At 57.4% G+C, this 57,170-nt stretch carries 51 protein-coding genes and 1 tRNA gene (2 of these 52 running past the window's edge); 34 read left to right on the forward strand and 18 right to left on the reverse strand.

The window, feature by feature from the left end:
* From AC2D8V_RS00550 to AC2D8V_RS00560, 3 genes are all read left to right on the forward strand, one after another.
* On the forward strand, window positions 1-696 hold the 3' end of the coding sequence (locus tag AC2D8V_RS00550; protein ID WP_484731560.1) for an arylsulfatase. 1,674 nt of this gene lie to the left of the window's left edge; the window shows 696 of its 2,370 coding nt (coding positions 1,675-2,370); the start codon falls outside the window, past its left edge; the stop codon is at window positions 694-696.
* An 80-nt stretch (window positions 697-776) separates the two neighbouring features.
* Window positions 777-1,562 (forward strand): DUF2092 domain-containing protein, encoded by a 786-nt coding sequence (locus AC2D8V_RS00555; protein WP_484731561.1) that lies wholly within the window; start codon window positions 777-779, stop codon window positions 1,560-1,562.
* Between the two features lie 338 nt (window positions 1,563-1,900).
* The gene (locus AC2D8V_RS00560) at window positions 1,901-2,998 is read left to right on the forward strand and encodes an alpha/beta hydrolase (RefSeq protein ID WP_484731562.1); all 1,098 of its coding nucleotides are present in this window, start codon (window positions 1,901-1,903) and stop codon (window positions 2,996-2,998) included.
* A 302-nt stretch (window positions 2,999-3,300) separates the two neighbouring features.
* On the opposite strand, the gene AC2D8V_RS00565 is transcribed toward AC2D8V_RS00560, so the two are convergent.
* From AC2D8V_RS00565 to AC2D8V_RS00580, 4 genes are read right to left on the reverse strand one after another with little or no spacing between them, the layout of a single operon-like run.
* A complete protein-coding gene (locus AC2D8V_RS00565) occupies window positions 3,301-4,827 on the reverse strand; it encodes a sulfatase-like hydrolase/transferase (RefSeq protein WP_484731563.1) in 1,527 nt (508 codons plus the stop codon).
* Window positions 4,824-6,422 carry a tripartite tricarboxylate transporter permease gene (locus AC2D8V_RS00570; protein WP_484731564.1) on the reverse strand — a complete coding sequence of 533 codons (1,599 nt, stop codon included), beginning with the start codon at window positions 6,420-6,422 and terminating at the stop codon, window positions 4,824-4,826. The genes AC2D8V_RS00565 and AC2D8V_RS00570 overlap by 4 nt, the downstream gene beginning before the upstream one ends.
* Window positions 6,422-6,967, reverse strand: coding sequence for a hypothetical protein (locus AC2D8V_RS00575; RefSeq protein WP_484731565.1), 546 nt, complete (start codon window positions 6,965-6,967; stop codon window positions 6,422-6,424). The genes AC2D8V_RS00570 and AC2D8V_RS00575 overlap by 1 nt, the downstream gene beginning before the upstream one ends.
* Before the next feature lie 57 nt (window positions 6,968-7,024).
* Window positions 7,025-7,969, reverse strand: a complete 945-nt coding sequence (locus AC2D8V_RS00580; protein WP_484731566.1) for a Bug family tripartite tricarboxylate transporter substrate binding protein — start codon at window positions 7,967-7,969, stop codon at window positions 7,025-7,027.
* Window positions 7,970-8,076: 107 nt separating this feature from the next.
* On the opposite strand from AC2D8V_RS00580, the gene AC2D8V_RS00585 reads away from it, so the two are divergent.
* From AC2D8V_RS00585 to AC2D8V_RS00600, 4 genes are all read left to right on the forward strand, one after another.
* On the forward strand, window positions 8,077-8,556 hold the full coding sequence (locus AC2D8V_RS00585; RefSeq protein WP_484731567.1) for a MarR family winged helix-turn-helix transcriptional regulator: 480 nt from the start codon (window positions 8,077-8,079) through the stop codon (window positions 8,554-8,556).
* Window positions 8,553-9,983 carry a sulfatase family protein gene (locus AC2D8V_RS00590; protein WP_484731568.1) on the forward strand — a complete coding sequence of 477 codons (1,431 nt, stop codon included), beginning with the start codon at window positions 8,553-8,555 and terminating at the stop codon, window positions 9,981-9,983. The genes AC2D8V_RS00585 and AC2D8V_RS00590 overlap by 4 nt, the downstream gene beginning before the upstream one ends.
* Window positions 9,980-10,825: an MBL fold metallo-hydrolase gene (locus AC2D8V_RS00595; RefSeq protein WP_484731569.1), complete on the forward strand. Its 846-nt coding sequence runs from the start codon at window positions 9,980-9,982 to the stop codon at window positions 10,823-10,825. Before AC2D8V_RS00590 ends, AC2D8V_RS00595 begins: the two co-directional genes overlap by 4 nt.
* A 607-nt stretch (window positions 10,826-11,432) precedes the next feature.
* Window positions 11,433-12,488 (forward strand): alpha/beta hydrolase, encoded by a 1,056-nt coding sequence (locus AC2D8V_RS00600; protein WP_484731570.1) that lies wholly within the window; start codon window positions 11,433-11,435, stop codon window positions 12,486-12,488.
* Window positions 12,489-12,901: 413 nt separating this feature from the next.
* On the opposite strand, the gene AC2D8V_RS00605 is transcribed toward AC2D8V_RS00600, so the two are convergent.
* From AC2D8V_RS00605 to AC2D8V_RS00620, 4 genes are read right to left on the reverse strand one after another with little or no spacing between them, the layout of a single operon-like run.
* The gene (locus AC2D8V_RS00605) at window positions 12,902-14,410 is read right to left on the reverse strand and encodes a malonate--CoA ligase (protein WP_484731571.1); all 1,509 of its coding nucleotides are present in this window, start codon (window positions 14,408-14,410) and stop codon (window positions 12,902-12,904) included.
* Entirely contained in the window at window positions 14,407-15,705 is a 1,299-nt protein-coding gene (locus AC2D8V_RS00610) for a malonyl-CoA decarboxylase domain-containing protein (RefSeq protein WP_484731572.1), read from the reverse strand. Before AC2D8V_RS00610 ends, AC2D8V_RS00605 begins: the two co-directional genes overlap by 4 nt.
* Window position 15,706: 1 nt before the next feature.
* Entirely contained in the window at window positions 15,707-16,372 is a 666-nt protein-coding gene (locus tag AC2D8V_RS00615; RefSeq protein WP_484731573.1) for a GntR family transcriptional regulator, read from the reverse strand.
* A 41-nt stretch (window positions 16,373-16,413) separates the two neighbouring features.
* Window positions 16,414-16,800: a YciI family protein gene (locus tag AC2D8V_RS00620; RefSeq protein WP_484731574.1), complete on the reverse strand. Its 387-nt coding sequence runs from the start codon at window positions 16,798-16,800 to the stop codon at window positions 16,414-16,416.
* 83 nt (window positions 16,801-16,883) lie between these two features.
* Between AC2D8V_RS00620 and AC2D8V_RS00625 the strand changes: the two genes are divergently transcribed.
* From AC2D8V_RS00625 to AC2D8V_RS00650, 6 genes are all read left to right on the forward strand, one after another.
* Complete coding sequence (locus AC2D8V_RS00625) at window positions 16,884-17,768, forward strand: fumarylacetoacetate hydrolase family protein (RefSeq protein WP_484731575.1); 885 nt, start codon at window positions 16,884-16,886, stop codon at window positions 17,766-17,768.
* The gene (locus AC2D8V_RS00630) at window positions 17,765-18,430 is read left to right on the forward strand and encodes a malonic semialdehyde reductase (RefSeq protein WP_484731576.1); all 666 of its coding nucleotides are present in this window, start codon (window positions 17,765-17,767) and stop codon (window positions 18,428-18,430) included. Before AC2D8V_RS00625 ends, AC2D8V_RS00630 begins: the two co-directional genes overlap by 4 nt.
* A gap of 144 nt (window positions 18,431-18,574) precedes the next feature.
* Window positions 18,575-19,648, forward strand: a complete 1,074-nt coding sequence (locus tag AC2D8V_RS00635; protein WP_484731577.1) for a C4-dicarboxylate TRAP transporter substrate-binding protein — start codon at window positions 18,575-18,577, stop codon at window positions 19,646-19,648.
* Between the two features lie 30 nt (window positions 19,649-19,678).
* A complete protein-coding gene (locus AC2D8V_RS00640; RefSeq protein ID WP_484731578.1) occupies window positions 19,679-20,230 on the forward strand; it encodes a TRAP transporter small permease subunit in 552 nt (183 codons plus the stop codon).
* Window positions 20,227-21,531, forward strand: coding sequence for a TRAP transporter large permease (locus AC2D8V_RS00645; RefSeq protein WP_484731579.1), 1,305 nt, complete (start codon window positions 20,227-20,229; stop codon window positions 21,529-21,531). The genes AC2D8V_RS00640 and AC2D8V_RS00645 overlap by 4 nt, the downstream gene beginning before the upstream one ends.
* Window positions 21,532-21,541: 10 nt before the next feature.
* Window positions 21,542-22,408 carry a dioxygenase family protein gene (locus AC2D8V_RS00650; RefSeq protein ID WP_484731580.1) on the forward strand — a complete coding sequence of 289 codons (867 nt, stop codon included), beginning with the start codon at window positions 21,542-21,544 and terminating at the stop codon, window positions 22,406-22,408.
* Window positions 22,409-23,002: 594 nt separating this feature from the next.
* Here AC2D8V_RS00650 and AC2D8V_RS00655 read toward each other — a convergent pair.
* Window positions 23,003-23,088: transfer RNA gene (locus tag AC2D8V_RS00655), tRNA-Leu, on the reverse strand.
* A 181-nt stretch (window positions 23,089-23,269) separates the two neighbouring features.
* Here AC2D8V_RS00655 and AC2D8V_RS00660 point away from each other — a divergent pair.
* On the forward strand, window positions 23,270-24,259 hold the full coding sequence (locus tag AC2D8V_RS00660; RefSeq protein ID WP_484731581.1) for a complex I NDUFA9 subunit family protein: 990 nt from the start codon (window positions 23,270-23,272) through the stop codon (window positions 24,257-24,259).
* On the opposite strand, the gene AC2D8V_RS00665 is transcribed toward AC2D8V_RS00660, so the two are convergent.
* Window positions 24,256-25,059 (reverse strand): undecaprenyl-diphosphate phosphatase, encoded by an 804-nt coding sequence (locus tag AC2D8V_RS00665; RefSeq protein WP_484731582.1) that lies wholly within the window; start codon window positions 25,057-25,059, stop codon window positions 24,256-24,258. The two genes, AC2D8V_RS00660 and AC2D8V_RS00665, sit on opposite strands and share 4 nt — an antisense overlap.
* 220 nt (window positions 25,060-25,279) lie before the next feature.
* On the opposite strand from AC2D8V_RS00665, the gene AC2D8V_RS00670 reads away from it, so the two are divergent.
* From AC2D8V_RS00670 to AC2D8V_RS00710, 9 genes are all read left to right on the forward strand, one after another.
* Entirely contained in the window at window positions 25,280-26,713 is a 1,434-nt protein-coding gene (locus AC2D8V_RS00670; RefSeq protein WP_484731583.1) for an NAD(P)-dependent oxidoreductase, read from the forward strand.
* 125 nt (window positions 26,714-26,838) lie between these two features.
* Window positions 26,839-27,384 carry a periplasmic heavy metal sensor gene (locus AC2D8V_RS00675; RefSeq protein ID WP_484731584.1) on the forward strand — a complete coding sequence of 182 codons (546 nt, stop codon included), beginning with the start codon at window positions 26,839-26,841 and terminating at the stop codon, window positions 27,382-27,384.
* Entirely contained in the window at window positions 27,377-27,805 is a 429-nt protein-coding gene (locus tag AC2D8V_RS00680) for a GFA family protein (RefSeq protein ID WP_484731585.1), read from the forward strand. The genes AC2D8V_RS00675 and AC2D8V_RS00680 overlap by 8 nt, the downstream gene beginning before the upstream one ends.
* Complete coding sequence (locus AC2D8V_RS00685; RefSeq protein WP_484731586.1) at window positions 27,795-28,274, forward strand: GFA family protein; 480 nt, start codon at window positions 27,795-27,797, stop codon at window positions 28,272-28,274. The genes AC2D8V_RS00680 and AC2D8V_RS00685 overlap by 11 nt, the downstream gene beginning before the upstream one ends.
* Complete coding sequence (gene gltB, locus AC2D8V_RS00690) at window positions 28,274-32,806, forward strand: glutamate synthase large subunit (protein ID WP_484731587.1); 4,533 nt, start codon at window positions 28,274-28,276, stop codon at window positions 32,804-32,806. The genes AC2D8V_RS00685 and gltB overlap by 1 nt, the downstream gene beginning before the upstream one ends.
* A 114-nt stretch (window positions 32,807-32,920) precedes the next feature.
* Complete coding sequence (gene mtgA, locus AC2D8V_RS00695; RefSeq protein ID WP_484731588.1) at window positions 32,921-33,655, forward strand: monofunctional biosynthetic peptidoglycan transglycosylase; 735 nt, start codon at window positions 32,921-32,923, stop codon at window positions 33,653-33,655.
* A 56-nt stretch (window positions 33,656-33,711) separates the two neighbouring features.
* Entirely contained in the window at window positions 33,712-34,377 is a 666-nt protein-coding gene (gene fzlA / locus AC2D8V_RS00700; RefSeq protein ID WP_484731589.1) for an FtsZ-binding protein FzlA, read from the forward strand.
* A complete protein-coding gene (gene queG, locus AC2D8V_RS00705; protein WP_484731590.1) occupies window positions 34,361-35,488 on the forward strand; it encodes a tRNA epoxyqueuosine(34) reductase QueG in 1,128 nt (375 codons plus the stop codon). Before fzlA ends, queG begins: the two co-directional genes overlap by 17 nt.
* Window positions 35,489-35,548: 60 nt before the next feature.
* The gene (locus AC2D8V_RS00710) at window positions 35,549-37,570 is read left to right on the forward strand and encodes a hydantoinase/oxoprolinase N-terminal domain-containing protein (RefSeq protein ID WP_484731591.1); all 2,022 of its coding nucleotides are present in this window, start codon (window positions 35,549-35,551) and stop codon (window positions 37,568-37,570) included.
* Here AC2D8V_RS00710 and AC2D8V_RS00715 read toward each other — a convergent pair.
* The 3 genes from AC2D8V_RS00715 to msrB all read right to left on the reverse strand — a co-directional run bounded on the left by AC2D8V_RS00715 (window position 37,567) and on the right by msrB (window position 40,690).
* Entirely contained in the window at window positions 37,567-39,639 is a 2,073-nt protein-coding gene (locus tag AC2D8V_RS00715; protein ID WP_484731592.1) for a methyl-accepting chemotaxis protein, read from the reverse strand. The two genes, AC2D8V_RS00710 and AC2D8V_RS00715, sit on opposite strands and share 4 nt — an antisense overlap.
* 80 nt (window positions 39,640-39,719) lie before the next feature.
* Window positions 39,720-40,244, reverse strand: coding sequence for a peptide-methionine (S)-S-oxide reductase MsrA (gene msrA, locus AC2D8V_RS00720; RefSeq protein WP_484731593.1), 525 nt, complete (start codon window positions 40,242-40,244; stop codon window positions 39,720-39,722).
* A complete protein-coding gene (gene msrB, locus AC2D8V_RS00725) occupies window positions 40,241-40,690 on the reverse strand; it encodes a peptide-methionine (R)-S-oxide reductase MsrB (RefSeq protein WP_484731594.1) in 450 nt (149 codons plus the stop codon). Before msrB ends, msrA begins: the two co-directional genes overlap by 4 nt.
* Before the next feature lie 167 nt (window positions 40,691-40,857).
* On the opposite strand from msrB, the gene AC2D8V_RS00730 reads away from it, so the two are divergent.
* Entirely contained in the window at window positions 40,858-41,385 is a 528-nt protein-coding gene (locus tag AC2D8V_RS00730) for a glutathione peroxidase (protein ID WP_484731595.1), read from the forward strand.
* A 30-nt stretch (window positions 41,386-41,415) separates the two neighbouring features.
* Complete coding sequence (locus AC2D8V_RS00735) at window positions 41,416-42,045, forward strand: class I SAM-dependent DNA methyltransferase (RefSeq protein WP_484731596.1); 630 nt, start codon at window positions 41,416-41,418, stop codon at window positions 42,043-42,045.
* Here AC2D8V_RS00735 and AC2D8V_RS00740 read toward each other — a convergent pair.
* Window positions 42,042-43,025: a GlxA family transcriptional regulator gene (locus tag AC2D8V_RS00740; protein ID WP_484731597.1), complete on the reverse strand. Its 984-nt coding sequence runs from the start codon at window positions 43,023-43,025 to the stop codon at window positions 42,042-42,044. The two genes, AC2D8V_RS00735 and AC2D8V_RS00740, sit on opposite strands and share 4 nt — an antisense overlap.
* Before the next feature lie 59 nt (window positions 43,026-43,084).
* Complete coding sequence (locus AC2D8V_RS00745) at window positions 43,085-43,954, reverse strand: DMT family transporter (RefSeq protein ID WP_484731598.1); 870 nt, start codon at window positions 43,952-43,954, stop codon at window positions 43,085-43,087.
* A 123-nt stretch (window positions 43,955-44,077) separates the two neighbouring features.
* On the opposite strand from AC2D8V_RS00745, the gene AC2D8V_RS00750 reads away from it, so the two are divergent.
* A complete protein-coding gene (locus AC2D8V_RS00750) occupies window positions 44,078-44,704 on the forward strand; it encodes a LysE family translocator (RefSeq protein ID WP_484731599.1) in 627 nt (208 codons plus the stop codon).
* A gap of 55 nt (window positions 44,705-44,759) precedes the next feature.
* Here the strand turns inward: AC2D8V_RS00750 and AC2D8V_RS00755 are convergent, their stop codons facing one another.
* From AC2D8V_RS00755 to ade, 3 genes are all read right to left on the reverse strand, one after another.
* On the reverse strand, window positions 44,760-45,047 hold the full coding sequence (locus AC2D8V_RS00755; protein WP_484731600.1) for an HU family DNA-binding protein: 288 nt from the start codon (window positions 45,045-45,047) through the stop codon (window positions 44,760-44,762).
* Window positions 45,048-45,183: 136 nt separating this feature from the next.
* Window positions 45,184-46,647: an AMP nucleosidase gene (locus AC2D8V_RS00760; protein ID WP_484731601.1), complete on the reverse strand. Its 1,464-nt coding sequence runs from the start codon at window positions 46,645-46,647 to the stop codon at window positions 45,184-45,186.
* Window positions 46,644-48,446 (reverse strand): adenine deaminase, encoded by a 1,803-nt coding sequence (ade, locus tag AC2D8V_RS00765; protein ID WP_484731602.1) that lies wholly within the window; start codon window positions 48,444-48,446, stop codon window positions 46,644-46,646. Before ade ends, AC2D8V_RS00760 begins: the two co-directional genes overlap by 4 nt.
* 49 nt (window positions 48,447-48,495) lie before the next feature.
* Here ade and AC2D8V_RS00770 point away from each other — a divergent pair, with 49 nt between their 5' ends.
* The 8 genes from AC2D8V_RS00770 to AC2D8V_RS00805 form a co-directional block, all read left to right on the forward strand.
* On the forward strand, window positions 48,496-48,915 hold the full coding sequence (locus tag AC2D8V_RS00770; protein WP_484731603.1) for a VOC family protein: 420 nt from the start codon (window positions 48,496-48,498) through the stop codon (window positions 48,913-48,915).
* 72 nt (window positions 48,916-48,987) lie between these two features.
* Window positions 48,988-50,004 (forward strand): DNA topoisomerase IB, encoded by a 1,017-nt coding sequence (locus AC2D8V_RS00775; protein ID WP_484731604.1) that lies wholly within the window; start codon window positions 48,988-48,990, stop codon window positions 50,002-50,004.
* 56 nt (window positions 50,005-50,060) lie between these two features.
* The gene (locus AC2D8V_RS00780; protein ID WP_484731605.1) at window positions 50,061-50,816 is read left to right on the forward strand and encodes a class II aldolase and adducin N-terminal domain-containing protein; all 756 of its coding nucleotides are present in this window, start codon (window positions 50,061-50,063) and stop codon (window positions 50,814-50,816) included.
* Window positions 50,788-51,795 (forward strand): sterol desaturase family protein, encoded by a 1,008-nt coding sequence (locus AC2D8V_RS00785; RefSeq protein ID WP_484731606.1) that lies wholly within the window; start codon window positions 50,788-50,790, stop codon window positions 51,793-51,795. Before AC2D8V_RS00780 ends, AC2D8V_RS00785 begins: the two co-directional genes overlap by 29 nt.
* A 114-nt stretch (window positions 51,796-51,909) precedes the next feature.
* Window positions 51,910-53,073: an acyl-CoA dehydrogenase family protein gene (locus AC2D8V_RS00790; protein WP_484731607.1), complete on the forward strand. Its 1,164-nt coding sequence runs from the start codon at window positions 51,910-51,912 to the stop codon at window positions 53,071-53,073.
* Between the two features lie 6 nt (window positions 53,074-53,079).
* A complete protein-coding gene (locus AC2D8V_RS00795; protein WP_484731608.1) occupies window positions 53,080-55,167 on the forward strand; it encodes an acetate--CoA ligase family protein in 2,088 nt (695 codons plus the stop codon).
* Window positions 55,164-55,943: a carnitinyl-CoA dehydratase gene (locus AC2D8V_RS00800; RefSeq protein WP_484731609.1), complete on the forward strand. Its 780-nt coding sequence runs from the start codon at window positions 55,164-55,166 to the stop codon at window positions 55,941-55,943. Before AC2D8V_RS00795 ends, AC2D8V_RS00800 begins: the two co-directional genes overlap by 4 nt.
* Window positions 55,944-56,013: 70 nt before the next feature.
* On the forward strand, window positions 56,014-57,170 hold the 5' portion of the coding sequence (locus tag AC2D8V_RS00805; protein WP_484731610.1) for a glycosyltransferase family 4 protein. It continues 97 nt past the right edge of the window; only the first 1,157 of its 1,254 coding nucleotides appear in the window; its start codon is at window positions 56,014-56,016; the stop codon falls past the right edge of the window.

Below are 57,170 nucleotides of genomic sequence, written 5' to 3' on the forward strand. Positions count from 1 at the left end.
GAACTCTACGACACCACCAAGGATTTCTCTCTTACAAATGATCTTTCGCAGGAGCATCCGGACAAGCTTGCCGAGTTGCAGGATGTTTTCCTGATTGAAGCTGCGCGCAACAAAGTCTTGCCCATTGATGACCGCACATTCCAGAGGATCAACGGAGAGCTTGTCGGACGCCCAGATGTGATGAAAGGCCGTACGTCCTTGACGTTGTCTCAGGGGATGGACGGAATGACGGAAAACGTCTTTTTGAACATCAAAAATAAATCCAAGACAATTACTGCGGAGGTCGTTGTCGAGGAAGACGGAGGGAACGGTGCAATCCTTGTTCAGGGTGGTCGTTTCGGTGGCTGGGGCCTGTATGTGAAGGATGGTGTTCCGGCCTATGATTACAATTTCCTCGGGTTGGAGCGCTATTCTGTAGCCGGCACTGAACAGCTGTCGCCGGGCCAGCATACCATTCGGTTTGAGTTTAACTATGATGGCGGCGGCGTGGGTAAAGGCGGAATGGGCGCGCTTTACGTCGATGACGTCAAGGTGGCTGAAAACAGGATCGACCGAACCCAGCCTATGGTGTTTTCGGCAGATGAAACGGCAGACGTGGGCGTCGACCTTGCCACACCTGTGATTGAGACAATTGGTGCCGAAGCCTCGTCTAGGTTCACTGGCGAAATCAAAAACGTAACCATTGAAGTGCGTTGACCATGGTTCGGTACCCGCAGGCTTGTACTTGCCTGCGGGTCCATAATCGGTCCGCGCCAAATAATAGATGGAGACACCAAATGAAGTCCTTGAGCGAGTTTTTGATTGCCGCTGCTGTGACTTTTTCGGCGCTTTCCACGCCGCTTGCAGCACGTGCCGACGAAACACATGCGCGAGACATTCTTCGGTCAATGTCAGACTACCTCGCGGCTGTTGAAACCCTAAGCTTTGACTATGATGCGACGCTTGATGTGGTCACAACCGATGGTCAAATACTTGGCATCGCGAGTTCCGGCGCGGCTGTTTTATCGCGGCCTGACAAGTTAAGGGCGACACGGGAAGGTGGCTATTCCGCGCTTGAAGTCACTCTGAGCAGGGACATGATGAATGTGGCTGCACACCATGTTGGTGTCTATGTTCAGGTGCCTGTCAGCGGTGGCATTGACGGTATGTTCGACCTCCTTCGCGAGCAGTATGGTTTCATTTTGCCTGCGGCGGATCTTTTGTCTGAAAATAATTATGACGTTTTGATGGCTGACGTGACCGACGTAAAAGATCTTGGCGCGGGCATGATCCGCGGTCAGCTGTGTGATCATCTGGCCTTTCGCACGCCGGACGTTGACTGGCAGATCTGGATTGCGGCCACTGATCAGCCCTATCCTTGCCGGTTTGTCATCACCACCCACACATTCCAACAGGGTCCTCGTTACACATTGGATGTCAGTAATTGGCAAAGTGATATTGCTTTGCCCGCAGACAGTTTTTCTTTTGCTGCATCCAACGATCTGGAACTGGCCAATACGGAACAGTTGCAGGCTGTAGTGAGCGAGTTCCCAGACCACTTTATGATTGGAGCAAGCCAATGAAACGCCTTCGCAACATGTTTATTCTGCTTTCAATCTTGATCGTAACGGCGATCACAATTGAAGCGGCAGCCGTCCTGAACGTCCCCGGTTTCAGCAGCGTTATTTCCAAGGCTGAAGCGCGCGTTGGGCGACCCGCTACGCCAGTAAGTGTTGCCGGCGCTGGCCGCCGAACAGTTCGCCGCTGTGCTGCGGGTGTCTACAATTGTTAGTGTCCGGCCTGACGAAAGATTTCAGGGCATACTTTCAGTGCGTGTGAAGAATGGCCGTGTCACAAAGGGTAGCGTTCCTGTGCAGGCTGGTGCACGCTGCTAACGAAGCTGGCCGATAGGGGGCTCAACTTGCGCATTTTTTTGTCATTAATCGGTGTCATTCTGCTTGCCGCTGCGTCTGGCTGCGGTCCAAGAGGCACTTTGGCTTTGTTACCGGAAGGCAGCACTCCGACGCAGGAAAAATCTGTTTTGGTTGCAACGTCTCGCGCACCTGCACCTCCGCCCGAGTTCTTTGGAAGCGGGCGATCATACAAAACCAATTACGCGCGGTTTCAGGTTTCGATCCCTCCCGCCCGAAAGCCGGGCGAGGTAAAATACCCAAAGACTGATCGCATTGATCCTGAGACGCAGTTTTTGGTTTCTTCGTTTGATAGAATTGGAACGCGACAGGATTTTGTGCGCGCGATCAATGCTGAGTTGGTCAACCAACCCGCGGATGTGACCCAAGGATCTATTTTTGTTCATGGATTCAACACCAACTTTCCCGAAGGCGTGATGCGGGATGTGGCACTCGTGCTTGATACCGGCCGCTCCGGCGTCAACGTCGTGTACTCCTGGCCTTCGGCGGGTAGCGTGCTGAAGTATCTCGATGACAGGGAAAGTGCGTTGTTTGCGCGGGATTCAGTGAAGGAAACTTTTCAATCCATGTCTCAGTCACGGCTGTCGAATTATTTGGTTGTCGCGCACTCTATGGGCACTTTTGTTGTCATGGATGCGTTGAGGGAGCTTGCGCTTGAAAAAAACTCCCAAACTCTGCGCAAGATGAAGGCGGTTATTTTGATTTCCGCTGATTTGGATATTGACGTGTTTCTTAAGCAAGCTCCCGTTGTTTTGGCTGCGGGCGTTCCCATCGTCCTGCTAACAACTGAAGATGACCTTGCCTTGCGAGCATCCGCTCGAATGAGGGGACAAGGCGATAGGGTGGGAGACTTACGAAACAATTCCAGACTTGGAGGTTTGGATATACCTGTGTTCGACTTGTCCGAGGTGAATTCCGGGGGCTTTCTTAAGCATTTCAAAATCGGCTCATCACCAGAGATTTTAGAATTTCTCAAAGCACTGAACCAGTCTGGTCAAGGTGTGATTGGTGCTACTCTGGCAGGTCCTGTAATCAACGTCGGAGAGGAAGTCCTTGAAGACGCAACTGACGTGTTGTTGACGCAATGATCCTTGTGGCATGGCCCACTTGAATTGGCCCACCTTCGTGTTCGGGAAACGGAGGGCAGATAAGGGCAAACAAGCTGCAAGACCCTCAACAGCTAGGTCGGACAGTGAGACAGATTGATGTGCTTGCCAGCCAAGGGATGCAATCCGCGACGTGCGCGTAGTCAAAACGTCTATGGGGCGGAAGGCACGCTTCCTGTGGACAGTGTGGCGAGTTTCGAAATCACGTTCATTGCCTTCAGTTGAAAATGCTCGGATTGTTGGGCGGGCAGCAGTTTCGTTACGGGCTGAACCCTTCGACGAACTCAGGCGGTTCCGACGGGTTTGCCATGCGGCTTCAAGTCATTCGGCCTTGCGGCGATGTAACCCTCAAGCTCTTGCCGGACTCCAATCGCGGAAGCGTCGTCAAACAAGTTGTGCTGTTCATGCGGGTCATCGGCGAGATTGTAGAGTTCACCTGCGCCTGAGTTAAGATCAATGGTCAGTTTGTGTGTTCGTGTCCGTACGGTACGCAGTTCAAGAGCCACTCCTACCCGGCCGGGAAGCAGGCCCCATTCATTTAAAGCGAAATCCCGCGTCGCGTCAGGTGACTCAAGCAAAGGCCGCAGACTTTGCCCGTGCTGCGATAGCAGCGCCTCTGCACCACCAAAATCAAAAAATGTGGGGCCCAGGTCGAGCGTGGAAACCGGCTGATCCACTGATGCTCCGGCTCTTACGCCGGGCCCACGGACAATCATGGGTACTCTAAGAAGGCCCTCATAATGCATCGGACCCTTCAGGATTAGGCCGTGATCCCCCAACCAATCCCCATGATCCGAAATGTATATGACGATTGTGTTGTCATCCAACCCAGCTTCCTGAAGCGCGATCATCAGGCGCCCGATCTGGTGATCAATGAACGCAAGTTGGCCGTAGGTGTTGGCGATGATCTCGCGAAGTTGATCGTCGGATTGCGGAGCAATACGGCTGTATTGTTTGCGAATGTCCGCATACTTCGGGTCCGCGGGGTCGTTTTCCATCGCTGCCTTATGCCACCAAGGCTTGCCGTCATAATTGCGCGTTCTGTTTTCTGGCAAGTCGACGTCTTCCGGCTTGTGAAGCCAGGACCACGGTTCGGGGCAGTCAAAAGGATGATGAGGGTCAGGAAAACTCACCCAAGTGCAAAACGGTTTTTCGGTATCGCGTCCGTGCTTTAACCACTCGATTGCGCGATCTGCCGTCCAAGGCGTATTGTGCCAAGCCGTCGGAAGTTTGGAGTGCCACGTCTGGGCAGCGTTTTTCGTATCGCCCGCGTTTTCCCACATGAGCTTGGTCTTTTCGTCACCTCGCCCGTCCATGTGGTAGAAGCGCTCGTAATGCTGTCCGGCGGGTGGCTTTTCCGGCGCCCACCAGTTGTGTCCCACCAGCATGAGTTCAAGGTGTTGGAACCCCATGTACGGACCGTTCCAGTCCTCTCCATAATTCGCCGAAGACCGCAGGCATTCCGGCGATCCGGTCGGCTCATACGTATGGTACGTCGAAAAGTGTGCTTTACCGAAATAGCTGGTTTGATATCCGGAGGCCGCCATTGCGCCGGCCCATCCCCTTTCTCCAATCTCAGGATCAAGATCGATTCCATTGTCATGGACACCATGAGTCCGGCAGAGCTGCCCTGTCAGGATGGACGCTCGTGCGGGCTGACACACAACGCAAGGTGTAATGCAGGACGTGAAGTGCGCGCCTTCTGCTGCAAGTTGGTCAAGATGTGGCGTTTTCACTTTACGCCCCATGAAACCAAAGCAATCCGCCCGTTGTTGGTCGGCTGAGATCAAAAGAATGTTGGGGCGGGTCATGCGGATGCATCCTTCGGTTTGCGGAGGGAAAAGAAGATGACGGCCAGCGCCATGAAAATGAAGGTCGCCGCGATCGGGCTTTTCAGAAGGAAAAGCGGATCACCGCCTGTTGCGGAGAATGCCTGTCGCGCTGTATCTTCGAGGCGGCTGCCAAGCACGAAAGCAATGACAAATGGCAAGGGCGAGATCCCAAACCGACGCATGAAATACCCGAGCACTCCAAAGCCGAAGGCAAACCACACGGCACTCATGGCCGTTTCTTGAACATAAAGTGAGGCGAGCGTCAGCAGGAAGACTACCGGCAAGAGGTGCTGTTTTGGTATGCGCACAAGGACACCTAAAGACCGCATGAACATACCGCCAACAGTCCAGTTCAGAAGGTTTGCGAAGATCATCGTTGTAAAAAGGCCAAAGACGATAACCAGTTCGGGGTTGAGTTCGGTTGTGAACTTGAACACGGATGGCCCCGGGTTGAAGCCACCAATGCTTTCTGCCGCCAAAATCAGAAATACCGCCGCCGTATTTCCGGGAATGCCGAGCGAAAGTACCGGGATCAGGTTTGCCCCGGACACAGAAGAGTTTGCAGCCTCGGTCGCTGCAATGCCTTCAGGCACACCATCTCCGAAACCCGGCTCGTCAGGTGCCCTGCGTCGTTCGTGAATTCTCCGGCCGGTCGCGTACCCGATGGTAGCGGCAAGTGTCGACCCGATGCCGGGCAACGCACCGATGGCGGTTCCAATCACTGCTGATCGACCAACATAGGGTAGGATGCGACGGATATCCGACCAGTGAAGCCTTTGGTCACCGATATCTTTCATCATCTCGATACGGCCGGTTTCGCGTGTCTGATGCCAAAGGTCTTCAAGCTCGGTGAAGATCGCGCCAAGAACCAAAATCCCGATAACCGCGGCGGTGATCGGAATGCCGTCGGACAAGGCATTCGATCCAAAACTTAGCCGCGGGTAGAAGTCCTCACCCGTGCCGATATAGACGGCAAGCAACCCCAGACCACAACTGAGTAGCCCCTTGGCGGGTGAACCGCCGACGACCGCGGCGATGAAACTCAACGACAGAATGATCAATGCCGTCTTTTCCGGAAGATCAAGATAGGCTTCTACGAGAATGGCAAGAAATGGTGCACATAGGATCAGCACCATGTCTGAAAACGTGTCACCAGATACCGATGAGAAATGCGATATCTTGAGTGCCTTTTTTGCTTTGCCTGCCCGTGCCATTGGGTGGCCATCGAGCGTTGTCATGAATGCGTCGGGCGTGCCTGGTGTATTGAAGAGGATCGCCGGCACCGCACCGCCCACGGTTGATCCTTTCATGACACCGATCAAAAACCCAAGAACCGGCAGTAAGGCATCGGCGTTGAAGCCAAAGATGGAAATGAGGATTGGAAGTGAGATCGCCATCGCGATGACGCCACCCAGCCCGGGGGTCGCGCCGACGACAATCCCGGTGATGAGGCCTAAGGTCACCATCATCACCGTAACAGATATCGGAAGACCAAGTAGCGAGAACGCCTCGGGTCCCGCAAAGACCGCTTGCACGCCGCGCATCACGTAGTCGAGCGCACCGAGATCTGTCATCAGACGTCCCCGTTCGGCGGCAGGAGAACGTCTTCAAAAGGCACGTCGTACAGAAAGATGATCCCTGCGACGGCCAGCAATGCCACCAAAAGGGCGAGCCAGCTTGCTTTTTCTTCGACAAAAGCGATCATCGCGAACACGAGAATTCCACCGCCCAATGCGAAGCCAATATACTTCCATGGTGGTGTGTCCCGTAGAAGGCGATACTCCTCACCGGTCATAAACAACGCAACCGCGGCGGGCCCTGCCCAACGCATTGCAAGCAAACCCACGGTACCGAAAGCTATCATAGCTCCTATGAAACGCAGGTTTTCCAGCGTTGGCCGCTCTTCGCTACCCCGTACCTCCCGCAGCAGCATCAACCCGGCAATAAGGATAAACACAGCAGCAAGCGTGGGCGCGAGACTGTCACCGACTGTGAAACGACCACGAGATCGTTCGACCAGCCAAGTTTCGGTGTCGAGCGGCACCCAAATTAATGCGACCGCGAGTGCGAACAGGATGCAAGCCAACCCAAGGACTGCGTTGGCAGTAAGGTTGTTCATGTCAGAACCCGATTTTTGGGTGTTGCAGGGCGAAACGCGCCGCCCTGCTTTTCCGGCTTACTCGGCGGCTGCTGCGATCAGCGCAGCGGATGCTTCAAAGTCGGATTGCACGGTTGTTTCTAGATCTGACCCAGAGATCACGACAGGACCGCCAAAGCCCTTTGTGATAAACTCATTGGCCTTGCCGTCAGATGTAACGACATCGGCAATTGCCGCCGCAATTGCTTCACGCGCTGCAGGATCCATGGCAGGAGGCCCCGCAAACATGAATGCTGTTTCGTTTGCAAACTCGACACCGAACTCGGAAAGCAACGGGGCATCCGGCGAGTTGATAAGCGGCTCACTGCGAGCAGATGCCAACTCGACCATATCGCCAGCGGCAACGGCCTTCGCTTGAATGCCGGCGCCAAAACCAACGTCCATGTCGCCCGCATTCAATCCGTTCATAACGGCCTTACCGCCTCGAACAGAAATGATGTTGAAGTCGACGCCATTCTCTTTGCCCGCGACGTAAGCAAGATCGCCGAGCATGCCCGTCATTACGCCAAAACGGATCTCTTCTCCCGCTTTCGCAGCGTTGATGACATCGTCAAATGTTTTCCAACCTTTGGAGCTTAAGGCCACGACCGCCATCTGCGTGCCCGCCGTTGTCGTAATTGGTGTGACATCCGTTGGCTGGCCGGCCTTGGCCGACGCCATGTTGTATCCAAGCGTCTCGGTAACGATCATGCCAATCGTTGTCCCGTCCGCAGGCGCATCCTTAAGTGCGTTAACTGCGTTCAATCCACCTTTGCCTGTGACTTGCTCGGGGATGATCTTCCAGCCGTGGCGTGCTTCAAGCTCCTCGGCAATCAAACGTGCTTGCGTGTCTGCGCCACCTCCGGCGGCAAAGGCAATAACCATTTTGATTGGGCCGAGCGGCGTCCAATCTGCGGCCTGGGTGACAGTACCCGAGACCGCCAGAACTGCGGCAGCAATGGCCGTTTTAAGCGACAGTTTCATAGTTTCCTCCCTATTTCGAAGTATTGAGCCACAGAATGGTTGACTGGTCAAATATAAAGTTGACGAGACAACTAAACTCCCTGAAACTGACCGCAGGGAGAATTGAAGTGTCTGCAAAAACCGAAGCCGAAGGTCGTCATGACAATCAGCCGCTGTACCAGTTTTTGACGTACCGACTGTCGCGTGTTCAGGCGAAGCTCAACGCTCAGGCCAACGCGCTATTGCAAGAACATTCGGGCCTTACGCTTTCGAAATGGCGGATATTGGCGCTTGTCGGAGCAGCCGGTCAGACACGCCTGTCAGAACTTGCGCGCATTGCCGCACTCGACAAGGGGCTATTGAGCCGCAACTTAAAAATCATGATTAAGGAGGGTCTTGTTGTCGCCAAACAGGATGACATCGACCATCGCATTCAGCACTTATGCCTGACCGAAAAAGGGCAAGAACTTTTCGACTTAACCCTTCCAAAAATGCGGCAACGTCAGGCCAAGCTGCGAGAGCCACTCGATGCGCGAGAACTCGACGCCTTGTATTCGGCGCTCGACAAACTTGAAATTGCAGCCGATTGGCGAGGAGACGATACGTGACATCAAACCTGCTTGTGATCATGTCCGACGAGCACCAGGCCCGAGCCATGGGTTGCGCAGGACACCCATTTGCTCAAACACCTAACCTTGATGCACTCGCAGCCCGCGGCATGCGGTTCACAGATGCATACACGCCGTCGCCAATCTGCGTTCCAGCGCGGGCGTCTTTTGCCACAGGACGCCATGTGCACAATAACCGCCTATGGGACAACGCGATGCCTTACACCGGCACGCCGAAAGGATGGGGTCACACGCTGCAAGCGGCGAATGTGCCGGTCGAGAGCATAGGAAAGCTGCACTATCGCCATGACGAAGACCCGGCAGGGTTCGATACTGAACACATTGCGATGCAAGTCGCAGGTGGGGTCGGAATGGTTTGGGCATCCATCCGCGAGGAAGACAAAAGGCTGGAAATGCCAGGTCGAATGCTTGGCGAATACATCGGACCAGGGACGAGTTCTTACACAGACTATGATGAAGCCGTCGTTCAACGGACAGGCGAATGGTTCGCCGATCGCTCAAGATCTCGGGATGGTCGTGCGTGGTGTTTGTACGTCGGTTTGGTCGCACCTCATTTCCCGTTCGTCGTACCGCAAGAGTATCTTGATCTCTATCCAGCCGACAGCCTGCCCCCTGCCAAGTTGCATCCGAATGACGGGTATCGACGTCACCCTTGGGTCGAAAAGCAGAATGCAATGGCGGATTCAGAAAACAGATTCAAAAACGCAGATGAACGCCTCATGGCCATGCGGTGTTATTATGCGTTGACGACGTGGATGGATCACAACGTGGGGCGCATCCTTGCAAGTTTGGAAGCCACCGGTTTCGGCGACAACACGACAGTCGTCTACACTTCGGACCATGGCGACAACCTTGGCGCGCGCGGTCTTTGGGGAAAGTCTAATCTTTATCAGGAAAGCGTCTCGGTGCCGCTGATTATGGCTGGACCAGATGTTTCGCGAGGCACCTGCGACACGCCTGTCAGCCTTCTCGATCTTTCGGCAGAAATTCCTGCCCACTTTGGACTTGAGTTCGATGCGGATGGCGAACCCCTGTCAAACATTGCCGACCGACCCGTCGAAATCGAGCGCCCGATATTGAGTCAGTATCACGCGGTGGGGGCCGTCTCCGGTGCCTTCATGCTCCGCAAGGGGCGCTGGAAACTGAATTGGTACGTCGATTTTCCACCAGAGTTGTTCGATCTCCGAAATGACCCCGAAGAGCTCCGCGATCTGGCAAAAGATGATCAATACGCTGAAACACTGAAAGAATTAGAGGTCGAGTTGAGACAACACATCAATGTCGAGGCGGCCAATGCACAGGCGTTCGCAGATCAGGCTGAAATGATTTCGAATTACGGTGGCCCAGAAAAGGCGACGAGACTTGGTGCTCCAGCGGCGACACCACCGCCGAAACTGGCGCAATGAAACTGACCATTCTTGGCTCTGGCTCGCCAGAGCCCTATGCCCGACGCGCGTCTTCAGGATATCTGCTTGAAATTGGCGACGATAAACTCTTGCTCGATTGTGGTGGCGGTGTTGTCAGTCGCCTGATCGAAGCAGGCCATAGTCCCGGTGATATCGACTACGTCTTCTTCAGCCACCTGCATTCCGACCATATGCTCGATTATGCACGCCTTGTTCATGCGTCGTGGGAAATGAGTGGCAAACCAATCAAAGTGTTCGGCCCTTCTCCCATGCGTCACATTCACAATCGCTTGTTCGGAGAAGACGGTGCCCTAGCGCATGATCTGAGGGCGCGTATCGAATATCCACCAAGCCAAGACGTCTGGCGCGCCCGCGGTGGTACTGTACCTCGACCTTGGCCGAGTGCCGAAATCAACGAAGTCGAGCCGGGGTTTACGTTCGAAACGGATAACTGGCGGCTGACATCCTGTACGGTTCCGCACGCTGAACCCTATCTGGTTTGCATGGCCCTGCGGATAGACGCAAAGGAGGGAGGGTTCGTGTACTCCGGCGACGCCGGGCATTGCGACGAACTGAAGTCACTTGCCGAAGGTGCTCATACTCTCCTGCACTGGTGTTACAGACCAGACGGCCAAACTGCCTCGCCTTTGATGAAGAAAATGACCCCAACGCCCTCGGAGATTTCAAGGATGGCAAAGTCTGCAGGTGTAGAGCGCCTGCTTCTCACACATTTCCGAGTCCATATGGACCGCAATCACATCCTGAAAGCGCGAGACGTCTTGAAGAGCGAATTCGGGGATAATGGATGCGTGGTCGAAGACTTGGACGTGTTCGAGATTTGATCAATTCCAGTGGGTGTCACAGAGCAGTTTATTGGACACGACTTATCAGAATTTCCTGACGGCTTTCGGAAAATGCCGGAAGAAACTTCGCCGCAACCGTAGCAAAATATTAGACGTATTGGCCGACGTGCGACGGTGCAGTTAAATGCCCAGCTACATGGCAAGTTGAATGCCGGCATTCATTAAGGTTCCGAAGGCTTTTCGCGTTTGTACAGAGTGGCCGAAAGCCGCCTAAGGAGCTTTTTTGTACAGCCAAAATCCGGGCAAAGCGGACGTCGGCATCAAGAAATCAATCGGCTATTTTGTCCGCGTTGCGCTCATGGACGAATTTTTGATTAGCGTCAGCCATTGCCCAAACCGGTCATTAAGAACGGAAAGTTGGGTTTTTCGTGACCGAATAACCGTTCAGCGTTGCTTGGCCGTCATCCAATAGAAACAGTGGGATGACTGAGTCGCGCCCAGAGCGGAACTTTGTTTTGACCTCATTTGCTCGCCTTTGCATAATCGTAGCAACTTTGTGTCTGCCGACGGAACCACCGCGTTTTCTTAAGTGAGCAGTTTGTACCGCTTGACACAGCGGAACCAAGAGGGCGACCCGGGAGATATCGTGAAAGAGAAATTACTACCCGCAAAGTCTCACAAGGCAAGGTGTACCGTGTTTTGTGGCACTCTATTCTCCTTACTTCTTTCAATATTGCCTGCGGCAGCGACCGCCGAAAACATACAAAATCAACGAGGGGTTCAGTACCTGACCCTGCGGGACAGAATAGACGCCGAAGATGGATACTTTGGGTCTGAACGCAGCGACCTCAAAGCAGGCTATTGCGCCGTCGAGCAATTAAGTCTCGATTTCCTTTCCAAAGCGGCCGAAATCGCCCCCTTCCGAATTCCTGAAGAAATTCTCAGCCTCGAAGGTATTGAAGAAAAACCAATCGAGAGGCTGATGACCGAATTTGCGGAAGAAACGCGGGATGACCCGGTTTTGTATATTCATGGCTATTACATCGATTTTAGCAAAGGATGCCGCCGCGCGACCGTGTTTAAAGAAAATGCGGGACTTGAAGGAAAGTTTCTCTGGTTCAGTTGGCCGTCGGATGGCTCGCTCGTCAATTACGCCCGCGACGAAGTAAATCTATATTGGAGTGTTCCCGAACTGGCGGGAACGATTGTCGATCTGCACGATCGATTTGGAAGCGGAAAAGTTGATCTGGCTGGTCACAGTCTTGGCGGCCGGGGACTTGTACTGGCTCTCTATGAAGTTGCAGCAACCCGTCCGGATTTACGGCTTGGAGAGATTGTACTTCTGGCTCCAGACATGGATTTCGACATCTTCCGCAAGTTATTGCCTCGCATACGCCCGTTGGTCCAAAGCATTACAGTGTATACTTCAGACGGGGATAAGGCTTTGGACGTATCCGAACAGGTGCATGGCTACCCCAGACTTGGTCAAAGCGGAAATGAAGTGGAGGTACTAACAAGCGTTGAATTTGTCGATGTGAGTGATTTGACCGCAATGTCTACAAATGGTCATCTGTACCACATCTACAACAAGGAAGTCGGCGCAGACCTTGACCAGCTCCTTAATCAAGGGAAATCGGCAAACGAGCGCATTGGACTCGAGCAAGTAGGCAGCAACTTGTGGCTGATTAAGCCAAACCAGTAAATTTCTTGTTTCATCAATGGTCTGCTTGGTCGGCAACTCGGTCATAGGCCAGTTTTCATGAACGTCTTCTGCGGGCGAAAGCAGTCATTCAGTACCAAAATTATGACGTTCCAGTCGTGAATCCGCTCGACACGACAAAGCCGCCGGACGCCAAAATTCAAGGAGTGGGTGATCCGAGATTAAAGTGTTTCTTTGTCAACTTCTTTGATTTCGGTCCAACTTGTGATGCCGCAAGATCACCCGAAAAGTCCGCTGCGGGCGGTTTTCACAAGTCACATGCGGACGACCTAAGCAAAGGTCTACCCATATGTTATCGGCCTTGGCATTCGAAGTTAGGCAAATAGGCGTCGCACGCTACACTTGTTGTAGAGGCGTGCAGGGTGAACGCCCGTAAGGGCCGTCACCCCGCCTGATCAGCTATGCCTTTCGCCAAATTGATCGCGAAGAATGTTTTTTTGAATCTTTCCCATCGTGTTTCGTGGCAAAGCGTCTGCCAATTCGTAATTTCGAGGGTGTTTGAACCGCGCAAGCTGCGCCTCGACTATTTGTTTGACGGCATCAATATCAATTGATTGATCTTGTTCCACGACGAGAGTGGCGATGACACTTTCGCCAAAGTCTGGATGCGGCACGCCGAACACAGCACTTTCTTTGATCCCTTCAATATCGTTCAAGACCTCTTCGATTTCCTTGGGATAGATATTGTAGCCTCCGGCAATGATCAGATCTTTGGCACGCCCAACGATCGTGACGCGCCCGTCTTCCGCCATTGTCGCAAGATCACCTGTCAGGAAGAAACCGTTTGCCCTTAGCTCTTCGGCAGTTTTTTCAGGCATCTTCCAATAACCCTGAAACACGTTGTCCCCGCGAACCTCTATCATGCCGATTTCACCGGACGGCAGTTCTTCACCAGACTCCGGGTTTGTTATTTTGACCTCTACGCCCGGCAAGGCATATCCAACGGTTCCCGCCACGCGCTCGCCATTAAGGGGGTTGGACGTGATCATATTGGTTTCGGTCATCCCATAGCGTTCAAGTATCCGGTGGCCCGTCAACGCTTCAAATTCGTTGTGTGTTTCGGCCAATAACGGGGCGGAACCCGAAATGAACAACCGCATGTTCCCGGTGACCCTTTTGGTGAAACTCTCATCTGCCAGCAGTCTGGTGTAGAAAGTAGGAACACCCATAAGAAGGGTCGAATTGGGCAACTCTTCCAAGATCATGCCCACGTCGAATTTTTCCATCAGACGAACCTTGGCACCGGCCAGCAGTGACGTATTCATCGCCACGAAAAGCCCGTGTGTATGAAAGATTGGAAGGGCGTGGACCAAGCGATCGGCGTTCGTAATACCCCATAAGTCTACAAGAGCTTGCGCGTTCGACAGCAGATTTCGGTGGCTCAGCATCGCGCCCTTGGAACGGCCTGTAGTGCCAGATGTATAAAGCAACGCCGCAAGGTCTTCCGGTGCACGCTCTGCGCTTTCGAAATCGCACGGCTGCGCGTCAGCCTCCCGGCTCAGGCTTGGCGCCTCCCCGCCGAGGGTCAGCAGCCTAGCGCCGGACCGAGCCGCCAGTTTTTCGATCTCAGTTTCGTCGGTGCTGTCACAGACGATCAAAGCTGGCTGGGCATCCGAAATAAAGTACTCCAACTCTGCAAATGTATAGGCAGTATTGAGCGGTAAATAGACAGCGCCCGCCTGAACTGACGCGGCATAAAGCGCAATCGTATCAAGCAGCTTTGGGGCCTGCACCACGACGCGATCGCCAGGGGAAACCCCGTTGTTTTTCAACACATGTGCGACCTGCGCGGCGCGTTTCAGGAAAGCGTCATAGGACACCACCCGACTGTCATCGAGCTGCAGGAATGGAGCCTGATTTCCAGCGTGGTGAGCAAAAAGGCTGTCGTAAAGGATGTTGGTCACGCGGAATTTTCCTTTGGTTTGGCCGCAAGTGCCGCGGTCGAGGCCGCGCGAACAGAACGCGAGGCTTCGATCGTGGCATGTGTCGCAAATTCTTCGTGGTGGCGTTCGGTCTTGCTCAGGTCATAGAGGTAATTGACCATCACACCGCCTGACTGGGACCGTCCGTTTGGCGACAAATCCGCCTCAGCGTGCAGTTCGTGAAGCTCGGCACCATTGCCGAGGTGAAAGCGGGCAACGGGATCCAGCGGCATCCCATCTTCGCGCTTGGCGAACATCAGGTACCGTGCTGCCATCGCCCGCAAATCCTGTGGCGAGGCAGTCCCCGCAAGCACCGCTTGGGCGGTATGGCCATGCTCGGGATGTTCCGTTTCGCCAGCCAGCCATTGATTGAGCCCTGGTATTGGTGACAGCGTCACGAATGTATCCAGCCCCTGAAGCTCTCGCGAAAGCTCGGTCACAACCTGTTTGATCAACAGGTTGCCAAAGCTGATACCCGCTAAACCCCTTTGGCAGTTCGATATTGAATAGAATGCTGCGACTTTTGCCTGCTCGGCTTCGATCGGTGTTTGAGCGTCAGACAAAAGCGCATCAATCGCGTTCGGGATCTCAGACGTCAGGGCCACTTCGACAAAAATCAGCGGTTCATTAGGCATCGAAGGATGAAAAAAAGCAAAACACCGTCTGTCAGGCGGATAAAGCCTGCGCCGCAAATCGTCTAGATCATCGATCTGGTGGACAGCCTCGTAAGCAACGATCTTGTCAAGAACCCGCGCCGGGGTGTCCCAGCTGATCTGTCTGAGTACAAGAAAGCCCCTGTTGAACCAGCTTCTTAGCAAATGGACGAAATCAATATCCGTTCGCTTGAGTTCAGGGTTGGATTTTACAAAGCGCAGCAAGTCGACCCGCATTGCCACCAGTTCTTGTGTCGCGCCTGACGGTTGGTTCAATCGGCGCAGCAACTCTTGCCGCTTGGGTTCCGCGACTTCGCTAAGCTTTTGATACAAATCGACACTGCGATCTTCGGCATAGTCGCGCGCGGTTTTGACCAGGTCGGCTGCATCCAGTTCGAGGTGGTCATTCAAATAGCCAAAAAAATCCAATTTCTCCGAATCGTCCAGTGTTTGGTAACGATCCAAGACGGTTGACGCGAGCATATAGCCCGAGACTTCTCCATCGGTGGATAAAAGCGCCTCGCAAAGCTCTACGATGGATCGTTTGTCATCCTTGCCGCGCCTGTTACCTGGACGATCCAGCAGTTGGCTCAACAGATCCCCGAGAAACCAATTCCGCTGCATTTCAAGCCTCCATCTGGCTGCTCAGGTACTCACCTGTTCGACGGTAGTGATTAAGCAAGTGCCGGGTTGCGGTGTCCGCGTCATGGTCGAGTGCGGCGTCTAGAATTTGAAGGTGCTCGGCGGCGATATCGCGTTTTTTGTAGCTTGGTCCTCCCGCAGCCAGAAAACGGTAGCGAATGTTGAGGTCATAAAGCTGCGCGCAATACCGTAAAAGCAAAGGCATTCTCGAATTGTCCAGCAAGGCCAGATGAAACGCTTTGTGCGCGTCTTCAAAGTCAGGCGCGCCTCTTTGCCCTGCCTTTTTCATATGGTGATGACGTAAAACAAGCCTGTCTTCCCACGCTTCATCTGCATTGGCGATGGAGGCACGCAACGCAGTTTCCTCGAGGTTGCAACGCAGCAGCAGGATTTCCTCGAAGTTACACTTGCTGACTGGCGCGGCTCTGAACCCCCGCTGGTCAATTCGCTCCACCAACATATCGGATGTCAAAAGGCTCAAGGCTTCTCGAACCGGGCTTGCGCCGGTGTCCAACAGCCCGCGCAGTTGCTCGATCTTGAGTTTTTGTCCGGGAGGCAATTCGCCGGTCAGGATCAATTCGCGCAGCCTTCGGTATGCAGCGTGAGTGGCTGATTTCTCTTTGCCCTCGGTATCCAGCAAGGCGTTCATATCCGGTTGTTCCTCTTTGAATGCGCAAACCTTGGGTGCATTTAGCTCAGAGCGCTCGTTCCAGTCGATAGGCCAACTGATAGGTTAAGCGAGCCTTCGTTGATCATCCAGCGGCGAAGAACAAAACTGCGCGCACCGCTTTTGTGCATTGGGTCGTCTTCAGCCAGTTTCCGAGCGGCCTCAAGGCTGTCGGCGCGGTAGATGATCAGACCCATCCCCTGCATATGCTCCCCCGTCTCATCCGACATTGGACCGGCAAAAGCCAGCTGTCCTGAGCGTTCAAGCCTGGCCTGATAGGCCAAATGATCAGCAAGAGATGCCCTGACGTCCTCGGGCGCTTTGGCAGGTGTGCTGTGCGCAACGTAAAGCTCCAATGCAAGTGCGCCGCGGCTCTTTGCTTCTGATTTGTAGTCTGCCCATGCCACCATCTGCGATCTCCATAATATCGATATTATTTGACGTATTGCAAAATAATCGGCAAAAAGCAACTGAACTGAAACGGATTGTGAAAATGAAATACCTGGTGGGAACGACTTCTGACGGCACTGCAGTTTTTGCGGTGAAGGGCGAAAACGCAGTAAATTTAACGGCATTGAACCCAGCTATCGGGTCTGACCTGATGGGCCTGATTGCAGATCCGGCGCTGGCCGACTCACTAACCGAAAAAATCGCAACGGCAGACAGCGTGCCTGTATCCGCAATCACGCCAGCCTTGCCCGTTTCGTCACCCGGCGCGATCATTTGTATGGGTTTGAACTACACTGACCACATCAAAGAAGGGGGTTACGATATCCCTGAGTATCCCGCACTTTTTATGCGCGGGAAAAACTCGATCATGGCTGCGGGTCAGCCGATGGTGCGCCCGTCCTGCTCGGACCAACTGGATTATGAAGCAGAGTTGATGCTGATCGTCGGAAAGGGCGGTCGCCATATCTCGGAAGAGGACGCGCTGGACCATGTATTCGGGTACACCGTGTTCAACGATGGGTCTGTAAGAAACTACCAGCGCAAGACGCACCAGTGGACACCGGGCAAGAATTTTGACGACACGGGTGCCATCGGGCCATTTACTGTGACACCCGATGACCTGCCCGAAGGGGCGGCCGGATTGAAAATCGAAAGCCGGGTTGGATCGGAGATTCTGCAAAGCTCAAACACCGCCAACATGATTTGGGGTGTCCGCAAGGTGATCGCCACCATTTCGGAATATACGACCCTTGAAGCGGGCGATTTGATCGCAATGGGCACACCGCCGGGTGTTGGTCACGCCAAGAAGCCCAATCCCCGCTGGTTGAAACCGGGCGAGACTGTCGAGGTTGAGATCGAAGGTATTGGCATTTGCGCCAGTCCGATCGTCGACGAAAAAGATGCCACGGCAGGTCTGGCCTTAGCATGAGCGCACCAATCGGGGCAGAACTGGAGGCACTTCGCGCCAAGGCGCAGCAAGATCACCGTGATCTGCGCGCCCGCATACCGCGATTGACGGATGATGCGATCGCCCTGATTTTGCGCGAGTCGAGGTCTCACTATGCGTGGACCGACAGGCCTGTTGCTGACAAAGTCCTCGAAGAGATTTTTGACATCACGATCAATGGTGCGACGAGCATGAACACGCTGCCGGCGCGCTTTATTTTCGTAAAAAGCGCCGAAGGTAAGGAACGGCTTGCCAGGTCGTTAAAGCCGAAGAACGTGCCAAAGATGATGGCGGCACCGGTCACGGCGATCATTGCCTACGATTTGGAATTCTGGAAGGAATTGCCCTTTCTCTTCCCGCATGAGGATCGTCGACCCCTGTTCGAAAACAAGCCGGACCACGTGGCCGAGACAGCCTTTCGGAACGGCACGCTGCAGGGCGCCTACTTCATGATCGCGGCGCGTGCCGTCGGATTGGATGTTGGCGCCATGTCAGGATTTTCGAACAAAATTGTCGACGAAGAGTTCTTCGCGGGTACCACGCTCAAGTCCAACTTTCTGTGTAATCTGGGCTACGCGGATGAAACGGGCCTGTTTCACAAGCTTCCACGTTTTTCGTTCCAAAAGGTCTGCTCTTATGCGTGAGGAATTGACACCAGTGGGCGAACAAATTGCCGAGAGTTTCAGCGTCACAATATTGCACAACGCGGCAGGTGCGAAACCGAGCGTCCGACGAGGAATGGCAAATAAATAAAGGCTACGAAATCAAAACTTTCTGGGAGGAGAGAAATGAAAAACTGGACCAAACGCAACCTGATCGGCGCTGCCGTGGCAGGCATTATGGCACTACCCGTTGCCGCAGAAGAGACTGTTTCGGCGGTTGTAATTGACGGATACCCGGATCGGGCATTGTGGGTGAAGGAGTTCAGCAACTTCTTCATTCCCGAAGTGGACACACGGCTGGCCGAGTCCGGCAATTACAAAATTAACTGGCAAGAGAATTATGGTGGCTCAATCGTAAAGCCAAAAGGCGTCTTAGAGGGCATTCAACTTGGCCTCGGCGACATCGGTATCGTCACTACCATCTTCCATTCTTCCAAATTGCCAAGTCAGGGAATTTCCGGCTCGACACCATTTGTGGCATCTGACGCCCGCGCTGTTGCGAAGGCCGTAGATGAAATTGCTCGTGAGTACCCTGCGATGCAGAACGAGTTCGCGGCGCAAAATCAGGTGTACCTTGCAACCGGCGTTGTGCTCGATACGTATCAGATGTTCTGTTCTGAACCTGTTGAGACCGTCGCAGACTTGGAAGGACGCAAGATCGCTGGTGCCGGTTTGAACCTGCGGTATCTTGAGGGCATCAAGGACGCGGCAGGTGTCCGCGGAGGCCTCACGGATTTCTATAACATGGTCCAAACTGGTCTTGTCGACTGCGCGATGATTTGGCCGGAGGCTTCCAAGACCTTCAAAATCGTCGAAGTGGCTCCTTACATGCTGAAGGCGGACCTTGGCGCGGTGAACACCAAGACAGTAACTGTGAACGCTGACTATTGGGCGGGGTTGCCCGACGAAGTCAAAGCCGTTCTTCAGGCGGTGGCCATCGACTATCGTGACCATGTGGCCGGTATCGCGATGGACCGTGCCGCGGCATCACAAGATGCTTTCGTCGAAGCGGGTGGAACAATCGTTGAGATTTCCAGCGAAGATCGAACGGCTTGGGCGAATGCCATGCCCAACATCGCACAGGAATGGGCAGCAACTCTGAATGGCAACGGTGAGCCAGGCACTGAGATGCTGGGTGCCTACCTTGGCAAGCTGCAGGAAGCTGGGTTCACCGGTGTGCGTGACTGGACCGCAGAGTAAGCGGCTGGCGATCCACGAAAGGGGCCATTCATGCTGAAGACTGCTGTTGCTGGCTTGTCGCGGGTCGCCAATCTGCTTGCAATCGCCGCCAACGCATTGGGCACGCTCGTCGTCCTTGCGTTGGTGGTCATTCTGAACGTCGACGTAATTGCGCGCGGCCTGTTTTCGGCGCCACTGCGCGGAACCTATGAAATCGTGCAGTTCTCAGTCGTGATGATCGTCTTTTTGCAGCTGGCTGACGTGGTCCGGGTAGACCGGCTTACACGCTCGGACGGGTTTCTGAACCTGCTGCACCATCGCCGTCCCGGCCTGACGGCCAATCTGAGGCGCATTATCAACGCGATCTCGGCGATCTTCATGGCTTTGATCGCTTATGTGACCTTTCCAGAATTCCTGCGTATGTGGGAAACGCAGGACTACTTCGGAGTGCCCGGTCTTTTCACTTTGCCGTGGTGGCCGGTCAAACTTGTCATCGCGTGCGGTACTGCGCTGGCCTGTGTGATTTTCGTGCTCAAAGTCGTAACGGCTCAGGACCGCCCACAACTTATTCGCACCCCTGAACATGACGAGGCCGCAGAATGACGCCGATCGAGATTGGCCTGATCTCGGTCGTTGCTATCGTCTTTTTGATCTACGCGGGCGTTTACATTCCGATTGCTTTGGGTGTCGTATCGTTCGTGTCGATCTGGTTGATGCGGGACAATTTCACGCTGGCGCTGAACCTGTTGAAAGTGGCGGTCGGCGACAGCGCGATGGAATACAGTTTCGCGACCATCCCATTGTTTACCTTTATGGGTCTTATTGTCTCAAAGGCCGGGTTAGGCCGGGACATTTACGAGGTTATGACCATGCGCTTTCGCAAGGTCAAAGGCGGGATTGGAATGGCAACGGTCGGAGCCAACGCCGTCTTTGCGGCGGTGACAGGGTCATCAATCGCATCCGCATCAGTTTTTACCAAGGTGTCGGTGCCTCAGATGATGGCGCAGGCCTATAACCCGCGCTTTGCTGTGGGGGTGGTCGCCGGGTCCTCGGTTTTGGGCATGATTATCCCGCCGTCTGCGATGCTGATCATCTATTCCTTTGTGGCCGAGCAATCCGTAGGAGACATGTTCCTCGCGGGGGTCATTCCGGGGATAATGCTTGCGATCGCCTATGTTGGCGCAATTTGGGTTATGGGCCGTTTCACGCCGGCTTTTGTTGGTGGCAGGGTTGTCGAAGATACCGAATGGATGTCTGCTCGTGAGGTCGCCTCCAAAACCCTACCGACGCTTTTCATCATCACAATTGTCCTTGGAGGGATTTATACTGGATGGTTAACCGCCGTCGAAGCGGGGGCTGCCGGAGCTTTGGTTGCTTTGATCATTGCTGCTGCACGCAAGTCGATGTCACCGAGGGCCTTTTGGGACGCATTACTGGAGACCGGTCACATCACGGCGGCGATTCTGTTCCTGATCACGGCGGCCTCGATCTACAGCCGCATGCTGGGGCTGGCAGGGCTGCCCAACCAGTTACAGGACTTGCTTGCAGGCAATTCCGCGTCTTTCTGGTCGATAATGCTGCTCTACGTCCTGTTGATGCTGTTTCTGGGTACGTTGCTCGACACGGCATCGATCATTCTGATTGTTGTTCCGTTATTCCTGCCCCTTGTCGAAGCGCTGGATTTGTCGCTGATCTGGTTCGGGATCGTAACCGTGGTTGGCGCTGAAATCGGGCTTTTGACACCACCGCTGGGCATATCCTGCTTCGTCATCAAATCGACGATCAACGATGACCGCATATCGCTCAAGGATGTATTCATGGGGGCTCTTCCCTTTGCGTTTGTAATGCTGATCGTTCTGTTCATTCTGATCGAATTCCCGATCCTCAGCCTTGCCCTGATTTAAGGAGAAAACGATGCGCACTGTCACCAAAGACAACATCACCGACGTCTTCATGAGGTACCTGTCCAAAGACACCGATCCACGCATGCTGGAAATCATGGGGTCGCTTGTGAGGCATCTTCACGACTTTGCCCGAGAGACCAATCTGACCCATGATGAATGGCGCACCGGCATTGCGTTTCTTGAGGGGTGCGCCGCCGTGGAAACCGAGGACCGGCACGAGTTTGTTCTGGCGTCGGACGTGCTGGGCCTGTCTTCTCTGGTAGATATGCTGCATTCCCACCCCGACGCGACCAGTTCGTCAGTGTTGGGCCCGTTTCACGTCTCCGGCGCACCGCCGCTGCCAATCGGCGGAGATATGAAACGCCATTACGGAGGGCCACTTCTATTGGCGGAGGGCGTCATACGGGACACCGAGGGAAATCCGATTGAAGGCGCTGAACTCGACATCTGGCAAACCGCCCCCAATGGCCTTTACGCCAGCCAGGACGAAGAGCAAGACACCTACTCTTTCCATGGTTTGATGACGGTCGGCGCTGATGGGCGCTATGCTTTTACGACCGTTAAACCGGTAGAGTACACCGTGCCATCGGATGGGCCGGTCGGGGATATCCTGCGCGCTTGCGGTCGCCATCCGTGGCGACCGTCACACCTGCATTATATCGTCAAGGCTCCCGGGTATCGTACGTTGGTGACGGAGATCTTCCCCGACGATGATCCATATCTGGATGAGGACACGGTGTTTGGCGTTAGGGACGATCTGGTGATGAAATATGCTCAACGGCCAGCCGAAGAATTTCCCGATGGCATGGAACTCTCCGGTAAAATCTCCGAACCGTTCCTTTATGTAAATTTCGACGTTACGTTGGCCAAAGTATAACCTGACGCAACGAGTGGGTAAGCCCTCGATTATCCCGCTCCGTGCAGGATGGTTGACCCGCGTCGTTGTGACGAGGAAACTACTTCAGCAAGCTTGGACCGGACCCAAAAAAGCTTTGGGTATCTATGAAACACCCCGCCGCACAGGGCAGCGAGCGCTGGGCGACCAATCAGGTTTCGGGTACAGCCAACGGTGGCTTGGTCCGCACCTGTGACGGCCAATCGGGGCATCGCGAATTTGCCTGTTGATTTAGGTCGATTTTGCCGCTGCTCTTTCGGGTTCGGAGGGGTGCGCCGTACCGCTGTGGGCTATTTTCTGGCGTGGCCTAATAAAAACGACGGAAGTCGCAGGACCTGCATCAGGCTGGATAGCCCGCAATTGCATCATTGAAACACCAGCAAGAGAACGGCTTCTCTCAAGTGATTTATGTGTCCTGAGCCTCGGCTGAGGAGCGTCGTTATACCGTGCGATAACTCAAGATAAACGCAAACCCCGTCAGGGTCGGGGGCGGGCGCGCAAAAAAGGGGATGTCAGGAGGCGGGTGCTTGAGATTATCGCTAAGTCGATAATTAAATTGCATAAAGGGAATTTAATTGGTGCCCAGGAGAGGACTCGAACCTCCACGTCCATACGGACACTAGCACCTGAAGCTAGCGCGTCTACCATTCCGCCACCTGGGCCGGTGTCGTGGCACTGGCGTGTAAGCCCATCGCGCGGGGGTGTCAAACAGAAATTGCCGCCGGTATCTCTGGATTTTTCCGCCCTTCTGGATGCGGTCTGATGTGCCGCGCTGATTTGCGCCTTGTCTCGATTTGGCAGGGGCGATACATCGTGGGGAAGAGATGGCAAACGAGGCAAGCGATGTCAAAACTGGTCACAATCTACGGCGGTTCAGGGTTCGTGGGGCGCTATATCGCGCGTCGCATGGCAAAGGCCGGTTGGCGCGTGCGTGTTGCGGTGCGTCGTCCGAATGAGGCGATCTTCGTCAAGCCCTACGGTGTCGTGGGCCAGGTCGAGCCCGTTCTATGCAACATCCGCGATGACCGCTCGGTTCGCGAGGTCATGGCCGGAGCGCAAGCAGTCGTTAACTGCGTGGGTATTCTGGCAGAGGCCGGAAAGAACAAGTTCGACGCTGTTCAGGCCGAAGGCGCAGAGCGTATCGCCCGGATCGCGGCCGAGGAAGGGATCGACAGCATGGTCCATATCTCTGCCATTGGCGCCGATGCCGATGCGGAAAGCGACTATGCGCGGACAAAGGCGCTGGGCGAAGCCGGCATACTGGAGCACATGCCAAACGCCGTCATCCTGCGCCCGTCGATTGTGTTCGGGCAGGAGGATGAATTTTTCAACCGCTTTGCCAGCATGACAAAATTCGGCCCGGCGCTGCCTGTTGTAGGGGCGGACACAAAGTTCCAGCCTGTCTACGTCGATGATGTTGCCAAGGCAGCGGAGTTGGCGCTGACTTCTGACGTGGCACCGGGTGTTTACGAGCTTGGCGGGCCCGAGGTGGCTACGTTCCGCGATTTGATGCAAAAGATGCTGGAGGTGATCCACAGACGTCGGCTGATCCTCAACATTCCTTTCTTTGTCGCGGAAATCATGGGGTTTTCGCTCGACCTCGTGCAGACGCTGAGCGCAGGGCTGTTGCGCAATACGATGATTACTCGCGATCAAGTGCGCAATCTGCAGAACGACAATGTCGTTGCACAGGACGCCAGAGGCTTTGATGCCTTGGGTATCGAGCCGACAACGATGGGATCGGTGCTGCCCGAGTATCTTTGGCGCTTCCGGCCGTCGGGCCAGTATGACGCCATCAAGGACTCGGCCAAAAATTTGCGAAGTGACGTCTAACTGTAGGCGATAACCAGCAGAAAGACCCCGAAGATCACGCGGTAGATTACGTAGGGCGTAAAGCTGACACTGCGCAAAAGTCGCATCATCAGCGCCAAGGCGCCAAACGCGGTTGCAAAGGAAAAGAGCGCGGCGATCATGCCCAGTCGCGCCACCTGCCAGTCCGTGTTCAAAATGATATCGGCGCCGAGCAGTATCCCCGAGGCTGCAATTGTCGGTATCGACATGAGCATCGACAGCCGCGCGGCGCCTTCCCGGTCGTAGCCCAGTTTGCGTGCCGCTGTGATGGTAATGCCGGAGCGCGACGTGCCCGGGATCAGGGCAAGAACCTGAGCAAGCCCCATGACCGTCGCATCGCGCAGGGTCCACCGCGCCGCGTTACGCTCTGTGGTGCCTGTTTTATCGGCCCAATAAAGCACCAGACCAAAGCCCAGCATGGCCCAGCCGATCACCGCGACAGACCGCAACATCTCGCTCAGGCCGGTCAGGTGCAAAACCAGACCGACGATGACCACAGGGATGCAGGAGATCAGCAGGCAAAGCGCCAGAAAAGCGCCCTGCGTGTCGACATGCCCACGCATCAGCCGGCCTAAGCCGCGAAAGGCCAGCGCCACGTCCTGACGGAAATAAAGGATAACGGCGGCCAGTGAGCCCACGTGCACGGCCACATCCAATGCCAGCCCCTGATCGGTTTGTCCCGACAGTTGCGGCAGCAATGCCAAATGCCCTGACGAACTGATCGGCAAGAACTCTGTCACGCCTTGGATTGCCGCAATCAGCAACAAGTAAAAAAGTGTCATCAGGATTCTCAGCTCGGCCCGTTGCATCGTGGTATAAACGGAGGGAATCAAATGAAAAGACCAATTTTAGGACCGAATCGGACCTAAAAAAATGGCTGCGCACTTGGTTAAAGCTGGATTTGTCGGATAAATGCGGCAAATAGGTCAGTACTTATTACTTTATTTTCATTTCAAGTTCTCGTAAGGGTGCGGTTCCGTCAAGTTGTGGAGGAAGTAGCCGATGGCTGGGCAACAGATGCTAAAGTTTGTGACCGTGGAGCGGGATATGCCCGAAAAGCGGGAAGCAGATATACGTCGTGAAGATTTCAAGGAAATCTACGCGGAGTACGCCGATGCCAAGGCCAAGGAGCAATCCAGCCGCTGCAGCCAGTGTGGCGTGCCCTACTGCCAGAGCCACTGCCCGCTGCACAACAACATCCCCGACTGGCTGCGGCTGACCGCTGAAGGCCGCCTGAAAGAGGCCTATGAGGTGAGTCAGGCGACCAATACTTTCCCCGAGATTTGCGGCCGCATCTGCCCGCAGGACCGGCTGTGCGAGGGGAATTGCGTGATCGAGCAATCCGGCCACGGTACGGTGACCATTGGGGCCGTCGAAAAATACATTACCGACACCGCGTGGGAGGAAGGCTGGGTCGTGCCTATCACGCCGACAAACGAGCGCACCGAAAGCGTGGGCATCATCGGTGCGGGGCCGGGCGGTCTGGCGGCGGCGGATGTGCTGCGCCGCGCGGGTGTTCAGGTTACGGTCTATGACCGCTATGACCGCGCCGGGGGATTGCTGACCTACGGGATCCCCGGGTTCAAGCTGGAAAAAGACGTGGTGATGCGCCGCAACGAACAGCTTAAGGCCGGTGGCGTGACATTCAAACTGAACTGCACCGTCGGCGAAGACATCAGTTTTCAGGAAATCCGCGACCAGCACGATGCGGTGATCATTGCCACAGGTGTCTATAAAACAAGGGAAATCGAGGCGCCGGGTGTTGGTGCGGGCGGCCTTGTGCGGGCCATCGACTTTCTGACTGCCAGCAACCGCAAAAGCTTTGGCGACGCGGTAGAGGCTTTTGACAGCGGCGAGTTGAATGCAGAAGGCAAGCGCGTGGTTGTCGTCGGTGGTGGCGATACCGCGATGGATTGTGTGCGGACATCGGTCCGGCAGGGGGCAACGTCAGTCAAATGCCTTTATCGTCGTGACCGCGCCAATATGCCGGGCAGCCAGCGCGAAGTGCAAAACGCCGAGGAAGAGGGCGTGATTTTCGAATGGCTTTCTGCGCCCAAGGGCTTTGCCGGTAATCCGGTGACAGGCGTCATGGTGCAAAAGATGCGACTGGGTGCGCCTGACGCAACCGGTCGGCAGGCCCCCGAGGTGATCGAGGGCGCGGATTACGTCGAAGATGCAGACCTTGTCATCATGGCGCTGGGCTTTGAGCCAGAAGATTTGCCAACGCTTTGGGATCAGCCGGAACTGCCTGTGACCCGTTGGGGCACGATCAAGGCCGCATTCACCACGGGCGCCACCGATCTGGACGGTGTCTATGCGGTGGGCGACATCGTGCGCGGCGCCTCGCTGGTGGTCTGGGCGATCCGTGACGGGCGTGACTGTGCAGAGGCGATCCTCGAAAAACTGGGCGCGGACACGGCCATCGCCGCGGAATAGCCCGCCAAAACGGACGTTCGGTACCCTGTAGGTATTGCGTCGGTATCACGTCGGTGCGGAGCGCACGGTCATAACCCGTTAAGGTCAACAAGGCTGACCTGAGATGCAAGGAAGGACAAAAAGCGATGAAAACGATCCTGACGGTCTTGTCAGCCATTTTGATGGCGACCTCTGCACTGGCGAGTGAAAATGCGCCCTATGCCGGCCTTGAAGCGCGGGATATCGCGACGCTGTCTGACAAGGATGTTGATGATCTGCTGGCCGGGCGCGGCTGGGGATTTGCACTGGCGGCGGAGTTGAACGGCTATCCCGGTCCTGCGCATGTCTTGGAACTGGCGGACGAACTGGCGTTGACCGACAGCCAGCAAGCCGAGGTGCAGGCAATATTTGATGCAATGAATGCCCGCGCGCGCGCTTTGGGTGCGGAATATGTTGCCGCCGAGGCCGCCGTTTCACGTGCCTTTGGCACCGGAGAGGTTGACGCCGAAACACTTGCGGCGCTGATCGCTGCCTCGGGTGCCATCGAAGCGGATTTGCGGCGTGTGCATCTGGAGGCGCATCTGCAGGTCAAGCCGCTGATGACGCGGCATCAGACGATGCTGTACAACCGCGCGCGCGGCTATGATGACGCAAGCGGGGGGCATGGCGGCGGGGGGCACAGCCATGACTGAGCAAACTTTGAACGGCCGCTGCCTGTGCGGCGCCGTGACCGTGACGGTCAAGACCGAAAACCCGCGGTTGCGGGCGTGCCACTGTGACATGTGCCGCCAGCACACCAGCGGGATGTTCATTTCGGTCGATACGATGCCCGGCACTTTGACGGTCGAGGGCCCGGCGCAAAGTTTTCGGTCGTCGGACTGGGCCGAGCGGGGCTTTTGCGGCACCTGCGGGTCGACGCTCTGGTACGGCACTCTACATGACGAGATGCGGCATCCGGCGGCGGGCCTTTTTGACAATGCGGCCGGTGGCGAGATGAAGATGGAATTTTTTGCCGACCAGTGCCCGCAGGGCTATGCGCTGAAAGGCGCGCACCGAAAACTGTCTACCGAAGAGACCATTGCGATGTTTACGGAGGCCGATCATGACGGATGATGCCGCCCGCGACGCGGTGATCGGACCTTACCGGCGTTCCGGCGAGATGTCGGGGCGGTGCCTGTGTGGTGACGTGCGCATCGAGATCGACGGCGACTACATCGCGGCCATCGGCGCATGTCATTGCATCATGTGTCAGCGCTGGACCGGGATGGTGTTCGGGTCTTTCGTCGCTGATGTAAACGCAGTGACGGTTACCGGCCCCGTGAAAAGCCACGCGTCCTCGTCCTTTTCCGAGCGCGGGTTTTGCGAGACCTGCGGCAGTGCGATCTGGCTGAAGCCCACGGATCCGGATGATCCGGAGATCGAGCTGTTTCCCGGCAGTTTCAAGGAGGCGGCGGATTTTGCGCTGATCTCTGAAATCTATACCGACCTTGCACCGACCTATGCCTGTCTGGCGGGTGAACACCGCCGCAAGACGCGGGCCGAGGTGCAAGAGGCCCACCCATTCGTTGAAGGAGACAACTGATGACCAAGTATGATGACGCCTGGGTCGCGCAGGAAGAAGCCAAGCGCGCTTATATGGCTGAGAACGGTCTGTATTCGCCCGAGGAAGAGCATTCTTCCTGCGGGGTTGGCCTTGTGGTTTCCATTGACGGCAAGCCGAGCCGGCAGGTTGTCGATAACGGCATCGCGGCGCTGAAAGCGATCTGGCACCGGGGTGCTGTGGATGCTGACGGCAAGACAGGTGACGGCGCCGGCATTCACGTGCAGATTCCGGCCAATTTCTTTTACGATCAGGTGCGGCGTACCGGTCACCAGCCCAAGGCCGATCTGTTGATGGCGGTTGGTCAGGTGTTTCTGCCGCGTACGGATTTTGCGGCACAAGAGACCTGCCGGACCATTGTCGAGACCGAAGTGCTGCGGATGGGATACTACATCTACGGCTGGCGGCATGTGCCGGTGAATGTTGCGGTGCTGGGGGAGAAGGCGAATGCCACCCGCCCCGAGATCGAGCAGATTCTGATTTCGAATATTAAGGGCGTTGACGAAGAGACATTCGAGCGCGAGCTTTACGTGATACGGCGTCGTATCGAAAAGGCGGCCGCGCGGGCGCAGGTGCCGTCGCTTTATATCGCGTCGTTGTCCTGCCGTTCGATCATCTACAAGGGCATGATGCTCGCCGAGCAGGTGGCGGAGTTCTATCCTGACCTGCAGGACGAGCGCTTTGAGAGCGCCTTTGCGATCTATCACCAGCGATATTCGACCAACACCTTCCCGCAGTGGTGGCTGGCGCAGCCGTTCCGCATGCTGGCGCATAACGGCGAGATCAATACGCTGAAAGGCAACCTGAACTGGATGAAGAGCCACGAGATCCGCATGGCGTCGTCGACCTTTGGGGATATGGCCGAAGATATCAAGCCGATCGTGCCGCAGGGATCATCGGACAGTGCTGCACTGGATTCGGTGTTCGAGGTGCTGGTGCGTGCGGGGCGCAATGCACCGATGGCCAAGACGATGCTGGTGCCTGAAAGCTGGTCCAAGCAGGCGGTCGAACTGCCCGAAGCGTGGCGTGACATGTACTCGTACTGCAACTCGGTGATGGAGCCGTGGGACGGTCCGGCGGCGCTGGCGATGACGGACGGGCGCTGGGTCTGCGCGGGGCTCGACCGCAATGGTCTGCGCCCGATGCGTTACGTCGTGACGGGCGATGGCATGCTGATCGCGGGCTCGGAGGCGGGTATGGTGCCGCTCAACGAGGCAAATGTCGTCGAAAAGGGCGCACTTGGCCCCGGTCAGTTGCTTGCCGTGGACATGGCCGAAGGCCAGCTGTTCCATGATACCGAGATCAAGGACAAACTGGCTGCCAGCCAGCCGTTTGGCGACTGGGTTGGCAAGATCAATGATCTGGATAGCGCGCTTTCCGGTGTCACCGAAAAGCCGTTGTTTGCGGGCGATGAACTGCGCCGTCGTCAGGTGGCTGCCGGTTACAGCATCGAGGAACTGGAACAGATCCTCGCGCCGATGGCAGAGGACGGCAAGGAGGCGCTCGCCTCGATGGGCGACGACACGCCCTCTGCGGTCTTGTCGGGGAAATATCGCCCGCTCAGCCATTTTTTCCGGCAGAACTTCAGTCAGGTGACCAACCCGCCCATCGACAGCTTGCGCGAATTCCGGGTGATGAGCCTGAAAACACGCTTTGGCAACCTCAAGAACGTGCTGGATGAGGACAGCAGCCAGACCGAGATCATCACACTGGACAGCCCGTTTATCGGCAACGCGCAATTCGAGGCGCTGACCGAGCATTTCAATGCCGATCTGGTCGAGATCGACTGCACCTTTGCGCCCGGCATGGGGAACCTGAGCAAAGGGCTTGCCCGCATCCGCGCAGAGGCCGAGGATGCGGTGCGCTCTGGCGCGGGTCACATCGTGCTGACCGACCACATGAGCGGGCCCGAAAAGGTCGGGATGCCGATGATCCTTGCCACGTCGGCGGTTCACAGCCATCTGGTGCGCAACGGGCTGCGGACGTTTACCTCGCTGAATGTGCGCTCGGCCGAATGTATAGACCCGCATTACTTTGCTGTGCTGATCGGTGCCGGTGCGACGGTGGTCAACGCCTATCTCGCCGAAGACAGCCTTGCGGACCGGATTGATCGCGGCTTGCTGGAGGGATCGCTTACCGAAGCAGTTGCGCGCTATCGCCACGCAATCGATCAGGGCCTTTTGAAGATCATGGCCAAGATGGGCATCTCTGTTGTCTCTTCCTATCGCGGCGGACTGAACTTTGAAGCCGTTGGTCTGAGCCGTGCCATGTGTGCCGAGTATTTCCCCGGCATGACCAGCCGCATCAGCGGCATTGGTGTCTGGGGCATTCAACACAAGGTCGAAGACGTACACGCACAGGGCTGGAGCGGACCGACCACGGTTATGCCCATTGGCGGGTTCTACAAGGCGCGGAAATCCGGCGAGACCCACGCGTGGGAAGCCACGTCGATGCACATGATGCAGATGGCCTGTAACCGCGCGTCCTACGCCATCTGGAAGCAGTATTCTGCGAAGATGCAGAGCAATCCGCCGATCCATCTGCGTGATCTGCTGGACATCAAGCCCATCGGCGCGCCGGTGCCGATCGAAGAGGTGGAGAGCATCACCTCCATACGCAAGCGTTTTGTGACGCCGGGCATGAGCCTTGGTGCCCTGAGTCCGGAGGCGCACAAGACACTGAACGTGGCGATGAACCGGATCGGCGCGAAGTCTGACAGTGGCGAAGGCGGAGAAGACCCCGCGCATTTCGTACCCGAACCCAATGGCGACAACCCCTCGGCCAAGATCAAGCAGGTGGCGTCGGGCCGTTTCGGTGTCACAGCCGAGTACCTGAACCAGTGCGAGGAACTGGAGATCAAGGTCGCGCAGGGCGCCAAGCCCGGCGAGGGCGGGCAGTTGCCCGGCATGAAGGTCACGGACCTGATTGCCCGGTTACGCCATTCAACCAAGGGCGTGACGCTGATCTCGCCTCCGCCGCACCATGATATCTATTCGATCGAAGACCTTGCACAGTTGATCTATGACCTCAAGCAGATCAACCCGCGCTGCAAGGTTACGGTGAAGCTGGTGGCGTCGTCCGGCGTTGGCACCATTGCGGCAGGGGTCGCGAAAGCCAAGGCTGATATCATTCTGATCTCGGGGCACAACGGTGGTACCGGTGCCTCGCCAGCCACGTCGATCAAATACGCGGGTCTGCCGTGGGAGATGGGGCTGACGGAGGCGCATCAGGTTCTGTCGATGAACAACCTGCGCGAGCGGGTGACCTTGCGGACGGACGGCGGCCTGCGCACCGGGCGCGACATCGTGATGGCCGCAATGCTGGGGGCCGAGGAATACGGTATCGGTACCGCCGCGCTGATCGCTATGGGGTGCATCATGGTGCGCCAGTGCCAGTCCAACACATGCCCGGTCGGCGTATGTACGCAGGACGAATCCTTGCGTGAAAAATTCACCGGGAATGCGGACAAGGTGGTGAACCTGATTACCTTCTATGCCACCGAGGTTCGCGAGATCCTTGCGTCGATCGGGGCGCGCAGCCTTGATGATGTCATCGGGCGGGCGGATTTGCTGGCGCAGGTGAGCCGCGGGTCGGCACATCTTGATGATCTGGACCTTAACCCGTTGCTGATCACCGTGGATGGCGCCAAGGACATCGTTTACGACCGTGACCGCAAGCGGAACAAGGTGCCGAACACGCTGGATGCTGAAATCGTGCGTGATGCCAAGCGGTTCCTCGAAGATGGCGAGAAGATGCAGCTGAGCTATGCGGTGCAGAACACCCACCGCACGGTCGGCACGCGCACGTCGAGCCATATCGTCAAGCAGTTCGGCATGCGCAACACGCTGCAACCTGACCATTTGACGGTCAAACTGTCGGGATCGGCTGGCCAGTCGCTGGGTGCCTTTGCGGCACCGGGTCTGAAGCTGGAGGTATCGGGCGACGCCAATGACTATGTGGGCAAGGGACTTTCCGGTGGCCGGATCGTTGTGCGACCGCCTATGGCGTCTCCGATCAAGGCGCAGGAGAACACCATCATTGGCAATACGGTACTGTATGGTGCAACCGACGGCTATCTCTTTGCCGCCGGGCGCGCCGGCGAGCGGTTTGCCGTGCGCAACTCGGGTGCGAAAGTGGTCATCGAGGGTTGCGGGTCTAACGGGTGCGAGTACATGACCGGTGGCGTGGCGGTGATCCTCGGGGATATCGGGGCCAATTTTGGCGCAGGCATGACCGGCGGCATGGCGTATCTGTATGACCCTGAAGGGCGTGCGTCGGCGCTGATGAACATGGAGACGCTGGTGACCTGCCCGGTCTCTGTCGATCACTGGCTGGGTCAGCTGGAAGAGTTGCTGGAGATGCACCTGAAGGAAACCGGCAGCCGCGTGGCAGCGGATATCCTTCAGCACTGGGATCTGGAGAAGAACAACTTTATTCAGGTTTGCCCCAAGGAGATGTTGGACAAGCTGCCGGTGCCGCTGGGCATCGAAGATACGGCGGTTCCGGCGCAATAGCGCGTGATCCGGTTGCGGCGAGCCGCAACCGGAGCCTCCGGCGGGAGTTTATCCGGCAAGATGAAAGAGCGCGCAGCGCTTCACATGGCGGGCGCCTGCGCCTAGTTTGGCAGAATGGCAAAGAAGAAAACGCGTAAAGCGAGCAGTCGGTCAAAAAAGCGTAATCAGGCGCCGCGGATTTTTGTCCGGCGGGTCGTTCGGTCTATCGGGCTGGGGGTGTTGGCGATTGTGGCAGTGTTCAGTGTGCTGATGTTTTTGGGGCGGTTTGTTGCGCCATGGACCACGCCGTATATGTTTGCAGAAAGCCGCCGGCTGGGCGGCGTTGAATATGACTGGACGCCGCTGGACGAGATTGCACCAGTCATGGCGCGGTCGGCAGTGGCGGCCGAGGATGCCGATTTTTGCGAGCATTGGGGGTTTGACCTTGGCGCGATCAGGGAAGCCATCGAAGACGGCGGCGCGCGGGGGGCCTCGACCATCAGCCAGCAGGTGGTGAAGAACCTCTATCTCTGGCAGGGGCGCACCTACACGCGCAAGGCGCTTGAGGCCGTGTTGACGCCGGGTCTGGAGGCGATCTGGACCAAGCAGCGGATCGTCGAGGTGTATCTCAACATCGCTGAATTTGATGAGGGGGTCTTTGGCGTGGAAGCGGCGGCCCGGCACTACTTTGGTGTGGGAGCGTCCGCGTTGAGCGCAACGCAGGCGGCGCGGCTTGCGGCGATCCTGCCGGATCCCAAGGGGCGGTCGGCGGCGCGGCCGTCTGATTTTGTTGTAAGGCGGGCGCGCGGGATCGCCGACGGGGCGGCATTGATCCGCAAAGACGGCCGTGCAGCGTGTTTCGAGAGTTGAATCCGTTGCCGGTTGCAGGCATTGAGGACTGAACCGGATATCCTTTGGGAAAGCTGATGGCGCGATTGTTTCATGTTCCTCTTTCACCGTTCTGCCGCAAGGTGCGTCTGAGCCTTGCGGAAAAGAAGATCGAGGTGGAACTGGTCGAGGAGCGGTATTGGGAGGAAGACCCTGATTTCATGCGGCGCAATCCGGCCGGCAAGGTGCCTGTGTTGCGGCTGGACGGCGTGGTCATGTCTGAAAGCGCGGCGATTTGCGAATACATTGAGGAAACGCGGCCTGATCCGGCGCTGATGCCGACAGATCCGGTTGCGCGTCAGGAGGTTCGGCGTCTGGTCGGATGGTTTGACGACAAGTTCCATCACGAGGTGACATCCAAGCTGCTGTACGAGCGGGTGAACAAGAAGGTGATGAAGCTGGGGTATCCGGACAGCGGTAACGTCAAGGCGGGTGCCAAGGCGATCAAGTATCACCTCGACTACATGGCATGGTTGCTGGATCACCGGCGGTGGTTGGCGGGTGACGTGATGACGCTTGCCGATTTTGCTGCAGCGGCACATCTGAGCGCTTTGGATTATATTTCCGATGTGGACTGGAACCGATCTGACGTGGTCAAGGATTGGTACGCCAAGATCAAGTCGCGCCCGGCGTTCCGGTCGATACTGGCCGATCAGGTGCCCGGTTTCCCGCCGCCTAAGCATTACAATGACCTCGACTTCTGAGGGAAAGAAGGGGCTGTCTGCCGCTTCAAATTCCCCCGGGGATATTTCAGGGTCGAAGAACGCGGCAGAGTCCCTGAAAGAGCGACTGGTGGCGCAGGCTGATGCCGCGGGGTTTGTCGCCTGTCGGGTGTGCCGGCCAGAGTCTGTTCCGGATGTGGCAGAGCGTTTGCAGGATTTTGTTGCGGCCGGATATCACGGGCAGATGGGCTGGATGGCCGAGCGTATGGAGTGGCGCGGCGACCCGCACGCTTTGTGGCCTGATGCACGATCTGTGATCATGCTGGCGGAAAGCTACACACCGGAACACGATCCTCTGGCCGTTCTGGAGGTGCCGGATCGCGCGGCAATTTCAGTCTATGCGCAGGGCCGTGATTACCATGATGTTGTAAAGAAACGGCTGAAACGGCTTGCGCGCTGGCTGATTGCAGAAGCGGGCGCAGACACGCAAGTAAAGGTTTTCGTGGATACGGCGCCCGTGCCGGAAAAGCCGTTGGCAGAGGCCGCAGGTTTGGGATGGCAGGGAAAGCACACCAACCTTGTGAGCCGGAGTTGGGGAAACTGGGCCTTTCTGGGCGCAATTTTCACAACTTTGGAATTGCCGGCCGATGCCGCGGAAGAGGATCACTGCGGGTCGTGTCGGGCGTGTCTGGATATCTGCCCGACGGACGCCTTTCCGGCACCTTACCAGCTCGACGCGCGGCTGTGCATTTCCTACCTGACCATAGAGCACGACGGGCCGGTCCCCGAAGCGTTGCGGCCCAAGCTGGGCAATCGCATCTACGGCTGTGATGATTGTCTGGCCGTTTGCCCGTGGAACAAGTTTGCGCAACAGGCGCGTGATATGCGGCTGACCGCGCGGCCTGAGTTGCAGGCACCCGAACTGGCAGCCCTTGCTGCTTTGTCGGACGCAGATTTCCGCCAGCTGTTTTCCAGATCAGCCGTCAAACGAATTGGCCGGGACAGGTTCGTGCGTAATGTGCTTTACGCGATCGGGAATTCGGCTATGCCGGAATTGTCTGCGCATGCCGCCCCTTTGCTGCAGGATCCGGACCCGGTTGTGGCGGATGCCGCACGGTGGGCGGTGACGCAATTGGCGCAAGTGCGGACGTAAACAGGACGGACCTGCACCCGATAGGACTGGGACAAGGCGCGGACAACGAGAGGGCCGGGTATGGCGATCCTGCTAGGAGTAGATACGGGCGGCACATATACAGACGCCGTTCTGGTAGAAGATGACCGGCGTGTCATCGCGTCGGCAAAGGCGCTGACCACGCGGCACGATCTTGCACAGGGTGTCGGCGCGGCGGTGCGTGCTGTCATCGCGCAGTCGTCTGTAGCACCCGATGAGATTGCGATGGCGTCGCTGTCGACCACTTTGGCAACGAATGCGCTGGTTGAGGGGCAGGGCGGGCGCATTGCGCTTGTTGCCTGCGGGTTTCGCGCGCGCGATCTGGAAGCACATGGTCTGATTGACGCGCTCAAGCAGGATCCGCATGTCGTGCTGTCCGGGGGACATGACCACGCGGGTGCGGAGGCGGCACCTCTGGATCTGGCGGCATTGCGCGATTTTCTGGAAGGGCCCGGCCAGACAGTAAGTGCCTTTGCGGTGGCCGGGCAGTTCGCCACGCGCAATCCGGCGCATGAACTTGCCGTGGCGGATTTGATCGCCGAAGTGAGTGGTCGGCCGGTGTCAATGTCGCACCAGTTGTCGGCGCGGCTGGGCGGGCCGAAACGTGCGATGACTGCTCTGTTGAACGCGCGGTTGATCGGCATGATTGAACAGTTGATCCGGCGCACCGAGGAAACACTGCGGGCGCAGGCGATTGCGGCACCGCTGATGGTTGTCCGTGGCGATGGTGCCTTGATTTCGACCGAGCAGGCGCGTGCTGCGCCTATCGAGACGATCCTCAGTGGGCCGGCAGCGTCTTTGGTGGGGGCACGGTGGTTGACCGGTGCGCGTGACGCGCTGGTCAGCGACATTGGCGGCACGACGACGGATATTGCTGTTTTACGCGAGGGCATGCCCGCAATTGACCCTGAAGGTGCCCGTGTGGGACCGTATCGCACGATGGTCGAGGCGGTGGCGATGCGGACCACTGGATTGGGTGGCGACAGCGAGGTAGCTGTCAAGGTTGAGGGATTGGCGGGCGGTGTGACCCTCGGGCCGCGTCGGGTTGTGCCAGTGTCCCTGCTGGCAGCCGAAGCACCGGAGGTCGTACATGCGGCATTGGAAAGCCAGCAGCGCAGCGCCACGGCAGGCGAGTATGATGCGCGGTTTGTCAGAGCGGTCGAGGGTGTATCTGCTGATGGGCTGGGGACACGGGATGCGGCTGTTCTGGCGCGGATCGGCAATGAGGTTCGGCCGTTGAGTGATGTGATCCGGACCCGGATGGAGACCGGGTCGGTCGCGCGGCTGGTCGCGCGCGGGTTGGTGCAGGTTGCGGGGATCACGCCGTCCGATGCCAGCCATGTGCTTGGCCGCGCCTCTGCGTGGGATGCGGAGGCGGCGGGCAAGGCTTTGGCATTGGTTGCGCGCAAACGGACCGGATCGGGGGATCGTCTGGCTGCATCCGCAGAAGGTCTTGCCACGATGATTATCGAGCAGCTGCGCATGCAGACAGCGGTGGCGTTGCTGGAGGTTGCTTTTGACGAGGACGCGGCGGATTTCGGCGATCGTCCGAGTGTGCTGGCGCGTCATCCCCTGGTGCACCGCGGTCTTGCAGGGCATCGCGGCATGCTGAGGATGGACATCGGTCTGGATTGGCCGGTAGTGGGCCTTGGGGCCTCGGCGCCGACATATTATCCGGCGGTCGGGCGTATGATCGGGGCCGAGATGGTATTGCCCGAACACGCCGGGGTCGCAAATGCGATTGGTGCCGTTGTGGGGCAGGTTATCATGCGGCGCGAGGGCAGTGTGACAGCGCCGTCCGAGGGGCGATTTCGGGTGCACTTTGCGTCCGGTCCGCAGGACTTTTCAGATTTGCCGACGGCGTTGGACAGTCTGGAGCGTGTTTTGCGGGATGACGCGCGCACGGCTGCGCAGGCCGCGGGCGCGGTGGATATTGCGGTGACTGTCGCGCGAGACATCCGGCAAGCCCAGACCGAGGCCCGCGAGGTGTTTATCGAGGCGCGCCTGCGGGTCGAGGCCGCAGGGCGCCCGCGGGTGGCGCAGACCACGGACCTGCCGGTTTAGGACACCCGTCGCAATTCGTCGGCGGGTACACCTCCTGCCGACGAGGTCTCGCCGATATTGAACGAGGATGTGATCCGCCCAAGCGAGGCGACTTGGTTCACGAGAGTTTGCGTCGCTGCATTGGTTTCTTCGAACATCGCGGCATTTTTCTGAGTGACGTCATCAAGATTGCTGATGGAGGCGGTGATCTCTGAAATCCCGCCTGATTGCTCTTCGGCAGCGGCGGCGATGCTCTCGACCATTGTGACCACCTCTGACACAAAACCCTCGATCTCAGACAGGGCGTCACTGGTGCGCGTCACCAGAACAACCCCTTGTTCAACCTGTCCGGTTGACGTGGAGATAAGCTGGGCGATCTGGGTCGCTGCCTCGGACGAGCGTTGCGCCAGTGCGCGGACCTCGGATGCGACAACGGCAAAGCCGCGGCCTGCTTCGCCGGCGCGGGCGGCTTCCACGCCTGCGTTCAACGCCAGAAGATTGGTCTGAAAGGCGATGTCCTCAATGACGGAGGTGATTTTGGAGATTTCGCTGGAACTGGTGGATATCTCGTTCATGGCGTGACGCGCGTCGTTCATCACTTTGGTACCGTCAACAGCTTTGGTCTTGGTGTTTTCGACAACGCTGCGCGTATTGTGGGCGATATCTGCCGTTGATTTGACGGATGCCGACATCTCGGTGATGGCGGCTGCCGTCTCTTCCAATGCGGCTGCCTGCCCTTCGGTGCGTTTGCTGAGGTCATCGGACGCCTTTGAGATTTCGGTGGTGCCGTTTTCCAGTTCAATGCAGGCCTCGACCACGGAACGGACGCTGTTGCTCAACCTGTCAAGTGCGATGTTGAAATCGAGGCGCAAGGGTTCGAAATCTGCTGAAAACTCTTCTGTAATTGTCTGGCTGAGATCACCCTTGGCCAGATAGGCCAGCCCTTGACGCAGCTTTTTGACGGCGCGGATGCGTGGTGTGATATCGCTGGCATATTTGACAATGCGGATCGGCTGCCCCTTGGGCCCGAAAATCGGATTATAGGTGGCCTGAAGCCAAACATCCGAACCATCCTTGTGGCGCCGCCGGAATTCGCCGATATGGAAGTCGCCCTTGCGCAGCTTGTCCCAGTGGCTTTCGTAGGTTTCCGTATGCGCCTCGCCGTCAGGCATGAATATACTGTGATGCTTGCCGATCACCTCGTCGCGTGTGTAGCCGACCGCCGCAAGAAAGATGTCGTTTGCCTCTCTGATAGTACCATCAAGCTCGAACTCGATGACCCCTTGAACACGTCCGATAATGTTGGTCAGGTCGATTGCGCGTTCGCGCTTGGTAACGTCAGTAGCTACCTTGACGACCTTGATCTGCTCGCCCAATGCGTTGTGGACGGGGCAATAGGTCGACTGCAGCCAGATTTCCGACCCCTGTTTGTCAAAACGCTTGAAGGCCCCGGCCTGCAGGTTGCCGGTCGCAATCTCATTCCAGAACGCGCGGTACTTTTCTGTATTGGCATAGTCGGGATGCACGAACATCGAGTGATGCTTCCCGATCACCTCGTCGCGGCTATATCCCATCGTTTCGAGGAATTTGTTGTTTGCGTCCAGAATGTTGCCTTTGAGGTCGAACACAACTTTTGCCTGTGCTTCGGATACGGCATCAAACTGATCCAGTATGTCACGTGTTGAGGTGTATGTGCTGGTGACATCCCGGGCGATCTTGGCAACTTTTTCAATTGCGCCGTCGGCTTTCCTGATCGGCACGTAGGTTGCCTGCAGCCACACAAGATCACCCGATTTCGCACGGCGCGGGACAGTTTCGGAAACCAGCCCGTCGCCATGGATCGCTTTGAAGAATGCGTCATCTGCGGCGGTGTGCCGGATGCTTTCATGCACCAGAATGCCATGATCAACGCCAGCGATCTCGTCCAGTGTGTAGCCGAGCGTGTCGCAAAATATCCGGTTCGCTGCGATGAGCTTTGCATCCGGATCAAACCACGCGATCGCATGCGTTTCGTTCAGGGCCGCAACGAACGCGCTGTCTGATGACAGGTCAGAATCCTGTTTGTCCGTATCCCTTGCAAAAAAGCGCATCGTAGCCTCCTACTCGATTGCGCTTTTTATGCATCCGCCCGGTTAATATCTGCTTTAAGCTTGCAGGAAACGGCCCGCGTTTACTCTGCCGCCTGCGTCGCGCCGTCGTCCCGTTTCGGGAGCACCCAACCGGCGCGTGGAAAGTGGCAGGTGTAGCCGTTTGGGAAACGCTCCAGGTAATCCTGATGTTCCGGCTCGGCCTCCCAGAAAGCACTTACGGGCTCCAGCTCTGTCACGACTTTACCGGGCCACAGCCCTGACGCTTCGACGTCCGCGATGGTGTCCTCGGCAATCTGTTTTTGCGCCTCGTCAACGTAGTAGATTGCAGAGCGATAGCTCAGCCCCACGTCATTGCCCTGACGGTTCAGCGTTGTCGGATCGTGGATTTGAAAGAAAAGCTCTAGCAGGTCCCTGTAGCTTACGCGGTCGGGATCGAAAATAATCTCGATACCCTCTGCGTGCGTGCCGTGATTGCGGTAAGTGGCATTGGGCACATCGCCGCCCGTATATCCCACCCGTGTTGCGATCACTCCGTCGCGTTTGCGGATAAGGTCCTGCATGCCCCAAAAGCATCCGCCTGCCAGTACTGCGCGTTCGTTGCTCATGCTACGTCCTCCACCTGATCGATGTATTCAGCATACCCTTCAGCTTCCATGTCGTCACGGTGGATAAAGTGCAAGGACGCCGAGTTGATGCAATAGCGCAGACCACCCTGGTCACGGGGACCATCGGGAAAGACATGGCCAAGGTGGCTGTCACCATGTGCCGAGCGGACTTCGGTGCGCACCATCCCAAGGCTGGTATCCCGCAATTCGGTCACGTGGGCAGGTTCTATCGGCTTGGTAAAGCTGGGCCAGCCGCAGCCGCTGTCATACTTGTCAGCGGACGCGAAAAGCGGCTCGCCAGACACGATGTCGACGTAGATGCCGGGTTCCTTGTTATAAAGCAGTTTGCCGGTGCCGGGGCGCTCTGTCGCGTTTTGCTGGGTAACGCGGTATTCCTCTGGCGAGAGGCGCGCGATGGCCTCTTGAGACTTTTCATATTTTGGCATTTGAAACTCCTCGCTCTGTTCCTTTCATACATGGGGGAAACTGAGCGAAAGAAAAGACCTGTTGTTCAGCAGATGACGGTCCCGTGAACCTGCGGGTTTTCCGTCAGGTATTTTTGAAAAGACACTTGCGACGCCTATATCTCAGAGCATCTGATCAGGAGAACGGCATGACACGGCTTGTATCGATGGTTATTGCAGCGGTTTTGGGCGCGAACGCCGCTTGGGCGGAAAGTTTCGCCTCCATTGACGGGGGTACGCTTGACCTGTCCGATTGGTCGGGGCAGCCCGTGCTGGTTGTGAATACGGCGTCCCAGTGCGGATTTACCGGACAGTACGAAGGGCTTCAGACGCTTTACGATACGTATCGGGAAGCAGGGCTGGTTGTCTTGGCCGTGCCGTCAGACGACTTTAACCAAGAACTGGCGAGCGCCGAGGAGGTCAAGGAGTTCTGCGAGATCACCTTTGGTCTGGATATGCCGATGACGGATATTACCCGCGTCAAAGGTCGCAACGCACACCCGTTCTACAAGGACGTGCGGGCGCAGACCGGATTTGTACCACGGTGGAATTTCAACAAGGTTCTGGTGGGTCCGGACGGTGATGTAGTTCAGACTTGGGGGTCGCGGACCAAGCCGATGTCACCTGCCATCACCTCTGAGGTTGAGCGCTTGCTCGACGCGCAGCCGAAAGGCTAGGCTGTTCCCACCACAAGGGGGGGATCGCTGATGGGACATGAAAAGCGGGATGTCGATGCCGCCTACGCGCTGGAGACACCAGATGACAACCGCAAGCTTTATGCCGGTTGGGCGGACACCTATGATGAGGATTTTGCCGCGCGCATGAATTTTCTGATGCCCGGGCATGTGGCCGAGCTTTTTGGTGAATTGCGCGGTGCGGGTCCGGTGTTGGACGCAGGGGCGGGAACAGGGTTGGTCGGGCAGGCGCTAGCAGCACACCACACCGTCGCGATTGACGCGCTTGATCTATCTCCTGAAATGCTGCGCGTTGCAGGGTCAAAGGGCGTCTACCGCAACCTGATAGAGGCCAATTTGCTTGAGACGCTCCCGATTGACGATGGTGTCTATCGCGCGGTGCTGAGTTCGGGCACCTTTACTCATGGTCACGTTGGCCCCGAAGCGCTGGACGAGTTGCTGCGCGTGGCAGCGCCGGGTGCCTTGTTCGTGCTCACCATCAAGCGGGAGCATTACGAAGAACGGGGGTTTGCCGCGAAATTTGCGTCATTCGGTGACCGGATAACAGGACTTCAAACAGAAATGCGGGCCATCTATGGCGCAGGTGACGCCGGAGCACATGGTGAAGATCAGGGATTGATCGCAACGTTCCACCGGGCCTAGAGGCTGCCCTTCCAGACAAGCGCCCCGCTGCCGTCTTCCTGCCCGGGGCTGATGCCGTAGGCTTTGCGGTAGCTCTTGGAGAAATGCGAAAGCGATTTGAAACCGCAGGTGACGCAGATGTCCGTCACCGACAGATCGGTTTGCCGCAACAGATCGCGTGCTTTTTCCAGCCGCAGCCGCAGGTAATACCGCTTGGGGGAGGTGTTAAGGTGTTGGGCGAAAAGCCGCTCTAACTGCCGCGTGGACAAGGCGACGACCTGCGAGATCTCGTCCGGTGTCAGCGGCTCTTCGATGTTGTTTTCCATCACACGCAGCGCGAGACTGAGCTTGCCATGGCGCAGCATGCCGGACATCGGGCGCGCTGCCCGCTGGCTGTGACCGGGTGTGCGTGTATCGGTGTAGACCATTTGATCGGCCACCCATGTCGCCAATTCAGGGCCGTAATCGCGGCGGATACGTTCCAACATCATATCCATCGACGCAGCACCGCCTGCGGTCGTGAACACACGCCCGTCAATCGCATAGATCGCGTCTTCGATGATGACTTCGGGCAGAACTTCCGTCAGGGCGGTTCGATACTCCCAGTGGGTCGTCACGCGCTTGCCATCCAAAAGACCGGCGCGGGCCAGCACATAGGCACCAGAGGACAGCGCACCGAAATCCATGCCGCGTCGGGTTTCCCGCCGCAACCAGCTTAACAGCTTTTTGGACGTGGCCGCGCCGACGTTCTCGCCCGCGCACACGACGATCGTCTCATCGCGCGCCAGTTCGCAAAGTGCGCTGTCTGCGGTGACGGAGACACCATTATACGCTGGAACCGGTTCACCATTCTGGGAAAGAATGCGCCAGTCGTAGAACCTTTCATTCGACGGGTGGCGGTTCGCGAGGCTTAATGCCTCGAGTGCGCAGGAGAACCCCAACTGCGAATAGCCGGGCAGGAGCACAAAGGCGTATTTCTTCGGGCCGTCTGGTGGTGTCATGATCTTTGTTCGCGCCGCGCCATGGTCAGAATATCTTTCCTTTGGGTCGGCACATTAGCCTAGCGCGCCCGCTGGCGCGACACCTGTACCGCCAGAATACCTGCCGTGATAATGGCGACCCCCAGAAGATCCTGTGCGCCAAGCGGCTCGGCCAGCAGCACGGCGGCAATCGCCACGCCGAAAAACGGGTTCAGAAAGTGGAACGTTGCGGCGCGGGTCGCGCCGATCTGATTGACGAGCCAGAACCAGACGAAGGTGGCGGCAAGGCCGGGCACGAGAGTGGTATAGGCAAAGGCGGCAAACAGCTGCCAGCTTGGATCGACGCGGGGCGTTTCAAGCGCAAGCGTTGCTGCCCCCAGCGCCGCACTGCCGATCAGCATTTGCAACCCCACGATCATCAGAAAGTTGCCGCCGGAGGTTGCGCCGCGCACTGAAAGCGTGGCGATGGTCAGCGCGATCACAGCGATCACACAGAGGATCAGCCCGAACGGGTCGACGCCGCCGGAAATGCGCGCGCCCATGATCAGCGCGACGCCAACAACCCCGGCAATCAGCCCCGCGATGCCCAAGGGGCGCAAACGCTCGCCAAAGGCGACCCAACTCGCGAGGGCGACGAGCAGTGGCATGGTCGAGGCGATGATCGCTGCAACAGACGCCTGAATGGTCTGCATCGCCACGAAATTAAGACCCAGATACACCGCGTTCTGCAGAACCCCAAAAACGATGGTGGCCCGCCACTGCGCAGGTGTCAGGTGCCAGGATTGACCCATGGCACGGGCAATCGCTACGCCGAGCAGGCCTGATATGGCAAAACGCAAGGTCAGCGCGGCCAGTGGTGAGGCATCAGCAACGATGATCCTTGCCGAGGTAAACGCCGACGACCACATTACGGCGAATGCAAGGCCCATCAAAATTGCGCGAATGTCCATGACCGGTGATGCCCGCCGCTGCAGTTCTTGCGCGACACTCGGACAATCCGCAGCAAGTTACAACCTCTTGACCTTTGGCCCCTTGCAGGTTTGTGGTGCCGTGACGGAATAAGGATGCTCCGGATGATTACCGCAGAAACACTGATGATTTTTGTTACGGCTTCGGTCGCGCTGAGTTTGGCTCCGGGGCCCGACAATATCTTTGTTCTCACACAGTCGGCGGTACACGGCCGGTTGGCAGGTTTGTTTGTGGTGCTTGGGCTGATGACGGGCATTTTGGTACACACAGCGCTGGTGGCGGTCGGCGTTGCCGCAGTTTTCCAGACTTCAGCACTGGCATTTGCAGCGTTGAAAATTGCCGGAGCCGCGTATCTGATTTACCTCGCGGTGAAGGCGTTTCGCGCGGGAGCGGAAAAGATCACCGAAGCAGGGGCGGCAAACACGTCGCTGCGCAAGCTTTATGGCACCGGGGTGATCATGAATGTCACCAATCCAAAGGTCGCGATATTCTTTCTGGCGTTCCTGCCGCAGTTTGTGGACCCCACGTCAGGTTCGGTTCCGCTGCAAATCCTGTCTCTGGGTCTGACTTTTATATTGTGCACGCTGGTTGTGTTCGGCGGCATTGCGTTTCTCGCCGGATCGCTTGGGGGATGGCTGCGGCGCGTCCCGAGCGCACAGATCTGGTTGAACCGATTTGCCGGGGTTGTGTTCATCGGGCTTGCTGCGCGTCTGCTCGCGTCGAGCCGCTAGCCAACAAAAAAGGGCCACCCAAAGGTGACCCCGTTCAGGTTCGTGTGGTTTGGCCTTAGCCGTTCACACTGTCCTTCAGCGCTTTTGCGATGGTCATCTTTACCACCTTGTCAGCGTCTTTCTTGAATTGCTCGCCTGTGGCGGGGTTGCGCACCATGCGTTCTGGGCGTTCGCGGCAGTAGATTTTGCCAACGCCTGGCAGCGTTACAGCGCCACCGCCGGAAACTTCGCGCGTGATCAGATTGCAAACAGCATCCAGCGCAGCGCCTGCGGATTTCTTATCGGTCCCCATTTCTTCTGCCAGCGCGGCAACGAGTTGGGTTTTTGTCATTGGTTTCGCCATTTTATTCTCCTTCGCTGCCCGAAATAGGGCCTCATGCCGAGAATCTACCCGTATGTTGTGTGCGAACACAACGATTAGGTGTTAAAAATAACGAAAAACATGCGATTTTTTGCTGTTTTTTTAAGGATTCCGCTGCTCAGAGGAAGGCAGTTTCCTCAAATGACCGCAATTTTCGACTGTGGATGCGTTCAAGCGGGGTCGAGCGCAGCTGTTCCATGGCGTGAATGCCAATCATTAAATGCCGTGCAACCTGCGTTTTATAGAAGCTGGAGGCCATGCCGGGCAGCTTTAACTCGCCGTGCAGGGGTTTGTCCGAGACACATAAGAGCGTGCCGTAGGGAACCCGAAAGCGGAAGCCGTTGGCCGCAATTGTAGCGCTCTCCATATCCAGTGCGACCGCGCGGCTCTGGCTGAGCCGTTGCACAGGGCCGCGCTGCTCGCGCAGTTCCCAGTTCCGGTTGTCGAGGCTTGCAACTGTGCCCGTGCGCATGATGCGCTTGAGTTCGTAGCCTTCCAAGGCGGTAACCTGCGCAACCGCCTTTTCCAGCGCAATCTGGATTTCCGCCAGCGCCGGCACTGGCACCCACAAGGGCAGGTCGTCGTCCAGCACCTTGTCTTCGCGCAGATAGGCGTGCGCCAGCACGAAATCGCCAAGCGCCTGACTGTTGCGCAGGCCTGCGCAGTGACCGACCATCAACCACGCATGAGGCCGCAGCACAGCAATATGGTCGGTGGCTGTTTTGGCATTGGACGGGCCCACGCCGATATTGACCAAAGTGATCCCTGATCCATCCGCTCGCTTCAGGTGGTAGGTCGGCATTTGCGGGGTTTTCTTGCTCTCGGCGAGCGGTGCGTTGCCGTCGGTGATTTCGGCATTATCGGTTGAGACAAAGGACGTATAGCCGGAGGCCGGGTCGTTGAGTTGCGCGCGGGCGTAGGCTTCGAACTCGGAGACATAGAACTGGTAGTTCGTGAACAGAACGTAGTTCTGGAAATGCGCCGGATCCGTGGCCGTGTAATGTGCCAGCCGGGCCAGAGAGTAATCGATCCGCTGCGCGGTGAAGGGTGCTAGCGGCTGAACGTCATCGACAGGCGTGTGCGTGCCGTTCACGATGTCATCGTTTGTGGTCGAAAGGTCGGGGACATCAAAATAATCCCGCAGGGTGAAGTCTGCGGCACCTTCCTGTGGCACCGAGATACCGGCATCATTGGCTACGGCAAAATGCACGGGGATCGGCGTGTCGGAAATACCGATCTGAACCGGCTGGTCATGGTTGCTGATGAGCAGCTTGATCTGCTGCGTCAGGTAGTTGCGAAAGAGATCGGGCCGCGTGATCGTTGCCTGATAGCAGCCCGGGGCAGAGACATGGCCAAAGCTGAGGCGTGTGTCCACCTGTGCGTAGCTCGATGTCTCGAAGTGGATGGCAGGGTAGTAGGCGCGCACGCGCCCTGCCGGAGCGCCGTCGCTGAGCGCTTTGCCGAAGTGGGCGCACAGAAACTCGGTGGCCTGTGCGTACAGTTCCTCGAGGCGCGCGACTGCGGCTTTTGCATCGTGGAAGAATTCTGGTTTTGGCGTGTCGGGGGTCAGCATATCGGTCATGTGGGGGTATCCAGCACAGGGATGAATTCGAAAGTGCGCACGTCTACCAGCCCCAGATCGGAAATCCGCAGTTCGGGGATCACGACCAGGGCGAGCAAAGAGTGCTGCATATAGGCGTTGTTGAGGGTGCAGCCGCAGTCGCGCATGGCCTGCATCATGGCCTCCGCCTTGGCAGCAACTTCGGCAGCGGGCTGGTCAGACATGAGCCCGGCGATCGGCAGATCGACGAGGGCAAGCTCTTGGTCATCTTTGAAGATCACGATCCCCCCGCCGACGTCACCCAGTCGGTTGGCCGCAAGCGCCATCTGCGCGCGGTCGGTGCCCACGACGATGATGTGGTGGCTGTCATGGGCCACGGTGGAGGCCATTGCCATCCGCCCCTCGTAGCCGAACCCGGACACAAAGGCGTTTGTAACCTGCCCTGTGGCGCGGTGGCGCTCAACCAGTGCGATCTGGCACACCTCGCCACTGGCTTGCACGCGGCCCTCGGTCACGGGCAGTTCGAATTTCAGCGCTTTGGTCGGTGCCTGATTTTCGACCACACCAATGACATTGGCCGTGACCGCGTTCGCACCGGTGGGGGCGTCGATGGTGAAATCGGCTTGGGTCAGCGATTTGCCCATATGGACGGTGTTGCGCGCATGTGCGGGCCAGTCGAGGTGCGGGCAGTCGACCAGACATACGCCGTCGCGGGCCACGATTTCCCCGCGCGCGATGACAATGTCCATCGGCAGAGTCGTCAGGTCGGGTGTCAGGATCACATCTGCACGACGCCCGGGTGTCAGGCTTCCAATCTCGCGCTCGAGCCCGAAGTGGGTGGCGGTGTTGATCGTTGCCATCTGCAACGCGACAACCGGATCGCAGCCGCAGTCAATCGCGTGGCGTACCACGCGGTTCATGTGGCCGTCGTTTATCAGTGTGCCAGAGTGGCAGTCGTCCGTGCACAGGATCATGTTACGCGGATCCAGCCCCTTTTCCGTGATCGCGGTGATCTGGCTTTCGACATCGTACCAGGCAGACCCCAGCCGGATCATCGAACGCATGCCCTGCCGCATACGTGCCACCGCATCGGCCTCACAGGTGCCTTCGTGATCGTCAGCGGGCCCGCCGGCGACGTAGCCCGCAAAAGCGGGGCCAAGATCGGGCGACGCGTAGTGCCCCCCGACCGTTTTGCCGGCTCTTTGGGTTGCTGCAATCTCTGCCAGCATCTTGGCATCCGCGGCGGTCACGCCGGGAAAGTTCATCATTTCGCCCAGCCCGATGATCCCGGGCCATGCCATCGCCTCGGCCACATCCTGTGGCGTAATCTCGAATCCGGTGGTTTCCATCCCCGGCGCTGACGGTGCGCAGGAGGGCATCTGTGTAAAGACATTCACCGGTTGCATCAGCGCCTCGTCGTGCATCATGCGCACACCTTCAAGGCCCAGCACGTTTGCGATCTCGTGGGGGTCGGTGAACATCGAGGTCGTCCCGTGCGGGATCACGGCGCGGGCAAATTCAGCAGGCGTCAGCATGCCGCTTTCGATGTGCATATGCCCGTCGCACAGGCCGGGTATCATAAAGCGGCCGGCGGCATCGATGATCTGCGTATCAGGGCCGGTCGCATGGGTCGCATCCGGCACAACACAGGCGATTCTGCCTTTGACGATCGCGATGTCGTGGCCGTCGAGGATTTCGCGGGTATGGACATTGACCCAGCGTCCGCCGCGGATCATCATGTCTGCCGGAGCACGGCCGGTAGCGACGGCAATCAGGTCGGCGGCAACATCTGGCCACGAGGGGAAAGCAGCATGCGTCATGGCCTTACGTGCCACGGGATCAAGAGATGTTCAAGACAGGGGGCGGGAGATGGACTTTGAAACCGTTTCTGCGGATGATTTCGGCAAAAGCCTGCGAGGCCTTGGCGTCAATGTGCTGGTGCGCGATGTCCGGGCAAGCGCAGGGTTTCTGCGCGACGTGTTCGGGCTGGGAATTCACAGGCTGAGCGATGACTTTGCGATCGTGTCTTATGGCACTCAGGTGTTCCAATTACACAGCGACGGGACTTATCACAGCAACCCGTTGCTGAACCTGCTGCCAGAGAACCCGCCGCGTGGCGCGGGTGTCGAACTGCGTCTGTACGATACTGACCCCGACGCGGCGGTGGCGCGCGCCGAAGCGCTGGGCGCTGTCATCCTGCAGGCAGCAACCGACAAGCCGCATGGTCTGCGCGAGGCATATATTCTGTGCGATGACGGATACGCGTGGGTGCCGAGCCGCGCGCTGTGATGCGACTGCGCGCGGTTGGAACGAAAGCACACATATGCGCGTTTGCCTGCCAACTGATGGCTTGGCAAACAGATGAACAGTAGACCCGATCTCATATACTACCCGGACACAGAGCCGGGGATACGGCGCCAGCGCCGCGGTCGTGGTTTCTCCTACACGGCCCCTGATGGCACCCGTATCGATCGCCTTGCCGAACGCAAGCGCATTGCCGCGCTCGGGATACCGCCCGCCTATGAAGATGTTTGGATATGCCCGAAGCCAATGGGATATTTGCAGGCGACCGGCCGAGACGCACGAAGCCGCAAACAGTACCGATACCACCCCGACTGGACGGCTTACCGCGCCGCGCGCAAGTTCGATCATCTGGCGGATTTCGGCGACGCCCTGCCGCGCATCCGCCGCGCCATTCTGCAGGATTTGAAAGGTGAGCCCGGTACCCGTGATTTTGCCATTGCAGCAATTCTGGCTTTGCTGGACCGCGCGTCGATGCGGTTGGGCCATCCGGAGTATACGCGGCAAAACAGCTCTTATGGCGCGACAACACTGACCGCGGAAAATGTCACGCTTGACGGATCAGAGATCCGCCTCGATTACCGCGCAAAGGGCGGGCAGCGTGTCCGCAAGGCATTGCGCGACGGGACCCTGAACAAGACGCTGTCGCGGCTTGATGATCTGCCGGGCAAAAGCCTTGTCAGCTGGATTGACAGCAGCGGTTGCGCGCAGCGTGTCACATCGGAGGCCGTGAATATGCGATTGCAGGAACTGACCGATCTGGAAGAAGTTACTGCCAAGACGTTTCGGACTTGGAACGGGTCCACAGCCGCGATGCAGGTGGCCCGCGCAGAGGGGGCTTTGTCAATCAAGGCCATGGCGACGGCTGCGGCCGAGCGACTGCACAACACAGCGAGTGTGGCGCGCAACAGTTACATCCATCCCGATGTTATCGCGCTGTCCGGCACTGCGGCTGAAGACAGGCAGGCGTTGTTTGATGCCGCGCGGCCCCGTACCGGCTTGCGCCAGGCAGAAAGTGCGCTGCTGGTGCTGCTGAAAGATGGAAGAATCCCGCGTCAAAAGTCGCAAAAACGCTAGCGTGTCGCGAAAGGTCATGGTTCTACTTGGGAGATACCACGCTTCAGGAGGCATTTATGACCGCTGTTCACCCGCTCCCGAATCTGGAAAACTGGCAGGAACGCGTAGACTTGGCCGCTGCATTTCGCTGGACAGTTCGGCTGAACATGCATGAGGCGGTGGCAAACCATTTCAGTCTCGCGATCAATGATGATGGCACCAAGTTTCTCATGAACCCCAACCAGATGCATTTTTCGCGCATCAAGGCGTCCGACCTCATTGTTGTCGATGCAAACGATCCCGAAGCTTTGCAAGGCCCGGATGCGCCGGATCCGACGGCATGGGGTTTGCACGGCGGGTTGCACCGCCATTGCCCGCATGCGCGGTGCGCGATGCATGTCCATTCCCCCTATGCCACTGCACTGGCCAGCCTGTCGGATAGTGTGCTGCCGCCCGTGGACCAAAACGCCTGCATGTTCTTTGACCGACAGGTTGTCGACGACAGCTACGGCGGGCTTGCCTTTGAAGAAGAAGGCGAGCGCTGTGCGCGCCTCTTTGATGACCCCAAAAAGAAGGTCATGGTCATGGGCAACCACGGGGTGATGGTCATCGGTGATACTGTGGCCGAAACCTTTAACCGGATGTACTATTTTGAACGGGCCTGCATGAATTATTTTCTTGCCTTGCAAACAGGCAAGCCGCTGCGGTTCATCCCGGATGACATTGCCGAAAAAACAGCGCGCGAAATCGAAGAATACCCTGAACAGGACATACGCCATCTGGCAGAGCTCAAGGCGATCCTTGATGAAGAAGGCTCCACGTATGCCCAATGATGCCGAAGCGCGTGAGGCTGGGCGTTGGAATTACAGACCGGAAACGCCACTGGCGCAAAACCCGCTATTCCGGTGGCCGCCGAATGTGCCGGCCACCTTGCGCTGGTATGCGGCGTATTGGGTTGAAATATCCACGACCACCTTGTGTTTCGGTTTTGCCTTAGCTGCCTATTTTCTACTGCTACCACCATTGTCGCAGATGCAGACACTCGAACTGGGGTGGGTCTTACGTGTCTGGGCCGCCAATCTGGTGCCGCAAGTGGCCTGCGCGGGGGCTTTGCACTACTGGCTGATTATCCGAAAAGGTCAGGGCACCCAGACCAAATACGACCCGCGCGACCAATCTCGGAGCAACGGAACCTTTACCTTTGGCAATCAGGTCTACGACAATATGTTCTGGCATATCGCCAGGGGCATAACGTTATGGACGGCGGCTCAGGTTCTTGTCTTTTGGGCAATGGCAAACGGGTATGCGCCGGCCCTGTTTTTTCCGGATAACCTGCTGTGGTTTATGGCATTTTTTGTTATTCTGCCAATCTGGTCGAGCTTTCATTTCTATTGGGTGCATCGCCTGCTGCACTGGCCGCCGCTCTACAAGCTGGCGCATGCGCTACACCACAGGAATGTCAACGTCGGGCCTTGGTCAGGCATTGCGATGCATCCGATCGAGCATCTGCTGTTTTACACGAATTTCCTGATACATTTCGTGGTGCCAAGTCATCCTTTGCATGTGCTCTTTCACGGCTACGTGCAATCAACCCACCCTGTGTTTTCGCATTCGGGTTTCGAAGAGATCGTACTGGATGGAAAGCCGCGCATGACGGCGGGTGCTTTCTTTCACCAACTCCACCACCGCTACTTCGAATGTAACTACGGCACTGTCGAGATGCCGTGGGACCGGTGGTTTGGCAGCTATCATGATGGTTCTGCACAGGCGACAGACGAGACGCGCGCACGTAAAAAGCAGATGTATACCTGAGATGATCTGGGAATTGGCAATAGACGATCTGAAGAGGTGGACCAGCACGCGGCGTTTGGGAAAGCGGCAGTAGTTTTCGCCCTTCCCTCACACTTGAACACAAAGATCACCACCATGACAATTTACGGCCTGACCGAAGAGCACCAGATGATTGCGGATACCGTCCGCAGCTTTGTCGAGAATGAAATCTACCCGCACGAAGAATTGGTTGAGCGCACCGGTGAAGTGCCTGCCGAGATCGCGCAAGAGATCAAGCAAAAGACCATTGATTTGGGGTTTTACGCCTGCAATTTCCCTGAAAGTGTCGGATGTGCCGGTCTGAACCATGTGGAGTTTGCGTTGGTAGAGCGCGAGTTGGGCCGCGGGTCGATGGCGCTTAATCACTTTTTCGGGCGGCCGCAAAATATCCTGATGGCCTGCGAGGGAGAACAGGTCGACCGTTACCTGATGCCGGCTGTACGCGGCGAGCGGATGGATGCGCTTGCAATGACAGAGCCCGGTGCCGGATCAGATGTGCGTGGCATGAAATGCAGCGCTGTGCGTGATGGGGGTGACTGGGTTGTCAACGGAACCAAACATTTCATTTCCGGGGCCGATCACGCGGATTTCCTGATCGTCTTTATCGCCACGGGCGAAGACCAGACGCCAAAGGGCCCGAAAAAGCGCATAACCGCGTTTTTGGTGGACCGGGGTACGCCGGGGTTCACGATCCGGGACGGATACAAGTCGGTCAGCCACCGCGGGTACAAGAACATGGTGCTGGATTTTGATGACTGCCGCCTGCCGGACGCACAGGTTCTGGGCGACGTGGACGGTGGTTTTGAAGTGATGAACACCTGGCTTTATGCCACGCGGATCACAGTAGCCGCAATGAGCGTGGGACGCGCGCGGCGGGTGTTTGATTTTGCTTTGCAATATGCGGCCGAACGCGAACAGTTTGGCCAGAAGATCGGCAAGTTTCAGGGCATTAGTTTTCAACTTGCCGATATGATTACCGAAATCGATGCAGCAGACCTGCTGACATTGTCGTCAGCAGACCGGCTTGACCGGGGAGTGCCGGCCAATCGTGAGATCGCCTCGGCCAAGCTTTATGCAAGCGAAATGCTGGCCCGCGTCACGGATGCTGCGATCCAGATCCACGGCGGAATGGGGTTGATGGACGACTATCCCCTTGAGCGGTTCTGGCGCGACGCGCGTGTAGAACGGATTTGGGATGGGACATCCGAGATACAGCGACACATCATCAGCCGCGATCTTTTGCGCGCGCTCGGGGCATGAGAATTCATGCCTCCGGCGGGGATAATTGAAAGTCAAGGAAATCAGGTAAAGGGCGATCTGAACAGGTTGCTTGCGCCGCGTTCAATTGTGGTCGTCGGCGGAGGTGCGTGGTGCCGGCAAGTGGTACTGCAGTGTCAGGCGATGGGATTTCAGGGAGACATCTATCGGGTTCATCCGGATCCCGCGCCGGTTGGCGGGATTGCAGCCGTCGCTGCGTTGAGCGATTTGCCTGTCGTGCCAGACGCCGCATTTCTCGGGATCAACAGGCGTGCGACGATTGCTGCTGTGCGGGCGTTGTCTGAAAGTGGTGCCGGGGGCGCTGTATGTTTTGCGTCGGGTTTCTCGGAGGCTTCTGCCGAAGATGCGGGGGGCGTTGATCTGCAAAACGCTTTGGTGGCTGCCGCCGGCGACATGCCGATCCTAGGGCCCAACTGCTATGGGTTTATCAATGCGCTTGACGGCGCTCTGCTATGGCCTGACCAGCATGGGTGCCAGCCGGTGGCGCGCGGTGTGGCCATCCTGACGCAAAGTTCGAATATCGCGATTAACCTGACTATGCAGCGTCGTGGATTGCCTGTCGCTTTCACGGTGACTTGCGGAAATATGGCGCAGACAACGCAGGCCCAGATCGCCTTGAGTTTGTTGCAGGACGACCGTGTCACCGCCATTGGCCTGCACATCGAAGGGTTTGACGACACGGCCTCGTGGCACGCCGTGGCGCAGGCCGCGCAAAATCGGGGTGTGCCAATCATCGCTTTGAAGGTCGGCTCATCGGAGCAGGCGCGCGCCGCGACTGTGTCCCATACCGCGTCGTTGGCAGGGAGTGACGCAGGCGCGCGGGCGTTGATGCAGCGGCTGGGATTTGCGCAGGTCTTTGATCTGTCGAGTTTTCTGTCGGCTTTGATGATCGGGCATTGCACAGGCGGGGTGGCGACCAAGCGCATAGCGTCGATCAGTTGTTCCGGCGGCGAAGCCTCACTGGTAGCTGACAGCGCAACGCGTTTGGGTCTGGAGTTTCCTCCATTGAAGCAAGCACAGCGCGCGGCGTTGGCTGCGGCTCTGGGCCCGATGGTGGCTTTGTCGAACCCGCTCGACTACCACACCTATGTTTGGGGAGATGCGGAGAAAATGGCGGCTGCATGGCTGCCGATGGCTGACCCGCAGATCGGTATTTTGCTGATCGTTCTGGATTACCCGCATACGGATGCCAGCGATTGGCAGGCCGCAACCGAGGCCGCGATTGCGGTGCGGCAGCGGTCGGATCGGCCCTTGGCAGTGGTGGCCACCTTGCCCGAACTGATGCCTACGGCTGTGGCTAGGGAGTTGTTGGCAGCAGGTGTGATCCCGCTGAACGGGTTGCAGGATGCGCTGGTGGCGATTGCCGCGCTGGCGGAACGGGCCCCTCCTGCAAAGGTGCCATCTTTGCCGGCGCGCGCGGCGGTTGCCTCAAAAGCGATTTCGGAAGCGGATGGCAAGGCACTGCTTGGCAGGTTTGGCGTTTGCGTACCAAAAGGAACGGTGGTGCCCGCGGGTCAAGACTTGCGCGGTCGCGCCCAGAGCCTCACCGCGCCGCTCGCGCTTAAATCTGATGGTCTTGCGCACAAGTCGGATGCGGGAGGCGTGCGGTTGCACCTTGATCACGGGGAGCTTGACCGCGCTGCGGCAGCAATGCCGGGTGATCAGTTTCTGGTCGAAGAGATGGTGACCGGGGGTGTGGCCGAATTGCTGGTCGGGGTCGTCCGGGATGATGCGCACGGTTTTGTGCTGACATTGGCGCCGGGTGGCGTTCTGACCGAGTTATGGAACGATCGCGTATCTTTGCTGCTGCCCGTGATGCGCGCTGATGTTGAGACCGCCCTCGACAGTTTGAGAACGGGTGTTTTGCTTCGTGGCTATCGCGGTGCTCAGGCAGCGGACATTTCCGCGATATGGCAAGCTGTCGACGCGGTGCAGCGATGTGTCATGGCGCAGGCGGATGAAATCTGCGAAATTGAGATCAACCCGCTGATTTGTACACCAACCGGCGCTTGGGCCGCCGACGCGCTCGTCGTCGTCGCCCTACTCGAAAATGATACAAGGAGCCCAAACGAATGAGCCCGATCAAAACTCAACGCGACGGTGCGGTGCTGGAAGTGACGCTGGACCGGCCCAAGGCGAATGCGATCGATCTGCAGACTTCCCGTCTTATGGGAGAGACGTTTGCTGCTTTTCGCGACGACCCCGAGTTGCGCGTTGCCGTGATTACCGGCGGAGGAGACAAGTTCTTTTGTCCCGGGTGGGATCTCAAGGCGGCAGCGGATGGCGATGCCGTAGACGGAGACTACGGTGTTGGCGGCTTTGGCGGATTGCAGGAACTGCGCGATCTGAACAAACCGGTGATCGCTGCCGTGAATGGAATTTGTTGTGGTGGTGGTCTGGAACTCGCCCTGAGCGCTGACATGATACTTGCCGCAGACCATGCCACTTTTGCGTTGCCAGAGATACGCTCTGGTACCGTGGCGGATGCCGCTTCGGTCAAGCTGCCAAAACGCATCCCGTATCATATCGCGATGGAGCTTTTGCTGACCGGGCGGTGGTTTGATGCGCAGGAAGCGCAGGGCTGGGGATTGATCAACGAAATCATGCCTGGTGATGCGTTGATGGCACGCGCGCGAGAACTGGCCGCGCTTCTCGCTTCGGGGCCGCCGCTGGTCTACGCGGCGATCAAGGAGATTGTGCGAGATGCCGAGGACGCCAAGTTTCAGGATACGATGAATCGTATCACCAAGCGGCAGCTGGCAACTGTCGACACGCTTTATGCGTCTCAGGACCAGCAAGAGGGGGCGCTGGCTTTTGCGGAAAAGCGCGACCCGGTGTGGAAAGGACGGTAGCGCGCGTTTGCAAAAGCGCGGCCCTTGCGCTTTAACTCGCTGAGAGTGCAGAGCGAGATCCTGAACCCCGATGAAAATCCTGTTCGTCCACCAGAATATGCCCGGTCAGTACCGTGAAATGGTGCAATGGCTGACAGCGAACCAGTCGCACGAGATCGCCTTTCTGACCCAGCGGCGCAACCCGCCGCGTTTCGACGGCGTGAACACGGTAATTTACAAGCCCCACCATGTGCCTGACAAGAAAGCTTACGGTTTGTCCAAGGTGTGGGAACAGGCGACCGGCGTGGGCTTTGGTGCGGCAATGGCCGCACGTACGTTGGAACAGGACCACGGCTTTAAACCCGATATCGTGGTGGGGCACGTGGGGTGGGGAGAACTGACTTTTTTCAAGCAGATTTGGCCGGACGTGCCGATCATCGGATTCTTTGAATACTACTACAAGATGGAAGGTGGCATTGTCGGATTTGATCCGATGGAGCCGACGAGTGAGCATTCACCGTTTTTGTTGGAAGCGCGCAACGCGGTGCCTTTGGCGAATATCGAAACGGTCGATCTTGGGCAGTGCCCGACCGAATGGCAGCGGGACCGGTTCCCGCCTAGTTTCCACGACCGGATGTATGTCTGCCATGATGGCATCCGTACCGACCTTCTGGTGCCTGACCCTGATGTGACGCTGGGGCTGTCGCGTCTGAGCCGCCCCGTCAACAGAGATGACGAGATCATCACTTATGTCGCGCGCAACCTCGAAACCACGCGCGGATTTCACATCCTCATGCGCGCGCTGCCGCGGATTTTGCGCGAGCGGCCCAAGGCGCGCATTTTGGTGCTTGGGGGCAACGATGTCTCTTACGGAGGCAAAAGCGCGCACCCCGGCGGTTTGCGCGCAAAGATGGAAGCCGAGGTTGGCGCAGATATGGACTGGAGCCGCTGCCATTTTCTGGGGCAGGTGGCGTACCAGGATTTTTGCAAGATCATTCAGATCAGTCGCTGCCATATCTATCTGACGATGCCGTTTGTTCTGTCTTGGTCAATGATGGAAGCAATGTCGATGCAGGCAACGATCGTGGCGTCGGATGTGCTGCCCGTCCGCGAGATGTTGACACACGGCGAGACCGGCTTGCTTGTCGACTTTCACCAGCCGGACGCTCTGGCGTCGCAGGTAATTGATGTTCTTGCGAATACACCCGATTACCAGAAGTTGGGAGTGAATGCGCGTAGCTTTGTGCG

The sequence above is a fragment of the Roseobacter sp. YIN89 genome, assembly GCF_057219365.1.

What these genes read in the sequence shown, in the direction of transcription:
- AC2D8V_RS00780 (WP_484731605.1), top strand. Translation starts at nt 50,061, where the DNA reads ATGACCGCTGTTCACCCGCTCCCGAATCTGGAAAACTGGCAGGAACGC.
- AC2D8V_RS00620 (WP_484731574.1), bottom strand. Translation starts at nt 16,800, where the DNA reads ATGGTGGCATGGGCAGACTACAAATCAGAAGCAAAGAGCCGCGGCGCA.
- mtgA (WP_484731588.1), top strand. Translation starts at nt 32,921, where the DNA reads ATGGCAAAGAAGAAAACGCGTAAAGCGAGCAGTCGGTCAAAAAAGCGT.
- AC2D8V_RS00630 (WP_484731576.1), top strand. Translation starts at nt 17,765, where the DNA reads ATGAGCGCACCAATCGGGGCAGAACTGGAGGCACTTCGCGCCAAGGCG.
- AC2D8V_RS00615 (WP_484731573.1), bottom strand. Translation starts at nt 16,372, where the DNA reads ATGAACGCCTTGCTGGATACCGAGGGCAAAGAGAAATCAGCCACTCAC.
- AC2D8V_RS00570 (WP_484731564.1), bottom strand. Translation starts at nt 6,422, where the DNA reads ATGACAGATCTCGGTGCGCTCGACTACGTGATGCGCGGCGTGCAAGCG.
- AC2D8V_RS00795 (WP_484731608.1), top strand. Translation starts at nt 53,080, where the DNA reads ATGCCTCCGGCGGGGATAATTGAAAGTCAAGGAAATCAGGTAAAGGGC.
- AC2D8V_RS00635 (WP_484731577.1), top strand. Translation starts at nt 18,575, where the DNA reads ATGAAAAACTGGACCAAACGCAACCTGATCGGCGCTGCCGTGGCAGGC.
- AC2D8V_RS00645 (WP_484731579.1), top strand. Translation starts at nt 20,227, where the DNA reads ATGACGCCGATCGAGATTGGCCTGATCTCGGTCGTTGCTATCGTCTTT.
- gltB (WP_484731587.1), top strand. Translation starts at nt 28,274, where the DNA reads ATGACCAAGTATGATGACGCCTGGGTCGCGCAGGAAGAAGCCAAGCGC.
- AC2D8V_RS00710 (WP_484731591.1), top strand. Translation starts at nt 35,549, where the DNA reads ATGGCGATCCTGCTAGGAGTAGATACGGGCGGCACATATACAGACGCC.
- AC2D8V_RS00675 (WP_484731584.1), top strand. Translation starts at nt 26,839, where the DNA reads ATGAAAACGATCCTGACGGTCTTGTCAGCCATTTTGATGGCGACCTCT.
- msrB (WP_484731594.1), bottom strand. Translation starts at nt 40,690, where the DNA reads ATGCCAAAATATGAAAAGTCTCAAGAGGCCATCGCGCGCCTCTCGCCA.
- AC2D8V_RS00800 (WP_484731609.1), top strand. Translation starts at nt 55,164, where the DNA reads ATGAGCCCGATCAAAACTCAACGCGACGGTGCGGTGCTGGAAGTGACG.
- AC2D8V_RS00760 (WP_484731601.1), bottom strand. Translation starts at nt 46,647, where the DNA reads ATGACCGATATGCTGACCCCCGACACGCCAAAACCAGAATTCTTCCAC.
- AC2D8V_RS00785 (WP_484731606.1), top strand. Translation starts at nt 50,788, where the DNA reads ATGAAGAAGGCTCCACGTATGCCCAATGATGCCGAAGCGCGTGAGGCT.
- AC2D8V_RS00665 (WP_484731582.1), bottom strand. Translation starts at nt 25,059, where the DNA reads ATGACACTTTTTTACTTGTTGCTGATTGCGGCAATCCAAGGCGTGACA.
- msrA (WP_484731593.1), bottom strand. Translation starts at nt 40,244, where the DNA reads ATGAGCAACGAACGCGCAGTACTGGCAGGCGGATGCTTTTGGGGCATG.
- AC2D8V_RS00685 (WP_484731586.1), top strand. Translation starts at nt 27,795, where the DNA reads ATGACGGATGATGCCGCCCGCGACGCGGTGATCGGACCTTACCGGCGT.
- AC2D8V_RS00640 (WP_484731578.1), top strand. Translation starts at nt 19,679, where the DNA reads ATGCTGAAGACTGCTGTTGCTGGCTTGTCGCGGGTCGCCAATCTGCTT.
- AC2D8V_RS00770 (WP_484731603.1), top strand. Translation starts at nt 48,496, where the DNA reads ATGGACTTTGAAACCGTTTCTGCGGATGATTTCGGCAAAAGCCTGCGA.
- AC2D8V_RS00735 (WP_484731596.1), top strand. Translation starts at nt 41,416, where the DNA reads ATGGGACATGAAAAGCGGGATGTCGATGCCGCCTACGCGCTGGAGACA.
- AC2D8V_RS00730 (WP_484731595.1), top strand. Translation starts at nt 40,858, where the DNA reads ATGACACGGCTTGTATCGATGGTTATTGCAGCGGTTTTGGGCGCGAAC.
- AC2D8V_RS00555 (WP_484731561.1), top strand. Translation starts at nt 777, where the DNA reads ATGAAGTCCTTGAGCGAGTTTTTGATTGCCGCTGCTGTGACTTTTTCG.
- AC2D8V_RS00595 (WP_484731569.1), top strand. Translation starts at nt 9,980, where the DNA reads ATGAAACTGACCATTCTTGGCTCTGGCTCGCCAGAGCCCTATGCCCGA.
- AC2D8V_RS00755 (WP_484731600.1), bottom strand. Translation starts at nt 45,047, where the DNA reads ATGGCGAAACCAATGACAAAAACCCAACTCGTTGCCGCGCTGGCAGAA.
- AC2D8V_RS00610 (WP_484731572.1), bottom strand. Translation starts at nt 15,705, where the DNA reads ATGCAGCGGAATTGGTTTCTCGGGGATCTGTTGAGCCAACTGCTGGAT.
- queG (WP_484731590.1), top strand. Translation starts at nt 34,361, where the DNA reads ATGACCTCGACTTCTGAGGGAAAGAAGGGGCTGTCTGCCGCTTCAAAT.
- AC2D8V_RS00580 (WP_484731566.1), bottom strand. Translation starts at nt 7,969, where the DNA reads ATGAAACTGTCGCTTAAAACGGCCATTGCTGCCGCAGTTCTGGCGGTC.
- AC2D8V_RS00745 (WP_484731598.1), bottom strand. Translation starts at nt 43,954, where the DNA reads ATGGACATTCGCGCAATTTTGATGGGCCTTGCATTCGCCGTAATGTGG.
- AC2D8V_RS00660 (WP_484731581.1), top strand. Translation starts at nt 23,270, where the DNA reads ATGTCAAAACTGGTCACAATCTACGGCGGTTCAGGGTTCGTGGGGCGC.
- AC2D8V_RS00775 (WP_484731604.1), top strand. Translation starts at nt 48,988, where the DNA reads ATGAACAGTAGACCCGATCTCATATACTACCCGGACACAGAGCCGGGG.
- AC2D8V_RS00715 (WP_484731592.1), bottom strand. Translation starts at nt 39,639, where the DNA reads ATGCGCTTTTTTGCAAGGGATACGGACAAACAGGATTCTGACCTGTCA.
- AC2D8V_RS00670 (WP_484731583.1), top strand. Translation starts at nt 25,280, where the DNA reads ATGGCTGGGCAACAGATGCTAAAGTTTGTGACCGTGGAGCGGGATATG.
- AC2D8V_RS00625 (WP_484731575.1), top strand. Translation starts at nt 16,884, where the DNA reads ATGAAATACCTGGTGGGAACGACTTCTGACGGCACTGCAGTTTTTGCG.
- AC2D8V_RS00790 (WP_484731607.1), top strand. Translation starts at nt 51,910, where the DNA reads ATGACAATTTACGGCCTGACCGAAGAGCACCAGATGATTGCGGATACC.
- AC2D8V_RS00575 (WP_484731565.1), bottom strand. Translation starts at nt 6,967, where the DNA reads ATGAACAACCTTACTGCCAACGCAGTCCTTGGGTTGGCTTGCATCCTG.
- ade (WP_484731602.1), bottom strand. Translation starts at nt 48,446, where the DNA reads ATGACGCATGCTGCTTTCCCCTCGTGGCCAGATGTTGCCGCCGACCTG.
- AC2D8V_RS00740 (WP_484731597.1), bottom strand. Translation starts at nt 43,025, where the DNA reads ATGACACCACCAGACGGCCCGAAGAAATACGCCTTTGTGCTCCTGCCC.
- AC2D8V_RS00565 (WP_484731563.1), bottom strand. Translation starts at nt 4,827, where the DNA reads ATGACCCGCCCCAACATTCTTTTGATCTCAGCCGACCAACAACGGGCG.
- AC2D8V_RS00650 (WP_484731580.1), top strand. Translation starts at nt 21,542, where the DNA reads ATGCGCACTGTCACCAAAGACAACATCACCGACGTCTTCATGAGGTAC.
- AC2D8V_RS00680 (WP_484731585.1), top strand. Translation starts at nt 27,377, where the DNA reads ATGACTGAGCAAACTTTGAACGGCCGCTGCCTGTGCGGCGCCGTGACC.
- AC2D8V_RS00750 (WP_484731599.1), top strand. Translation starts at nt 44,078, where the DNA reads ATGATTACCGCAGAAACACTGATGATTTTTGTTACGGCTTCGGTCGCG.
- fzlA (WP_484731589.1), top strand. Translation starts at nt 33,712, where the DNA reads ATGGCGCGATTGTTTCATGTTCCTCTTTCACCGTTCTGCCGCAAGGTG.